This is a genomic window from Edaphobacter flagellatus (genome assembly GCF_025264665.1).
GTDB lineage: Bacteria > Acidobacteriota > Terriglobia > Terriglobales > Acidobacteriaceae > Edaphobacter > Edaphobacter flagellatus.
Window position 1 is genome coordinate 1211104 of record NZ_CP073697.1, and the last position, 57372, is coordinate 1268475.

The 57372-nt window shown below is 59.0% G+C and carries 52 protein-coding genes and 5 tRNA genes (1 of these 57 only partly in view); 9 read left to right on the plus strand and 48 right to left on the minus strand.

Annotated elements, in window-relative coordinates; translation table 11 throughout:
* From KFE13_RS04995 to KFE13_RS05015, 5 genes are all read right to left on the minus strand, one after another.
* Positions 1–507: the 5' portion of an NUDIX domain-containing protein gene (locus tag KFE13_RS04995; protein ID WP_260706073.1), read on the minus strand. It extends 60 nt beyond the left edge of the window; the window shows 507 of its 567 coding nt (coding positions 1–507); it begins with the start codon at positions 505–507; its stop codon lies beyond the left edge, outside the window.
* 23 nt (positions 508–530) lie between these two features.
* Positions 531–2684: a CocE/NonD family hydrolase gene (locus KFE13_RS05000; RefSeq protein ID WP_260706074.1), complete on the minus strand. Its 2154-nt coding sequence runs from the start codon at positions 2682–2684 to the stop codon at positions 531–533.
* Positions 2685–2780: 96 nt separating this feature from the next.
* Positions 2781–3056 (minus strand): CDGSH iron-sulfur domain-containing protein, encoded by a 276-nt coding sequence (locus KFE13_RS05005; protein WP_313900683.1) that lies wholly within the window; start codon positions 3054–3056, stop codon positions 2781–2783.
* Positions 3057–3073: 17 nt separating this feature from the next.
* Positions 3074–3355, minus strand: coding sequence for a UBP-type zinc finger domain-containing protein (locus KFE13_RS05010; RefSeq protein WP_260706076.1), 282 nt, complete (start codon positions 3353–3355; stop codon positions 3074–3076).
* A gap of 72 nt (positions 3356–3427) precedes the next feature.
* Positions 3428–4951, minus strand: a complete 1524-nt coding sequence (locus KFE13_RS05015) for a sigma-54-dependent transcriptional regulator (protein WP_313900684.1) — start codon at positions 4949–4951, stop codon at positions 3428–3430.
* 715 nt (positions 4952–5666) lie between these two features.
* Between KFE13_RS05015 and KFE13_RS05020 the strand changes: the two genes are divergently transcribed.
* Positions 5667–6851 carry an SPL family radical SAM protein gene (locus KFE13_RS05020; protein WP_260706077.1) on the plus strand — a complete coding sequence of 395 codons (1185 nt, stop codon included), beginning with the start codon at positions 5667–5669 and terminating at the stop codon, positions 6849–6851.
* A 61-nt stretch (positions 6852–6912) separates the two neighbouring features.
* On the opposite strand, the gene KFE13_RS05025 is transcribed toward KFE13_RS05020, so the two are convergent.
* From KFE13_RS05025 to KFE13_RS05085, 13 genes are all read right to left on the minus strand, one after another.
* Positions 6913–7401: a DinB family protein gene (locus KFE13_RS05025; protein ID WP_260706078.1), complete on the minus strand. Its 489-nt coding sequence runs from the start codon at positions 7399–7401 to the stop codon at positions 6913–6915.
* Positions 7402–7869: 468 nt separating this feature from the next.
* Positions 7870–8307, minus strand: coding sequence for a 50S ribosomal protein L11 (gene rplK, locus KFE13_RS05030; protein ID WP_260706079.1), 438 nt, complete (start codon positions 8305–8307; stop codon positions 7870–7872).
* 98 nt (positions 8308–8405) lie between these two features.
* A complete protein-coding gene (gene nusG, locus KFE13_RS05035; protein WP_260706080.1) occupies positions 8406–9050 on the minus strand; it encodes a transcription termination/antitermination protein NusG in 645 nt (214 codons plus the stop codon).
* Positions 9051–9084: 34 nt separating this feature from the next.
* The gene (secE, locus tag KFE13_RS05040; protein WP_260706081.1) at positions 9085–9345 is read right to left on the minus strand and encodes a preprotein translocase subunit SecE; all 261 of its coding nucleotides are present in this window, start codon (positions 9343–9345) and stop codon (positions 9085–9087) included.
* Positions 9346–9421: 76 nt separating this feature from the next.
* A tRNA-Trp gene (locus tag KFE13_RS05045) sits at positions 9422–9497 on the minus strand.
* 59 nt (positions 9498–9556) lie between these two features.
* Positions 9557–9706, minus strand: coding sequence for a 50S ribosomal protein L33 (rpmG, locus tag KFE13_RS05050; protein ID WP_013579310.1), 150 nt, complete (start codon positions 9704–9706; stop codon positions 9557–9559).
* A 435-nt stretch (positions 9707–10141) separates the two neighbouring features.
* A complete protein-coding gene (gene tuf / locus KFE13_RS05055) occupies positions 10142–11329 on the minus strand; it encodes an elongation factor Tu (RefSeq protein ID WP_260703923.1) in 1188 nt (395 codons plus the stop codon).
* 72 nt (positions 11330–11401) lie between these two features.
* Positions 11402–11719: a hypothetical protein gene (locus KFE13_RS05060; RefSeq protein ID WP_260706082.1), complete on the minus strand. Its 318-nt coding sequence runs from the start codon at positions 11717–11719 to the stop codon at positions 11402–11404.
* Positions 11720–11750: 31 nt separating this feature from the next.
* Positions 11751–11825 (minus strand) — tRNA-Gly (locus tag KFE13_RS05065).
* 13 nt (positions 11826–11838) lie between these two features.
* Positions 11839–11913: transfer RNA gene (locus KFE13_RS05070), tRNA-Thr, on the minus strand.
* Between the two features lie 265 nt (positions 11914–12178).
* Positions 12179–12265, minus strand: a tRNA-Tyr gene (locus KFE13_RS05075).
* Between the two features lie 179 nt (positions 12266–12444).
* Positions 12445–12520: transfer RNA gene (locus KFE13_RS05080), tRNA-Thr, on the minus strand.
* A gap of 145 nt (positions 12521–12665) precedes the next feature.
* A complete protein-coding gene (locus KFE13_RS05085; protein WP_260706083.1) occupies positions 12666–13274 on the minus strand; it encodes an HAD family hydrolase in 609 nt (202 codons plus the stop codon).
* Between the two features lie 163 nt (positions 13275–13437).
* Between KFE13_RS05085 and KFE13_RS05090 the strand changes: the two genes are divergently transcribed.
* Together KFE13_RS05090 and KFE13_RS05095 are read left to right on the plus strand one after the other, a co-directional pair.
* Entirely contained in the window at positions 13438–14292 is an 855-nt protein-coding gene (locus KFE13_RS05090; protein WP_260706084.1) for a hypothetical protein, read from the plus strand.
* A gap of 53 nt (positions 14293–14345) precedes the next feature.
* Complete coding sequence (locus tag KFE13_RS05095) at positions 14346–15341, plus strand: hypothetical protein (protein ID WP_260706085.1); 996 nt, start codon at positions 14346–14348, stop codon at positions 15339–15341.
* A gap of 67 nt (positions 15342–15408) precedes the next feature.
* Here KFE13_RS05095 and KFE13_RS05100 read toward each other — a convergent pair whose 3' ends face one another.
* Together KFE13_RS05100 and KFE13_RS05105 are read right to left on the minus strand one after the other, a co-directional pair.
* Positions 15409–16659: an HD-GYP domain-containing protein gene (locus KFE13_RS05100; protein ID WP_260706086.1), complete on the minus strand. Its 1251-nt coding sequence runs from the start codon at positions 16657–16659 to the stop codon at positions 15409–15411.
* Between the two features lie 169 nt (positions 16660–16828).
* Positions 16829–18505, minus strand: coding sequence for an alpha-L-fucosidase (locus KFE13_RS05105; RefSeq protein ID WP_260706087.1), 1677 nt, complete (start codon positions 18503–18505; stop codon positions 16829–16831).
* Between the two features lie 140 nt (positions 18506–18645).
* On the opposite strand from KFE13_RS05105, the gene KFE13_RS05110 reads away from it, so the two are divergent.
* A complete protein-coding gene (locus KFE13_RS05110) occupies positions 18646–19107 on the plus strand; it encodes a hypothetical protein (RefSeq protein WP_260706088.1) in 462 nt (153 codons plus the stop codon).
* 66 nt (positions 19108–19173) lie between these two features.
* On the opposite strand, the gene moeB is transcribed toward KFE13_RS05110, so the two are convergent.
* The 4 genes from moeB to KFE13_RS05130 all read right to left on the minus strand — a co-directional run bounded on the left by moeB (position 19174) and on the right by KFE13_RS05130 (position 22302).
* Entirely contained in the window at positions 19174–20397 is a 1224-nt protein-coding gene (gene moeB, locus KFE13_RS05115; RefSeq protein WP_260706089.1) for a molybdopterin-synthase adenylyltransferase MoeB, read from the minus strand.
* 171 nt (positions 20398–20568) lie between these two features.
* Positions 20569–20895, minus strand: a complete 327-nt coding sequence (locus KFE13_RS05120; protein WP_260706090.1) for a MoaD/ThiS family protein — start codon at positions 20893–20895, stop codon at positions 20569–20571.
* A gap of 23 nt (positions 20896–20918) precedes the next feature.
* Positions 20919–21359 carry a M67 family metallopeptidase gene (locus KFE13_RS05125; RefSeq protein ID WP_260706091.1) on the minus strand — a complete coding sequence of 147 codons (441 nt, stop codon included), beginning with the start codon at positions 21357–21359 and terminating at the stop codon, positions 20919–20921.
* Between the two features lie 4 nt (positions 21360–21363).
* Complete coding sequence (locus KFE13_RS05130; RefSeq protein WP_260706092.1) at positions 21364–22302, minus strand: PLP-dependent cysteine synthase family protein; 939 nt, start codon at positions 22300–22302, stop codon at positions 21364–21366.
* A gap of 83 nt (positions 22303–22385) precedes the next feature.
* On the opposite strand from KFE13_RS05130, the gene KFE13_RS05135 reads away from it, so the two are divergent.
* A complete protein-coding gene (locus KFE13_RS05135; protein WP_260706093.1) occupies positions 22386–22799 on the plus strand; it encodes a hypothetical protein in 414 nt (137 codons plus the stop codon).
* A 20-nt stretch (positions 22800–22819) separates the two neighbouring features.
* Here the strand turns inward: KFE13_RS05135 and rsmI are convergent, their stop codons facing one another.
* Entirely contained in the window at positions 22820–23710 is an 891-nt protein-coding gene (gene rsmI / locus KFE13_RS05140) for a 16S rRNA (cytidine(1402)-2'-O)-methyltransferase (RefSeq protein ID WP_260706094.1), read from the minus strand.
* 5 nt (positions 23711–23715) lie between these two features.
* Positions 23716–24837 (minus strand): CBS domain-containing protein, encoded by a 1122-nt coding sequence (locus KFE13_RS05145; protein WP_260706095.1) that lies wholly within the window; start codon positions 24835–24837, stop codon positions 23716–23718.
* 44 nt (positions 24838–24881) lie between these two features.
* Here KFE13_RS05145 and rsmD point away from each other — a divergent pair, with 44 nt between their 5' ends.
* On the plus strand, positions 24882–25466 hold the full coding sequence (rsmD, locus tag KFE13_RS05150) for a 16S rRNA (guanine(966)-N(2))-methyltransferase RsmD (RefSeq protein ID WP_260706096.1): 585 nt from the start codon (positions 24882–24884) through the stop codon (positions 25464–25466).
* Positions 25467–25487: 21 nt separating this feature from the next.
* On the opposite strand, the gene KFE13_RS05155 is transcribed toward rsmD, so the two are convergent.
* The 4 genes from KFE13_RS05155 to thiL are packed head-to-tail and all read right to left on the minus strand — an operon-like array spanning position 25488 to position 28732.
* Positions 25488–26057 carry a hypothetical protein gene (locus KFE13_RS05155; RefSeq protein WP_260706097.1) on the minus strand — a complete coding sequence of 190 codons (570 nt, stop codon included), beginning with the start codon at positions 26055–26057 and terminating at the stop codon, positions 25488–25490.
* On the minus strand, positions 26050–26544 hold the full coding sequence (locus tag KFE13_RS05160; RefSeq protein WP_260706098.1) for a protein-tyrosine phosphatase family protein: 495 nt from the start codon (positions 26542–26544) through the stop codon (positions 26050–26052). Before KFE13_RS05160 ends, KFE13_RS05155 begins: the two co-directional genes overlap by 8 nt.
* Positions 26541–27665: a cystathionine gamma-lyase gene (locus KFE13_RS05165; protein WP_260706099.1), complete on the minus strand. Its 1125-nt coding sequence runs from the start codon at positions 27663–27665 to the stop codon at positions 26541–26543. The genes KFE13_RS05160 and KFE13_RS05165 overlap by 4 nt, the downstream gene beginning before the upstream one ends.
* A gap of 26 nt (positions 27666–27691) precedes the next feature.
* On the minus strand, positions 27692–28732 hold the full coding sequence (gene thiL / locus KFE13_RS05170) for a thiamine-phosphate kinase (RefSeq protein WP_260706100.1): 1041 nt from the start codon (positions 28730–28732) through the stop codon (positions 27692–27694).
* Between the two features lie 312 nt (positions 28733–29044).
* On the opposite strand from thiL, the gene KFE13_RS05175 reads away from it, so the two are divergent.
* Positions 29045–30088 (plus strand): M23 family metallopeptidase, encoded by a 1044-nt coding sequence (locus tag KFE13_RS05175; protein ID WP_390891615.1) that lies wholly within the window; start codon positions 29045–29047, stop codon positions 30086–30088.
* Positions 30089–30159: 71 nt separating this feature from the next.
* Here KFE13_RS05175 and KFE13_RS05180 read toward each other — a convergent pair whose 3' ends face one another.
* The 3 genes from KFE13_RS05180 to KFE13_RS05190 are packed head-to-tail and all read right to left on the minus strand — an operon-like array spanning position 30160 to position 33254.
* A complete protein-coding gene (locus KFE13_RS05180; protein WP_260706102.1) occupies positions 30160–31416 on the minus strand; it encodes an alkaline phosphatase family protein in 1257 nt (418 codons plus the stop codon).
* Positions 31417–31462: 46 nt separating this feature from the next.
* The gene (locus tag KFE13_RS05185; protein ID WP_260706103.1) at positions 31463–32761 is read right to left on the minus strand and encodes a homoserine dehydrogenase; all 1299 of its coding nucleotides are present in this window, start codon (positions 32759–32761) and stop codon (positions 31463–31465) included.
* A gap of 19 nt (positions 32762–32780) precedes the next feature.
* A complete protein-coding gene (locus KFE13_RS05190) occupies positions 32781–33254 on the minus strand; it encodes a nucleoside deaminase (RefSeq protein WP_260706104.1) in 474 nt (157 codons plus the stop codon).
* 183 nt (positions 33255–33437) lie between these two features.
* On the opposite strand from KFE13_RS05190, the gene KFE13_RS05195 reads away from it, so the two are divergent.
* Complete coding sequence (locus KFE13_RS05195; RefSeq protein ID WP_260706105.1) at positions 33438–34814, plus strand: NAD-dependent succinate-semialdehyde dehydrogenase; 1377 nt, start codon at positions 33438–33440, stop codon at positions 34812–34814.
* Between the two features lie 105 nt (positions 34815–34919).
* Here the strand turns inward: KFE13_RS05195 and KFE13_RS05200 are convergent, their stop codons facing one another.
* The 5 genes from KFE13_RS05200 to murC all read right to left on the minus strand — a co-directional run bounded on the left by KFE13_RS05200 (position 34920) and on the right by murC (position 43010).
* Positions 34920–36107, minus strand: a complete 1188-nt coding sequence (locus KFE13_RS05200; protein WP_260706106.1) for a penicillin-binding transpeptidase domain-containing protein — start codon at positions 36105–36107, stop codon at positions 34920–34922.
* Positions 36108–36335: 228 nt separating this feature from the next.
* A complete protein-coding gene (ftsZ, locus tag KFE13_RS05205; RefSeq protein ID WP_260706107.1) occupies positions 36336–37784 on the minus strand; it encodes a cell division protein FtsZ in 1449 nt (482 codons plus the stop codon).
* A gap of 934 nt (positions 37785–38718) precedes the next feature.
* Entirely contained in the window at positions 38719–39951 is a 1233-nt protein-coding gene (gene ftsA / locus KFE13_RS05210) for a cell division protein FtsA (protein WP_260706108.1), read from the minus strand.
* Complete coding sequence (locus tag KFE13_RS05215) at positions 39948–41384, minus strand: cell division protein FtsQ/DivIB (protein WP_260706109.1); 1437 nt, start codon at positions 41382–41384, stop codon at positions 39948–39950. The genes ftsA and KFE13_RS05215 overlap by 4 nt, the downstream gene beginning before the upstream one ends.
* Before the next feature lie 225 nt (positions 41385–41609).
* A complete protein-coding gene (murC, locus tag KFE13_RS05220) occupies positions 41610–43010 on the minus strand; it encodes a UDP-N-acetylmuramate--L-alanine ligase (protein ID WP_260706110.1) in 1401 nt (466 codons plus the stop codon).
* Positions 43011–43372: 362 nt separating this feature from the next.
* Here murC and KFE13_RS05225 point away from each other — a divergent pair, with 362 nt between their 5' ends.
* Positions 43373–44380 (plus strand): YXWGXW repeat-containing protein, encoded by a 1008-nt coding sequence (locus tag KFE13_RS05225; protein WP_260706111.1) that lies wholly within the window; start codon positions 43373–43375, stop codon positions 44378–44380.
* Between the two features lie 759 nt (positions 44381–45139).
* Here the strand turns inward: KFE13_RS05225 and murG are convergent.
* From murG to KFE13_RS05275, 10 genes are all read right to left on the minus strand, one after another.
* A complete protein-coding gene (gene murG / locus KFE13_RS05230) occupies positions 45140–46228 on the minus strand; it encodes an undecaprenyldiphospho-muramoylpentapeptide beta-N-acetylglucosaminyltransferase (RefSeq protein ID WP_260706112.1) in 1089 nt (362 codons plus the stop codon).
* The gene (gene ftsW, locus KFE13_RS05235) at positions 46228–47319 is read right to left on the minus strand and encodes a putative lipid II flippase FtsW (protein ID WP_260706113.1); all 1092 of its coding nucleotides are present in this window, start codon (positions 47317–47319) and stop codon (positions 46228–46230) included. Before ftsW ends, murG begins: the two co-directional genes overlap by 1 nt.
* A 22-nt stretch (positions 47320–47341) precedes the next feature.
* Positions 47342–48697 carry a UDP-N-acetylmuramoyl-L-alanine--D-glutamate ligase gene (gene murD, locus KFE13_RS05240; RefSeq protein ID WP_260706114.1) on the minus strand — a complete coding sequence of 452 codons (1356 nt, stop codon included), beginning with the start codon at positions 48695–48697 and terminating at the stop codon, positions 47342–47344.
* A 37-nt stretch (positions 48698–48734) separates the two neighbouring features.
* Complete coding sequence (gene mraY, locus KFE13_RS05245) at positions 48735–49871, minus strand: phospho-N-acetylmuramoyl-pentapeptide-transferase (RefSeq protein WP_260706115.1); 1137 nt, start codon at positions 49869–49871, stop codon at positions 48735–48737.
* Between the two features lie 131 nt (positions 49872–50002).
* Positions 50003–51382 carry a UDP-N-acetylmuramoyl-tripeptide--D-alanyl-D-alanine ligase gene (locus tag KFE13_RS05250; protein ID WP_260706116.1) on the minus strand — a complete coding sequence of 460 codons (1380 nt, stop codon included), beginning with the start codon at positions 51380–51382 and terminating at the stop codon, positions 50003–50005.
* Complete coding sequence (locus KFE13_RS05255) at positions 51379–52863, minus strand: UDP-N-acetylmuramoyl-L-alanyl-D-glutamate--2,6-diaminopimelate ligase (protein ID WP_260706117.1); 1485 nt, start codon at positions 52861–52863, stop codon at positions 51379–51381. Before KFE13_RS05255 ends, KFE13_RS05250 begins: the two co-directional genes overlap by 4 nt.
* Positions 52864–52902: 39 nt before the next feature.
* Positions 52903–55221, minus strand: a complete 2319-nt coding sequence (locus KFE13_RS05260) for a penicillin-binding protein (protein WP_260706118.1) — start codon at positions 55219–55221, stop codon at positions 52903–52905.
* A gap of 39 nt (positions 55222–55260) precedes the next feature.
* Complete coding sequence (locus tag KFE13_RS05265) at positions 55261–55791, minus strand: septum formation initiator family protein (protein WP_260706119.1); 531 nt, start codon at positions 55789–55791, stop codon at positions 55261–55263.
* Between the two features lie 186 nt (positions 55792–55977).
* Complete coding sequence (gene rsmH, locus KFE13_RS05270) at positions 55978–56871, minus strand: 16S rRNA (cytosine(1402)-N(4))-methyltransferase RsmH (protein WP_260706120.1); 894 nt, start codon at positions 56869–56871, stop codon at positions 55978–55980.
* A 40-nt stretch (positions 56872–56911) separates the two neighbouring features.
* Positions 56912–57352: a division/cell wall cluster transcriptional repressor MraZ gene (locus tag KFE13_RS05275; RefSeq protein ID WP_260706121.1), complete on the minus strand. Its 441-nt coding sequence runs from the start codon at positions 57350–57352 to the stop codon at positions 56912–56914.
* Between the last annotated feature and the right edge of the window lie 20 nt (positions 57353–57372).

Sequence of the window (57372 nt, forward strand, 5' to 3'; positions counted from 1 at the left end):
GATCGAACAGTTGTCGACAATCTCACCGCTCAGCACCATGCTCTCAAACTCCTGCACGCTCACACGCTTCAGCACCAGGTCGTGCTCTTCGATATCTGGCTCCGACTCGCCCTGGCTCAGGCCCTCAGCCAAAAAGACGTGGTGTTTCTGATTCATCACGCCATAAGCAATCTGCAGCGTGCTCAGATGCGTCATCTTTTCCGCAGTCAGCCCTGTCTCTTCACGCAGCTCACCGCGGGCCAGCTCCTCCGGGTCAACGTCAGCTTGCTCCCATCCGCCCTGAGGAAACTCCGCGAAACGCCCTCCCACCGTATAGCGAAACTGTTCGATCAGATAAACGAACTCGCCCTTTGCTGTCTTCTCCAGCGGAATAATGATCGACGCCGGATCTTTATCGATTACGCCGTAGATTCCTCGCTGCCCATTCGCACGTTCAATCACGTCCTCGCGCACGCTCGTCCAGGGATTGCGGTACACCTCACGGCTGCTGATCGTCTTGATACTCACACTTTCTCCTGCAAATCGAACAGCTACTGCTGCGGCATTTCAAATTCAAGATGCGACGGATATTTAGACGATCCGTAGATGGAGATCGTCTCCGCTTTATACGCGCTCGCCGGAGCACTCATCACGTTCTGCACATACGTCTGCGGATTGCGGTCGTACAGCGGAAACCACGACGACTGCACCTCGACCATGATTCTGTGGCCCTTCAGAAAAGTATGGTCCGCTCCATGCAAACTCCATTTGTACTCCGTCACCTCACCTGGCTTCACAGGCTCCGGCTTCTCGAAGCTCTTCCGATATCGACCACGCAGAATCTCATCTGCAACCATCAACTGATAGCCACCCATTCCATTCGGCGCATCGTCTGGGTAGACATCGATCAGCTTCACCACCCAGTCCGCATCGCTTCCTGTCGTCGCAGCAAAAAGATCCGCGACAACATCGCCCGTCACCGTCACATCATGATCCAGCGGGCCAGTCGCAAAGTTCGCAAGGTCCTTTCGTCCACTGACAAAACGCTGGTCCTCCACCAGCCACGGACGCCACTTCGATCCTCTCGCATACGTCGACTGAATCGGCCGCTGACGATACGGTACCGGGTTCGCCGGATCGGCAACATACTCCGCCTTTGATTCGCCCTCCGGCATATCGAAACTCAACCCATGCTCGGCCGCAAAGTAGAGCTTCGCCGCACGGAATCCCTCCTTAGGAGGCCACGCACTATAACGCTTCCACTCGTTCACACCCGTGCGGAAGCTCGCCGTGTCCTGCAGATCGAACCCTGGTCTGCCCTTGAGATATTTCTCAAAGAACGGTGCCTCAATCGTCTTGCGATACACCTCCCCGGTCGCTGCGCCAAAGTTAATCGCTCCCAGATGCCGCGTCGTCGGAACCCACCCGCCGTGATTCCAGGGCCCCAGCACCAAAAAGACTTCATGGTTCGTATCATGCGGTTCCAACGCTGCGTATTCGGCCTGCGGCCCCCACATATCTTCCTGATCCCACCAGCCACCAACCTCCAGCGTCGGAACCTCCACCTTTGTCAGGTGTGGCTCAACAGCCATGTCCCTCCAGAACTTCGTGTACGACGGCTGCGATAAGAACGCCTTCGCCGTTGGCAGATCGCTCATGCCCGCACTCTTCGCCGCACCCGCAAAGTTCACATTGCGTAAAAAGAAGTTGTACGTGTCCTCCGACGACTCCACACGCACATCCGTCTTCTGCGCCTCAAGCTGCTGCACATAATCGAAGCCGTACGTCTCACGAAACGCGCCGTTGTGAAAAAAATCATCGCCAATCCATATATTCGTCATCGGCGCCTGCGGCGAGATCGCCTTCACCGCCGGATGCGCATCGATCCCCGCCATCATGGCCAGGAATCCCGGATACGAGATGCCATACACGCCCACGCGACCGTTATTGTTCGGCACGTTCTTCAGCAACCAGTCAATCGTGTCACGCGTATCTGTCGTCTCATCGACGTCGTTCTTCGTCTTGTGCTCCACGATCGGCCGGTTCATGACGAACTTTCCTTCGGAGCCATACCGCCCGCGAATATCGCCGAAGACAAAGATGTATCCACTCGCCGCCAGTTCCGGCTTCGACGCATTCACCGCCTCCGACGACTCGCCATCCACACCATACGGGGTCCGCTCCATCAAAAACGGCAGCGGCTCACCCGAGCTCTCCGACCCCTCAGGCCGCAGCACCACGACATGCAGCTTCGCCCCGTCGCGCACCGGCACCATCGCCTCCGTGCGCACATAGTTGCGAAAGTGATTCAGCTTCTTCGCCTCCGTGCTGAAGCGCACAAGGCTTACCTCACCGCTACGCGGCCCGGATGCCGTTGTGGTCAGCCCTGTAACTTTTCCCGCGGCATCCCTCGTAAACTCGACCTGCAGCGTCCGGCCCATCGCCGCAAAATGGTCCTTCGACTCCGGCTTCAGCTCCAGGGCAGCCATCCGCTCGCCCTCGATGTACAACGAATCTCCCTGCACCAGGATCGCGTTCACGACCTCAGGCTCAGCCGGCATACGGTACTGCCCCACATACTCCGCAAGCTCACTCGCCGAAGGCACAGCCGCAACAGGATCGGCTCCGGAGGTCTGTCCGTACATCGCTGCAGAGATCAGCAGCACTCCAGACAACATACTTCCACGCCATCCGCCACGTCTCATCGAACCTTCCTTGATTGCACCAAAAGAAATTGAACTTCTACGCAACAGCCACACCGGCAGAGGACGTCTTCTCCATCCGCCGGTGTGGCTCATTGCCTATGTAAGATTTGCAGGACTCGCCTGGCACTGGAAGCCAATGCGATTGTGCGATCCATCGCAGAACGGGCGCTTCTCACTGGCCCCGCAGCGACACAACGAGATCGCCGGCTTCCCGGTAAGATCCCAATGCTTTCCATCCGCATCCGTCAGCGAAATCGGCCCTTCAACCCGCAATGGCCCATTGGGACGAACTGTAATCTTGACTGCCTGATCCGACATACTTAAACGCTCACTCTCTTCGAAAGATGAGCCAAGCATAACAAACCCAGGCATCGCACCGCCCACCAGACTCAGCCGTGATGAAACTTGTCCTTCGAGAAGTCCAGCTCCACCTCATCCATGTAGCACCAGCCCCAGTCCTCGCCCGGCTCCATCGACCGCATGATCGGGTGCTTGGTCGCATGAAAATGTTTCGTCGCATGTTTATTCGGCGACGAATCGCAGCAACCCATATGGCCGCAGATCTTGCAGATCCTCAGATGCACCCACCATCCGCCAACCTTCAGGCAGTCCTCGCATCCCTTTGCCGAAGGAGTTACATCCTGGACCTCATTCAAATGTTTGCATCGCATCCTGTCACCATCCTTCCCTTCGATGCTAGATGCTATACGAGTCCACGTCTTCGTGCTGTCCGGTTGGAATGCTTAGTCGCCTGCCATCACATCCGTGATGCCATACTCCTTCAGCTTGCGATAAAGCGTCGTCTTCCCGATCCCCAGCAGACGCGCCGCCAGCAGCTTGTCGCCTTTCAACTGCCGGATCGTCCCCAGAATCGCCTGCTTCTCCATCTCGGCAATCGAAACAATCGGCCCTTCACCCTCCTCGATCGTCGCATGCTGCATCACAGCAGGCGTCGACGAAGCGTGCTGATGCATTCTGAAGTCCTGCAGCTGCGTCGGCAGATCGCCCATATGCAACACCGGCCCGCTTGAAAGCGCACATGCGCGTTCGATCGCATTCTCCAGCTCTCGCACATTGCCCGGCCAGTCGTACTCCTGCATCACGCGCAGCGACTCATCCGAAAACGTGCGTGCCACTCCCGTCTCCTTCTCCATCCGAGCCAGAAAATACATCGCCAGCAGCAAAATATCTCCTCTGCGCTCTCGCAGCGGAGGAATCTTCAAATTCACCACATTCAGACGGAAGAAGAGGTCCTTGCGAAACTTCCCCTGCTCCACCATCGCCGCCAGGTCACGATTCGTTGCCGCCAGCACACGCGCCGAAATCGGCCGCGACTGCGTCGACCCCACCGGCCGCACTTCCTTCTCCTGCAATGCGCGCAGCAGCTTCGCCTGTAGATCCAGTGGCAGCTCACCGATCTCATCCAGAAACACCGTGCCTCCGTCGGCTGCTGCCAGCAGTCCCTCCTTCGCACGGTCCGCGCCCGTAAACGCGCCCTTCACATGGCCAAACAATTCGCTCTCGATCAGGCTCGGCACCAGCGCGCCACAGTCCACCGCAACAAACGGTTTCGCTGCATTCGGTCCATTCGAATGGATCGACCGCGCCACCAGCTCCTTGCCCGTCCCGCTCTCTCCCAGAATCATCACCGGATGCGTCGAGAACGCCACCTTCGACAGAATGCGATACAGCTTCTCCATCTCAGGCGACTTGCCAATCAAGCCCTCGGCGCTCTGCTGCGACCGCAGCCTCTCGCGCAGCAAACGACTCTCGCGATCAAAGTGCATCCGCTGCCCCGCGCGCTCGATCACGGTCGTCAGCTCTTCCAGCGCAAACGGCTTCGTCAGGTAATCGCGCGCGCCAATCCGCATCGCCTCCACGGCCGACGCAACAGTGGCAAACGCCGTCATCACCACCACCGCCATCTCCGGATACAGTGTCTTCACCTGCTCCAGCAGGGCAAGCCCACCGCCATCCGGCAGCTTCAAATCCAGCAGCAGCACATCCATCTTCTGGTGACGCAAGATCTCTCTTGCGCGCGCCAGACTGTCAGCACCCACCACGGCGCAGCCCATTCCTTCTGCAATCGCACAGCAGGCCTTGCGCACCGCATTGTCGTCATCCACCACAAGCACGTGCAGCGCGGGATCCATGCCCTGCTGCTTTGCGGCTCCATCCCCGGCTACATCCAACGGCGACAGCCCAACCAGAACTCCCGATGGCCCAGCGGCTCCACTTCTCTGCATGACTTCGTTCATCGGTTTCATACCTCTCTTCTCATTCGTTTGCGTGCCGGTCTTTGCCGGCCTTCCATAAACGGTCAGCATGCGATCCACCTTGCCGTGCTGGTACACACCGGCAATGGCTCCGCACTCACTGCCAGACTTCGCAGTGACAGCCCACCTTTATGCAATCCGTCGAGAACAGCCTTTATGGCCGCATAGAGACTCTGCGCCGCAGACACACAGGAAGCGTCCACGCGCAAACCGCAAACGATCACAGAATGCGTGAGAGAGACCAGCCAGCCTCTTCTCCACATCCCAACCAACATCTCTACCAAGGCAGTACTGCTCAGCAACGCCTGCATCAATCCAACTCCAAGCCGCTTACTTTTCTCTACACGCGGCTGCACTTACGTAATCACGCGAAGTGCCAAACTGGAACTCTCATCGCTCGAGATGCCCTAACTGCTTGAACATCAAGAAGCAACAACGAGGGTTACCTGTGGTTACCTAAAGACAACCACGATACTTCATTTTGAGCAATTCCCAAAAAGGAACAGTTCACCTCACCGATACGTGCTTCATTCCCAAAATCACCCGAAAAACCAGCCTTCCCATAGAAATTCCCAAAACGGGAGCGTCCTGATTTGGGAAGCAGAAAAACCTCCTGCCTCCCACCCATCCTGTTCAAAACTTTTGCCTCCTTCCCCCTTGACGCCTCCGCCGAACAGGCCTAACCTCATCTCAGCTAGGCGAACAAATGGCGAAAATAAACACCACAGCTTCTCCACTCCTCCCCATCCTCGGACAGCCCTCCGAGCCGCCTCGGACAGGCATCGCCCGCCTCGCTTTCGAAGCGACTCACGCCGACTCCGGCCATCTCATCGAGTTCCGCGCCCTCAACGTCCGCAGCATCCTCAACCGCTCCACCTCCAGGCGCCTCACCTGGCTTGCCTGGAGCATCAATCCCTACCGCGGCTGCGAGTTCGCCTGCCGTTATTGCTACGCCCGCTACACCCACGAGTTCATGGCTCCCGCCCCTGGCACTCCTGCGCCCAGCGGGCCCGACTTCCACAATCCCCTCACCTTCGAGCGCCTCATCTTCCTCAAGCAGAACGCCGCCTGGCTGCTCGAGCAGGAGTTGCGACGCCATCACCCCTCCGACCAGATCGCAATCGGCACCGCTACCGACCCCTGGCAACCCATCGAGCGCCGCGCCCGTATCACCCGCAGCCTGCTTGAGGTCTTCGCCACGCGCTCCGGCCTCCGCATCGGCATCGTCACCAAATCGCGCCTCATCCTCCGCGACACCGACCTGCTGCGCGAGATCGCACGACGCAATCACCTCGTCGTACACATCACCATCACCACCCCGGATGCTGAGCTCGCACGCCTGCTTGAGCCGCGCGCCCCACGTCCCGACCTGCGTCTCGATACCGTACGCCGCCTCCGTCAGGCGGGAATCGTCACCGGAATTCTCTGCTCCCCGCTGCTTCCTGGCATCACCGACACCGAGGTTGCCATCGACCGCATGGCAGCACTCGCCGCCCAGGCCAATGCCAGCTTCTTCGCCGCCAATCCACTCTTTCTCAAGCCGTGCTCCCGCCCTACCTACCTGAGCTTCGTCCGGGAGCACTTCCCGGCGCTCGTCGCCGACTACGAGCGCCGGTTCGCCCACAACGACTTCGCCACCAAACCCTATGCACAACAGCTCGCCCGTCTGGTCGAACAGGCACGCCAGCGCCACGGTCTCAACCGCCGTTGGCGCGATGCCGAGGAACCCCGCGAATCGACCGTCAACAATGCCACGGCCGAGGAGCTCAACTTCGAACAGTCCCTGCCAACCGATCCGCGTCCGCTCGCCCCGCAGCGAGAGCAGCCATCCTCACGCAAACGACCTGCGGCCTCAACCCCAGCCGCAGAACAGCAACGGCTCTTCGCCTGACCATCCTGTTTCTGCATGCAGGAGTCAACAGCAGGGAGGGCCAATCGAAGCGTTGCTGGGCTCAATGCGTCTTGTCCATCCAGACGTCCCACGTCAGCGGCCCGATCTGCTCGTCATCGAATGCGTGTCCAGCCATCTTCAGAGCCAGCTTGATCTGCCCATGGTGATATCCCTCATGCCAGATCATGTGCTCCAGGAACAGCAGAGGATGGTCGTAGTGGACCTTCATCGCCTTCCCCGACCGCACCATGCTCCCCACCGCTTCGCGCACCGCCTGGGCACTCGCCTCCAGCTCACCGGCCATCTGCTCTGTACTCAGTCCATCCGCCCATTCACGCTCCGGCACCGATCGCGCAAACTCCGGCGCGTCTTCGTAGAGGAAGACCAGCCGCACATAGTGCATATGCGTAAACATCTGCGACACCGTTGGGCTTCCCGCCATCACGCGCGCCGCAAGCCCATCCTCCGGCACCGCACGCAGCAGGTTCACAAGAATCCGATTGTTCCTGTCCCATGCATCCAGCACCACGTCCAACAGGTCCGATCCCATCTTTGGCCGCCCTCCACGCAGAGTTTAGTGCACCATTCCCGCTCGACAAAAAACGCACCGCGGCCTCAACCCCACGCGCCGGCAAGCAAAGCCTCTTCGCCTGAGTGCCAACCTGCAATTCCGCTGTCAAGCCCCTGTGCCCCTTCTGAAAAGCTCTAATCTCATCGCAACCAAAACAAAATAAGTGCCTTAGAGAACAGAAAGAATCTTCAATCAAAGTGCCGATCAGTTTGGCTCCATTCGCTAAAATAGAAATAAGCTTGAAAAACAAAGAAGGCCGGACTTTTTAGAGTCCGGCCTATCCCTTTTGAAATGAATATTTTGATACTTAAGTCTCATGAATGCAATATTTTAGCGTCCAAAAATCGCGCATCTCATTGCATCCAAAAGACATAAGCCCAAGCTACCCCGGGGGGGTAGCTTGGGCCTGAAAGGAACTTCGGTGAATCCTGGATCCAGAGATCCGGTTTAGGCAACAACCTCGATGCCCATCGAGCGCGCCGTACCGCGGATCGTCTTCGCCGCAGCTTCAACCGTGGTTGCGTTCATGTCCGGCATCTTCTGCTTGGCGATCTCGAGAACCTGCTTCTCGGTGACCTTGCCCTTCTTGTCCTTGTTCGGTGTGCCCGAACCCTTCTCGATGCCGGCAGCCTTCAGCAGCAGAACCGGAGCCGGAGGTGTCTTGGTGATGAAGCTGAACGTACGGTCTGCATAAACCGAGATCACGACCGGGATCGTCAGCCCGGCCAGAGCCGGGTCCTTGCCCGTGCGGTCGTTGAACTGCTTGCAGAACTCCATAATGTTGACCTGCGCCTGACCGAGCGCGGGACCAACCGGCGGTGCAGGCGTTGCCTTGCCGGCCACAATCTGCAGTTTGACGTATCCAGTAATCTTCTTCGGTGCCATCGGGTATTCCTCTTACGCTTCCTGCGGCGGCCTCACGGCCAGCTCGCTAAAAATTTGAACTTCCACTTCCAGGCCACGCCAAAGACGCAGCCTCAAACCTATTCGGTGACCTTGTCCACCTTCGAGAACTCGATCTCGACCGGAGTCGAACGACCGAAGATGCTGACCATCACCTTGAGCGTCTGCTTGTCTTCGTTGATCTCGTCGACCGCGCCCGTAAAGTTCGCAAACGGCCCTTCGTTGATGCGGACCTGCTCGCCCTTGTCGAACTTGATCTTGAGCGTCGGCTTCTCCTTCGACACATCCGAGCGGAACAGGATCGAGCTGACTTCCTGCTCAGACAAAGCAACCGGATTGTCGCCCGTGCCAAGAAAGCCCGTGACGCGCGGCGTGTTCTTGATCACATGCCACAGATCATTGTCGAGATCCATTTCGATCAGCACATAACCGGGAAGAAAGACCCGCTCGATCGTGTACTTCTTGCCGTTGCGAAGCTCCGTTACCGGCTCCGTCGGAATCATGATCCGGCCAATCTTGTTCTGCAGGCCGAAGGCGGCAATGCGGCTCTCCAGCGACTCCCGCACCTTGCGCTCAAAGCCGGAGTAAGCGTGGATGATGTACCACTTGAAGTTCTCATTGACCGGAGGCGCGAGCTGCTCTGCCGCCTGCTCTGAGGCTGCCTCAGCCGTCTGCTCTACCGGATTCTGTTGCTCTTCCGCCATGGTTGTGCCTTCTTCACGCATCGTTTGCTTCCCGATACTGCTGATCTTGTCTCTACTACTTCGCCGCCACACGCAGAACGTATTCCACCGCGCGTCCAATGAGGTTATCCACCAGCCAGAAGTACGCTGCGAAGATAAAAACCGTGACGATCACGACTGTCGTGGTCGCCTGCACCTCGGCGCGCGACGGCGACACCACTTTGCGCATCTCGCTGCGCACATCCCGCAGGAAACTCATGGTGCGCTCGGGAAAAGACTTCAACTGCTGCATCCCGGTATTCGTCTGCTGTTCCGCTACCGCTACTGTCTTGGCCATAACGCCGCCTTGTGAATCTTCGTTTACTGCTTCTGTTGGTACCGCCACTTCAGAAGATTTCCGACTCTGAAGAGGATGGCGGGGGAGCTCGGATTCGAACCGAGAAGTTCGGTTTTGGAGACCGACAGTTTAACCGTTGAGCTTACTCCCCCAGGAGTGGCTATTCCGTCCAAAGCATGGGCGCGAAGCGCTTCCGCCTGGACGGCTAGTCCTACTTCGTCTCTTTGTGATCCGTGTGTTTGCGGCAGGTATTGCAGAACTTCGAGAACTCAAGACGGCCAGTTGTGGTCTTCTTGTTCTTCGTGGTGGAATAGTTCCGGTTCTTGCACTCCGGGCACTGGAGGGTGATGATCTCGCGCATTGTTGTCGTCTCCTTCTAACGTGGCCAGCCACTTCGACTGGCAAGCAGCTTGTCACATGGAAGGAAAACTCCGCCCACCTGACACGCCGCAACGCAGGGGATGTGGTCCCTGCAACCAAAATCCTGAGTTGTGTTACCTGAGGACGAAGCGGTCAGGCCACGCCTTCGCCTCGTACTATTATCCACGAAAGCATGGGTTAAAGAAAGCCTTGCTCGAGTAAAAATCAGGCGGCAACCGGTAACGGGCACCGCCTGATTTCATGACGGTTCAAGACCGAGACTCCACTGCCTCTATTCGCTTCTCAAAATGGCACGGTCAACAGCAATCCGACCGCCCCGGGAACACAAAAAAGCGGCGAGCCGAAGCTCGCCGCCTTGATTTATTTCGCATTCGGCAAGAATCCGCGCGAAGCGCGTTCCCACCGTCCGCTCTCGTTACTTGATGATTTCGGAGATGGTACCAGCGCCGACGGTGCGTCCGCCTTCGCGGATGGCGAAGCGGAGACCCTTCTCCATCGCCACCGGCGTGTGCAGCGTGATCTCCAGCTGGATGTTGTCGCCCGGCATCACCATCTCGGTGCCTTCCGGAAGCTTCGCCGATCCCGTCACGTCCGTCGTGCGGAAGTAGAACTGCGGACGGTAGCCGTTGAAGAACGGAGTGTGACGTCCACCCTCTTCCTTCGACAGAACGTACACCTCGCCCTTGAACACCGTGTGCGGCGTGATCGAGCCGGGCTTCGCCAGCACCATGCCGCGCTCCACGTCTTCCTTCGCCGTACCGCGCAGCAGCAGACCGGCATTGTCGCCCGCCAGACCCTCGTCCAGCTGCTTCTTGAACATCTCCACGCCCGTTACCGTCGTCGCCTGCGTGTCGCGGAAGCCCACGATCTGTGCCGCCTCGCCGACCTTGATCTTGCCACGCTCGATACGACCCGTTACTACAGTTCCACGGCCCGAGATCGAGAAGATGTCTTCGATCGGCATCAGGAACGGAAGGTCGACCATGCGGTCAGGCTGCGGAACGTTCTTGTCCACCGCTTCCATCAGCTCGTCGATCTTGTCTTCCCACTGCTTCTCGCCGTTCAGTGCGCCCAGCGCAGAGCCGCGGACCACAGGAACGTCGTCGCCCGGGAAGTCGTACTTCGACAGCAGCTCGCGGACTTCCATCTCCACCAGGTCCACCAGCTCCGCATCCTCAACCGCATCGCACTTGTTCAGGAACACCACGATGTACGGCACGCCAACCTGACGAGCCAGCAGAACGTGCTCCTTGGTCTGCGGCATCGGACCGTCGGTCGCTGCCACCACCAGGATCGCGCCGTCCATCTGCGCTGCGCCCGTGATCATGTTCTTGATGTAGTCGGCGTGGCCGGGGCAGTCCACGTGAGCATAGTGACGGTTCGCCGTCTCGTACTCCACGTGCGAAGTCGCAATCGTAATACCGCGCTCGCGCTCCTCAGGTGCGTTGTCGATCGTGTCGAACGAACGAAACGCGTTCTTCGGGTTGTGCTTCGACAGTACCTTCGTGATCGCCGCCGTCAACGTCGTCTTGCCGTGATCGATGTGCCCGATCGTCCCAATGTTCACGTGCGGCTTGGACCGGTCAAATTTTTCCTTCGCCATTGCTCTCTCCGTCTGGTGTTTGGCCGGCATATGCCGGCGGTTCAAGTAATAACTTCAAATGTGTGTGAGATCTCAGTAATACGCGTACAACCGGAAGAACTGCTTCCTCAACTCCGGTGCGACCTTCTCGAGGCTGGCCAGATAGAACTCTCTGATCTGCCCCTGATCGCCATCCGGAAGCCGCTTGTATTCTCCAGCGGTCTGCGGTCCGAGAAGACCCTTCCCGAGAACATCCTCAAACTCGCGAATACGGGCTCGCCGCCGCTCCAGCGACTGAAGAAAGCCGCGAACTTTTTCGGCCGAAAACGACGTCTCGATCGCTGTCTTTACCGCACCGAAGGCCTGGGGATCAGCGATCGGAAGTATCGGCTGCTCTTTCAACGTGCTCAACAAAATCTCCTGCGTACTGCCTTCACAATTCTGGAGCGGGAGACGGGAATCGAACCCGCGACCAACAGCTTGGAAGGCTGTGACTCTACCACTGAGTTACTCCCGCCTGCTACGAAACCTGGAGCTGATGATGGGGCTTGAACCCATGACCTCTCCCTTACCAAGGGAGTGCTCTACCACTGAGCTACATCAGCCTGCCTACAGAACCTGAGCAAAAACCAGACTCTGCTAAAACTCCAACCTTACAATCCTATCGCGAGCGCAACCAGCCAAGCGTTACGCGAAAGGCAAAAAATCCAAGCAGGAGCCACGTCAGCGAACGAAACCTGCCTGGCTCCATCGTTTGCCAGGCAAGGACCGCTAAAACTCCGAGAACAGCCAGCGCGATTGCCATACGCCCGCTACCGGCAGGACTCAGATCCACTTGCGCTCCCACATCCTTCAATTACCGCAAACCTATGGTGCACAGGGGAGGATTCGAACCTCCGTACGTCATTGACGGGCAGATTTACAGTCTGCTGCCATTAACCACTCGGCCACCTGTGCACATCCTGCAAACCCGCTCATCGAACAGCATCCGGCTTCAACTCTCACACCAAAACCTCGATCTCTCTTGCCGCGATCGAGCGGGTTTTCATTGTTGAAGAAAGTCTCCGGAGGCCTGCGCGACCAGAACGGCCTGGCAGTACTACCAAATCCAAACTCTTCCTCGGCTGTAAGAAATCTGGAGCTGGCGAAGGGACTTGAACCCCCGACCCTCTGATTACAAATCAGATGCTCTACCAGCTGAGCTACGCCAGCCCTCACAGCCTTACTTGCTCTCTGTAGGCCCGGCTGCAGGAAGCGCAGTAGTGCCTGCGCAGAGTGCGCCGCAGTTCTGACTTTAGCACAGCCAAACCAGCGTCGCAAACTTCGTCAGGCAAGAAGTTTGCACCGCACTGGAAGCTCAGACAGCAGCCAGTGCAACACGCTCCCACGGCGCCGGAACCTTCACCGAAGCCATGCCCGCAGCACGTGCCGACTCGATGCCCATGTCGGTGTCTTCAAAGACGAGACAGTGTTCCGGAGCGATCCTCAGGCGATCTGCTGCCATCAGGTAAGGCTCGGGATGCGGCTTGCTGTTCCGGTAATCCCCGGCGCACACCAGCGTCTCAAAACGGTGAAGAAGATTCAGCGTCCCCAGCGATGCACGAACAGATTCATGCGTGCTCCCCGATACGACAGCAAAGGGTATCTGCCCATGCTGCGCCTCAATATGCTCCAGCACTTCGGGAACGGCCTTCATCTGCGGAAGATGTGCGTAAAACATCTCTTCCTTACGCCGCTGCACATCGGCAACCGGCATGGCCAATCCCTGGCGCTGATTGAGCGAAGCGATAATCTCCGTCACCGGCATACCGCCCCAGGCGTAGAACAGGTCCTCGCTGAATTCGCAATTCCACTCTGCAAGAACCGTCTTCCATGCAACGTAGTGCAGCGGCATAGAATCGCAGATCGTGCCATCACAGTCGAACAGGTAAGCCTTGAACTCACCCTTCGGCAGCTTCAACTTCATTCCAAATCATCTCCCGGCCCAAAAGGGCACAGTCTTCATGATGACAGATCGACCCTAAACGATCCGCAATGTGCAGGAAATCCGTGGTTGCGTGATAGCCTTTTTCACGTCCAACTAGCATGGCCGTTCTAACCTGACCTGTTGACCTGGGGGTCCTTGTATCATGCTTTCGCCGCGCACCTTGCTGGCCATTGTTTTTATGGTTTTACTTGCCGCTGCACCACTTCATGCCCAAACGGCAGAGACGCCGCAGGCCGATGCCAATCCCACGACGCCGGCTCCCCCTCAGCAAAAGACTCTCACCAACGACTCCATCATTCGCATGGTCAACGCGAACCTGAGTGACGACCTGGTGATTCAGGCAATCAACTCGCAGCCCGGCAAGTACACAACCGATGGCGACTCGCTGACAGATCTCAAAGACGCAGGCGTCTCCGAGCGCGTCGTCGCGGCGATGATCAACAAGAACCGCAAGCGGCTGACTCCTGCCGGGGAAGTACAGACAAACACTGCGATTCAGGCTCCGTCTGTCGTCATTCCCGAGGTCAACGAGATCGGCGTCTACTATAAGGATCGCCAAGGGCAGTGGCAGCCTCTCCCGGTTGAGGTCGTTCACAGCAAGTCCAGCGGCTGGCTGAAGTCGACCGTCACCAACGGCATCATCAAGACCGACATGAACGGACAGGTCAACGGGCGTGAATCCAGACTCCCGCTCCAGGCCCCGATCGAAATTCTCATCTATACGCCTGAGGGTGTCGCCGCCCCCGAGTACACTTTCCTGCGCTTCCACATTCACTCCAACAGCCGCGACTTCCGCACCATGACCGGTGGCGTCTTCCACTCCACCGGCGGCGCAGGCCACGATGAGATCCAATTCAACGCCGAGCGCATTGCCCCACGCACCTACACCTTCACCATCGACCGCTCCGTCGGCGGAGGCGAGTTCGGCATCCTTCCTCCCGGCACCGGCAATGTCACCAACGGCGGCAAAATCTACACCTTTGCTGTCACGGAGTAGACGCAAACCATTTGCTATGACGACGCGTCGTGCTGAATACTGAATCCCAGCGCATGCTACGACTCCGTAGACCTACCCGATACTCTCTTCTTGTCGCACTGGTGCTGATTGCCGCTCTGATCGTCGCCATCGTTCTGCGCAAGGCGGCTCCTCCAGAAGCAGCGCGGTTATTGCCGGAGTCCGACGCGATCGTCTACGTCAACCTCAAGCCGTTGCGGCTGGCGACTCACTTCGACCGCACCCCAATCTCACGCGCTCCCGACTATCAGCACTTCGTCGATGCGACCGGCATTATCCCTGAGCGTGATATCGACGATGTCGCCTTCGCGCTGCATCGCATGGACAATCCCAATGGCCCCAACGGGCCGGTTGGTTACTCGGAAGTCTTCGAAGGCCGCTTCGACGGAGAGAAGCTGGCGCGTTATCTCGATTCCATCGCAGCATCGCGCGAGAACTACGCAGGCCATACCATCTACACCGTCGCCGTCGCCGACGGCAATGTGATGCGGCCGCTGCGCATTGCCCAGCTTGGATACGACTCCATCGCAGCATCCAACATGCCCACGGGTGAGCAGATTCACTCTATTCTGGATCGCCACCGCGCCGCGGCACTGCCTTTCTCCGGCTCGTCTCTGCTTTCGGCCCGCTATCGCGATGTGCCTCTGCTCGCAAGTGCATGGGGGATTGGCCGCATCGGACTTCCCTTCTCCGACCGCGGCTACATCTCGATCTTCGGGCTACAGCTCCCGCTGCCTGAGGACACGACCTTTGTCGCCAGCCTGCGCTATACCGGATCGTTGCGGTTGAGGATCGAGGAGATTTCGTCTACAGACGCTGAAGCGGCGCAGGCGACACAGAACCTCCGCACCATGCTTGGGCTCTTCCGTTCGCTGCAGACCATCCAACCGCGCGACCGTGGAGACGCTGCGCTGCTGCAGATGATTGAATCGCTCAAGGTCGATCAGCACAAAGACCGTGCCATCGTCACCGCGACCGTTCCGATGGAGCTTGTGCAGTCCCTCAGCAGCTCCGTATCGGCTGCTCCTTAGTTCGCCCCAAACGGCAACGCGGCCTCAGGCATCAGGCCGCGTCGTCCACCCACATTCCATTGCATCTTTACGCGCAGGCTCGAACCAGCTCTTCCATACCTACACCAACGGGCTCGAACCGCTGCTCCATCTCATCGCCGATCAGCGCTGCCATTGCATCCACACAATCTCCATCGAGCTTGCGCGGAGCCAGCGCACGAATAATCGGCATAATCTCTTCGTGAACCAGGCCCGCGCGGTAAGGACGGTCCTCTGAAAGTGCGCTGTACACATCGGCAACAGCTACAATCCTCGATTCAATCGAGATATCTGCCGACAGCAGGCGATTCGGATAGCCCGATCCATCCAGCTTCTCGTGATGCTCTCCCGCTACGATAGCGATCTCGCGAAACGGTCCAATCAATTCCAGGATCTGACGTGTCAGCCCGGGGTGCTTCTCCACTACGCGCCACTCGGCTTCTGTCAGTCTCGTCTTCTTATCCAGAATTGCATTCGATACGCTCAGCTTTCCGATGTCGTGCAGCAGGGCTGCGCGGCGCACCAGCCGAACGCGATCGGCAGACAGTCCGAGTTTGCCTGCAATTCCATAGGCCAGCTCGGCCACACCCATCGAGTGGCGGAAGGTGAAGTTCGATTTCGAATCGACGATATCGGCAAAGGCCTCGCAAATGCGGTCGATCTGGTGGTCGTCCAGCTGTTGCCTGCTTCGCGGATCGAGATCGAGTACAGCCGCCCGCGTCATCTGATGACTGTCATCCGATTTGCAGTGCGTCCATAGCGCTCCGCGGCTGTTCAGCGACAGTGCCGCACGCACCAGTTGCGGATCGAACCACGTCCCACTCCACTGCTCCAGCGTCTCCATCGCCACATTGGCATTGCGCCCCATGGAGAAGACATCCAGATGCTGTGCCACAGCGCACACACGCGCCAGCATAGGAATCCTCTCGCCGCGAGCGCGCTTCGGATAGCCGGTACCGTCCCAGTGTTCTTCAAGACTTCGGACGGCCTCTGCCGCCATCTGGCCCATACCCAGTTTGCTGACAATGCTTGCGCCACGGTCGCAGCGCAGGCCAATCATCTCTTCGTTGCCAATGTCCTTTAGCAGCAGGGCATAGTAAAGGCTGCTCTTCTCTTCTGCGCTTAGTCCAACCTCGTCGGCGATACGCATCCCCAGCAGACAGCTGCGAAGTGCATGCCCCTGAACGGCACCCTCCGTAAGGTCAATTGCAAAGGAAAGGGCCGAGATTACCTCGGAGAGCGAGATCGATTCGTTTGCAAACTTCTTGTCCTGCCGAAAAGACGCCGACGTCTGGCCCATAGAATTCGTTTCTCTCCGCTACCTGCTCTCGTCTGAGCCTCTGGATGCCAGCACCGAACAAAGGCACTTCTCAAGACTCAAACGTAACTATAGGCAGGACTTCGCCCCCCCGCATACTACACAAAAGGTGCACGGATAGAAACTTCCCGGTCGGCCGGGATAAAGGCAACTAATGCCCGGCTGCTGGCCGAATCGTCGTTTCCGCTCCGTAAAGCGACAGCAGTGGGTGACGGACGACCGCGCGAAACTCATACCGGCCGGTTGGCGAAATATCCACAATAGCCGAAAATCGCCCAGGCCCAGTTATCGTCTGCGTCTTGGTCGCCGTCCAGGGAGCCGTTCTCGAATGGACGTCTTCGCCGACAATGGACCGGTACTCGAACCCGACCTCCAGAGACTTCGCCCCGGCCATGTCCAGCAGCTCGCCCTCCAGCTTCAGCGAGCCCTCGCTTCCACCCCACTGGTAGCTGCCCGTCTTGACGCGCGGAGGCACCAGTGCCGGCTCCACATTGGTCAGCCTGATCACCAGCGGATTCGGCCATTCCGTAATATCCCATATTCGCTGCGACTTCATCGTGTGAATGTGCAGCCCATCGCTCTCCATGTGGAAGGTCGTCTGCGGCACCACGTTCGGGGCGTACTCCAGCACCTTGCCATTCGCTCCCAGCACGCTGACCTCGGTCTTCGCCGTCGCCTTCACCGAGTGCAGAACAAGATCATGCCATTGCCCGCGCTTCCACGGCACGGACGAATCGACAATGGCATACAGCGTGCTGCCGTCCTTCTTCTTCGTAAACCAGATGTCGCCTTCGTTGGTGATGATCCAGGGCCGGGTTGCGTAGATCGCCTCCGAATTCACAAACATCCATGTCGCAATCTCGCGCAGCCGGTCCTCCTGCTCGATTGCCAGCTCACCGTTCGGCTTTGGCCCGATGTTCAGCAGCATATTGCCGCCCTTGGCGCGCGTCTCAATCAGCCCGTGAATCAGCTGATGGCCCGATTTGTAGCGGTCCAGCTGCGGCTGATACTGCCACGCATCGCCCATCGTCTCGTTCGCCTCCCAGGGTTCATCGAAGGCCTGCCCCGGAATCGTCTGCTCCGGCGTCCGCATAGCGCCGCGTGTCACCACGATATTCGGCTGTAGCTTCCACGCGAGCTGTCGCAGGCTGGTCGCTTCGCCGTCGAAGAAGAGCACATCCACTGGTCCGTAGTTCGTCAGCAACTCACGTAGCTGGGCGCTGTCATAGTCCAGCAGTCCCGGATTATGGCTTGGCTGCACATCCTCGATACCACGCTGGATCGTCTTCCCGTGCTTGTAGAGCCAGTAAAAATCGTCCGGTGAAAAGTACACGCCGGGAGCGATGCCCTGGTCCTTGAACGCCTTCAGAATCTCCGCCGTCGCATCGCGATGGAACGGCGTATTCATGATGTTGAACGGTGTCGTCTTCGTGTCATACATCGCAAAGCCCGAGTGGTGCTTCGTCGTGAACACGACATAGCGCGCTCCCGCAAGCTTCGCCAGTCGCGCCCACTCCGACGGATCGAACCTCGTCGGATCGAACGTCTTCGGCAAGTCATTGAAGAAGCGATTCAGGTAATCGTCCGACGCTCCTACAAGCGAATGACTGATCGTCGTACCAAGCTGGCTATCGACACTCCAGTGAATGAACAACCCAAACCCCTGGTCGCGAAACCACTCATCACGATCAGCTTTGTTCTGCGAGCTCGTAAAATCCGTGTTCTCACCTGCAATCGCCTTACCCTGGGCAGCCATCTGCACAGCTCCGACTCCACAGACCGCAGTGACCAGAAAACAACAAAGCCAGGAACGATAGCCAGTAAACATGGACTTTCCGCACTCCTATGAAATCGGGTTTGTTAAAGCTTGATGATCTCCCACTTTACAGGATTGTTCTTCAGCCTTCTTTAAGCAGGCTCTGTCATTCTTCTCTCGCGTTTCCGAGAAGACGCACAAAGGAGATGTCCATGAACGTCCCAGTATTCCCCATCACCATCATGACCTTCGCTCTCACCCTGACAGTCGCTGCGCAGGAGAAGAAGATCGAGCGGTCCGCACTGCCTCCCGCCGTTGAAAAAGCAGTTCAAAACGAGACACAAGGTGCAACCATCAAAGGCTTCGCCGAAGAACGCGAGCACGGCAAGACGTTTTATGAGGCCGAAACCATCGTCAACGGTCACACGCGCGATGTCCTCTTCGCCGCCGACGGCTCCATCGCCGAGATCGAAGAAGAGGTCGCCTTTGACTCCCTCCCGGCGAACGTTCAGGCTGGCTTGAAGAAGAAGGCCGGAACCGCGACGATTGAAAAAGTAGAATCACTCACCAAGAAGAACAAACTCGTCGCCTACGAAGGCCAGATCAAGCGAAACGGAAAATCCGCCGAGATTCAGGTCGGCCCCGAAGGCCAGGCTCTGAGCCACGAAGAATAACTCTCCTGCAAAACAAAGGAGCGAGGCGGCATAACCACCTCGCTCCACGTTCTCTTATAAAGAGAATTAATACTTCGCCATCGTCGGATCGATCTTATCCGCCCACGCGAGAATGCCGCCTGAGAGGTTCGAGACGTTCGTGAAGCCTGCTGCCTTCAGTGCCAGCGCAGCCTTCTGGCTGCGAGCGCCCGAGCGGCAATGCACGATCACCTCGTCGTTCTTGTGCTCGGCGATCTCCGCGATGCGCGATTCAATCGAGCCCACCGGAATCAGCGGCGCGCCCAGATTGGCAATCGGATATTCGTGCGGTTCGCGAACGTCGAGCACGAAGATCTTCTCCTTCGCGTCGAGCTTCTTCTTCAGCTCCTCAACCGTCACCTGCGGAATGCCGTCAACGACAGCACCAGCACCAACAGCCTTATCGCGCGCTACTTCAAGCGGGCCAACCGTCGTTGGCTTCTCGATGCCGCAGAACTGGTCGTAATCGATCAGCTCCGTCACCGTCGGATGCGTACCGCAGACCGGGCAGTCAGGGTTCTTGCGCAGCTTCAGCGAACGGAAGTTCATCCCCAGCGCATCCACCAGCAGCAGGCGACCGATAAGTGGCTCGCCGATACCGAGAATCAGCTTGATCGCCTCCGTCGCCTGGATTACGCCCAGAAGACCCGGAAGGATGCCAAGCACACCACCCTCAGCGCAGGAAGGAACGAGTCCTGGAGGTGGCGGCTCAGGATAAAGGCAGCGATAGCATGGGCCTTCCTCCGTGCCGAACACACTGGCCTGCCCCTCGAAACGGAAGATCGAAGCATACGCATTCGGCTTCTTCAGGATCACGCAGGCATCGTTCACTAGGTAGCGTGTCTGGAAGTTGTCCGTGCCATCGGCGATGACGTCGTAATCCTTGAAGATCTCCAGCGCATTCGCCGAAGTCAGCATCGTATTGTGCTTGATGATGTTGACGTTCTTGTTCAGCCCCTTCAACATCTCCTCAGCCGAATCGACCTTCAGCTTACCGACGGTCGACTGCGAGTGGATGATCTGCCGCTGCAAATTCGACTCATCAACCACGTCAAAGTCGATCAGCCCAATCGTGCCGACGCCAGCCGCCGTCAGATACAGTGCCAGCGGTGCGCCGAGGCCACCTGTACCGACGCAAAGAACACGGGCCGCCTTCAACTTCTGCTGGCCCTCCATCCCCACCTCAGGCAGAATCAGGTGGCGAGAGTAACGGGCAATCTCTTCATTGGTAAGCTTCGGGAGCTGTACGGCATCTTCAATCGCTGTGGGCATGGCTTTCCTTCAATGTTTCCTTAATTCTAGATGCAAAGTGGGCCAGAACGGCTCACAGACCGCAATCTCCGCCAAATCCTTGTCCATCTGCGTGTTATTGCAACGCACAAAGACACGAATCCTGAGCCTGATGAAGCTCGGAGCTACGTACTTGAATTGTCGAGGGGGAAACTAGAGGAGGGGACAACAGCTACAACAAAGAGAATTGCGCGAAGCGCGTACAGCAGAACCGCCGGCAATGGAGGGGATGATGGTCAACTCGTCGGTTGCGGCAACCTGAGTGGCGTCCTTCGAAGGAAGGTAGCGGAGGTCCTCGTCGTTGACGTAGACGTTGACGAACGAGCGAAGCTTGCCCTCGGTGTTGAAGAGCTGCTGCTTCAGTTCAGGGTATTCGGTAGTGAGCGCGGTAAAGACCTCGGCGACTGTCGTGCCGGGGACAGAAACCGTCTCTGCCCCGCCGGTGTAAGCGCGAAGCGGTGTCGGTATGTGAATGTTCATGCCTGACCTTTCTGTGGAGATATTCATACTGCAACGCCGATCTCGATCGGTTGATCGGCGAATTTTTTGTCTTCCTCATTCGTCCCTGTAAGAAGAAACGAATTCGTAATCGCGGCCTCGCCTTTCTCGACTGCCGTAATCACATACGAACAGCCGATCCAGTGGGCCTCCGCAAAATCCGTGGGCGACCACTGCGCCGGATGGTCCGGGTGCGAGTGATAGAAGCCAACAATGTCCAGCCCAAGACCACGAGCCTGTCTCTGAATCTTCACCAGTTCCTGCGGAGCGATGTTGTAGCGGTTATGCGCGGAATCGGTCCGGGTGTTTCCGGCACGAACAATCTGCACAACATGGTTGCCCTCGGCATCTGACTTGCCCAGAAGAACGCCGCAGCATTCATGCGGGTAAGTCTCCTCGCCGTGCGCGCGCATCGCTTCGTAATCGTTGTACTGAATATGCAGCATCGTGTTAGTCCTGCTCCTGCCAGAAATGTTCGCTCATATACTTCTCTGAAGAATCCGGCAGCACGGTAACAATCACGGCCTCGCGCCCTGCCTTCGCCTCCTGTCGCGCTACTTCAACCGCAGCCGCAACCGCTGCCGCAGCAGAGATTCCAACCAGCAGGCCATGCTTGCGCCCCAGCGTGCGAGCGAAGCGGTAGGCCACCTCGGTGTCCATGTCGATATTGGCATCAGCGAGCGCCGGATCATAGATCTTCGGCACGATGGCCGTCGCCATATGCTTCAGCCCCTCAAGGCCGTTGAAGGCCGAGTCCGGTTGCATCGAAATGCAACGAATCGCCGGGTTCAGCTCCTTCAGTCGCCGCGTCGTTCCCATAAACGTTCCCGACGTACCCAGCCCGGCAACGAAGTGCGTCACCTGCCCCTCGGTCTGCTCCCATATCTCGTTGGCTGTCGTGCGATAGTGCGCACGCCAGTTCTCGTCGTTCGAGTACTGGTCGGCATAGTAGTAACGATCAGGCTCTGCCGCGGCCAGCTCACGCGCCTTGCGAATCGCGCCATCAGAACCATCCGCCGGACTGGTCCAAATGACTTCCGCGCCGTAAGCCGCGAGATATTTTTTGCGCTCCGGTGAGACATTCGACGGCATGCAGAGCGTCACCGGAAAGTGCAGCGCAGCTCCCAGCATCGCGTAGGCGATGCCCGTATTGCCGCTGGTCGCGTCGAGCAATCCTTTACCGTTGCCGATCAGGCCACGCTTCATCGCATCGCTGACAATCGCCGAAGCGGCACGGTCCTTCACCGAACCACCAGGATTCGTCCACTCGGCCTTCCCAAGAATCTGGATGCCAGGCAGTTCTCCGGCCACCTCATCCAGACGCACCAATGGCGTATGGCCGATGCGTTCGAGAATCGTGGAGCCCAACGGTTTGATGGTTGTTAGCATCTTTCCTGTTCGTTATGCCGGTGTTGGATTGAAGCGCCGGTGCGAATATGCGACAGTTAACTTGAGTCTAAACGATGGCACTTATGGCAAAAAAGACCCCGACGCGCACCTTCAATGACGTTCTTTCCATCCTTGGCAGTCAGAGATTTGATGTGGCACCGGCGCAGGACGGTGCAAAGCGCACTCCCAACGCCTTCCAGGTGAGGAAGTTCGGCTGCGCGGCCGAGATCGCCGCCGCCCCGGATGGAACGCCGGAGATTCTGTCCCGGCCAGGAGTTCTGCTCAACGGCGAGATCGCCCGCCTGCTCGACCGCGGCTATCAGAAGTTCTTCAAGACCTCGAAGCTCGAGATCCCGGCCACCGCGGACCATCTGCGCTCCCTGCACGAGTTCAGCGAAGAGCTGAAGAAGGCGATGGGCGCTACCAATCTCTATAACGAATCGCTCGGCACGACCAGCGACCTCTATCAGTACGACCGGGTCAAGGGACGCGAATAGTCCCGCAATCTTTTATTTCTTCAACGCAGCCGGTTCTGCTCACGCTGAAGCTCGCGATAAGCTTCGCTCTTCCCCATGCCGCGTTCACGCGCAACCCGCTTGAGCGCGTCCTTCTCTGAAAGAGACTCCGCCTGCATCAATGCTGCCACCTCGGCAGCAATACTTCTCTGCTCGTGTGCCACCGCGCTGCTAACCTGCGGCTCGAACAATAGAACCATCTCGCCACGCACAGCTGGCCGCGATGCCAACTGTGCACGCAACTCCGCCACCGTTCCGCGAAGAAACTCCTCATGCAGCTTGGTCAGCTCACGCGCAATCACGACAGCCTGCTCTACGCCAAAGACCGTCTCCATATCGGCAAGCGTATCGACGATGCGATGCGGCGCCTCATAAAAAGCATGTGTCTCGACTGACACTCCCACTTGCGCCCGCAGTGCCTCAAGCGCCGTTCGCCGCTGCCCTTCCTTTGCCGGCAGAAAGCCATGAAAGGTGAACCGCTCCGTCGAAAGCCCGCTTGCGATCAGCGCATTGATCAGGGCATTCGCTCCAGGCACAGGAAATACCGGAACACCTGCGGCGATGGCAGCCGTGGCAATCTCATGCCCGGGATCAGCGATGCCCGGCGTCCCCGCATCCGAAACCACAGCTATCCGCGCTCCCTGCTTGAGCGCATGCACAAGCTCTTCTGCCCGCTGGCCCTCATTGTGCATGTGATAGCTGACTGTCGGCGTTGTAATGCCGAAGTGGTTCAGCAGCTTCTGCGTCTGGCGCGTATCCTCGCACGCAATGCGATCAACGGAACGCAGGACCCTGAGCGCGCGCAGCGTGATGTCCTCAAGATTGCCGATCGGCGTTGCAACCAGATAGAGCCCGGGAGCAAGCGGAACATCACCGGATCGATCACCAGGCATCGCGGTTAGTCCTCATGCTGCTGCGTCTGCTGCCGCAGACGGCGGCGAGCATTCAGCAATCCCATGGAGTGGGCCAGATTCTGCGGCGTAATAATGCCGACAATGCGGTCCCCTTCCAGAACCGGCACCAGTTGCGCTCCCTGGCCACCCATGATGCGACGCAATGTCTTCACCAGAGAATCATCTGGCTGGGCCGTCTGGAATGAGCGTGTCATCACGCCCTGCACATAGCCGTTACCTTCTGATTGCAGCGCCTCAACAATCCCCTGGCGTGAGACGGCACCCACAAGGTTCGCTCCACGCACAACAGGAAAGACATCCTGCAGCGTATGCACCGAGCGTTGCAGCGCCTCCTCCAGCGTGTCTGAAGCCGAAAGGGTGCTGAAGTTTGTCAGCATCACATCGCGCATGCGCACCGGATCGTTTTCATTCGACAGCAGCATGCTGGCGTCATCCATGTGCGCACCAATAAAGACAAAGCCGCCAAGCATGATCAGCCACATGTTGGGCAGAATGCATCCGGCGATAGCCAGCAGGATGCCGATGACCTGCCCCAGCCCCGCCGCCGCGCGCGTTCCCTTCAAAAGACCATGATTGCGCGCAAACTCTCCGCGAAAGATCCGACCGCCATCCAGCGGAGCAGCAGGCAGAAGATTGATCGCCGCCAGCAACACATTCACCCATACCAGCGCGCGGATCAGGTGCGCCGGCGTCATCCACGGCTTCTCCAGCAGGTTGATCTCTGGCGCAGTCGCAAGAATAATCGCGGCCAACAGAAACCCGAACACAAGGTTCGTCAGTGGACCAACGATGCCAAGCCGCTTGCCCACCTCTGGCGTTGCCGCCAGTTCGGTCGTCTCTGCTGTCGCATACTGCTGCAATCCACCTGTCGGCAGCAGCAGAATGCTGCGAAGCTCCAGCCCATACCAGGCTGCAGCAATTGCACGCGCAATCTCACGCACCACAACCGCCAGCAGAAGAATCGACCACAACACAAAGCCTCGGCTGCCCGACGATCCCGAGACCGAGGAGTAGCTGATCGCAAGCCCCAACAGCAACAAAAAAAACGTATGGATGCGAATCTCCACTCCAAACACTCTGCCAATCGAGAAGGACCATCCACGCATGACTATCATTGTATGCTCAGCGGTGGGGTGGCTAAGGCAGAGAAATGCGCGTTATCGCAGGAGAATACAGATCGCGGCCCTTATCGGCTCCGCGAGGCACGAAGACCAGGCCGACAAGCGACCGGTTGCGCGAGACGCTTTTCAACGTCATCGCTCCGCACATCGCAGGAGCGCACTTCGCCGACCTCTACGCCGGCTCCGGTGCCGTCGGTATCGAGGCCCTCAGCCGCGGCGCGCAGCGCGTGTGGTTCGCCGACAATGCTACACCGGCTATAAAAGCGATCCGAGAAAATCTGGCTGCATTGGAGATCAACGCACGATTCTCCATCGAAAACCGCGGAACCGCGGTCTTGCTGGATGCTCTTATCAAAAACGGCACGAAACTCGATCTGATCTTTCTCGATCCACCCTACGAATCCCACACCGAGTATGTGCGAACGCTAGGGTTTCTCGGCAGCGCAAAGGGGCGCCCATTGCTTGCCGAAGATGCGCGAGTCATCGCCGAACATCGCAGCAAAGATCCTCTTGAAGAACGCTATGGCGCCTTGCAACGTGTCCGCGTTCTAAAGCAGGGCGACGCCGCCCTCAGCTTCTATGCCCTCGCACCAGAAAGCGAGTCAGCCGGCTAGCCTTTCAACAAATTGCAGAGGCTAAGAGAATCCGCCGCCCTCATGTTGTCCCGTACGCAGGTCCAGCGCAAACGGAACATCTTTATCGGTGAGCATATTCCACCCCGTCCCCAGCAGCCGATCACCCTCGACGCCCGTAACGCGGACGCCCTCCCAGCTCAATCGCTGCGAACGCCATGCTTCGCCATCCGCTCCCCACGCAACAATGTGATGAAAGCCGACGAACAATAACAACCCCTGGTCCAGAAGTGCCCGTACCTCAACGACCGGCTTCAACGCGACATGCGCCGATCGCTGCGGATCGAGCGTATCGATGATGTACGCATATCCTCCCGCAACAGCGCATAGCGCATCAGGATGGGGACAGCTATATACATTCGTAGGCATCGAACGGTCCGTAAAGCCAAGCGCACACGTAGCCAGAAACACCCCTCCGACAGCAGGCCGAACCAGCAATTGCAGCGCGCCGCGGGCAAGTGCATCTTCCTCACCCGCAATCTGCTGCGGATACATAAACTGCCGCGCCGGCGCAATCAATGGAGACGCCTTCAACACCTCCACCTGCCAACTGTGTGGAAAAGCTTCAACCATGCGTCTTCGCCTTGATGTTGCGATTCACCCACGCCATCTGCTCATCCGTATCGGGCACCATGCAGCCACGCGCATTCGTCACCTGTGTCCACGCCGCCTCGTGCGTCACGCCTGACCGGATCAAAAGACTGGCAGCGACAACGCTTGAGCGTCCAATGCAGGCACGGCAATGAATCCCGATGCGCTTTCCCGCACCAAGTCGCCGCTCAAGCTCTGCAAGAAACGTTAGGAATTCCTCAGGATTTACCGGAACGCTGTGATCGCGAATCGCAAATCGTATAAACGCAATACCCACCTGATGCGCAGCATCCGCCTCCTGCTGCAATCCCAGCTTGGCCGCTTCCTCTGTCTCCAGCAGCGAGACAACAAGATCAATCCCTGCATCTCGCAGTGTAAGCATCTCGCGATCAAGTCCGTCTCCGCCTCCTGGCCGGGAGACGATGGCCAATTGTTGCGTTATCCAATAAACATAGGCGCTCCTGCTCATGATCGAGCCGCATCCAGCGCCTGCGCGATATCTTCCAGCAGGTCTTCAATGGCCTCACACCCCGCGCTCAGACGAATAAAGCCATCGGCAATCGCATCGCCTCCCCAGCGTGCACGCCGTTCTGCCGATGACGTAATCCCTCCAAAACTGGTTGCATCGGTCAGCAGCTTCGAGTGCGCCAGAAAGCTCTCCGCAGCCGCTTTATCGCGCAGCACAAAGCTGACAACAGGCCCAAAATACCGCATCTGCTGCTTCGCAACAGCATGCGCAGGATGCGTCGTAAGCCCCGGATAAAGCACCTGCTCGACCTCAGGCCGCGTCGTAAGAAACTCCGCGATCGCCTGGGCGTTCTCGCATGAACGCTCCAGCCGCAGCGGCAACGTTGCCATCGAACGCAGCGCGAGCCACGCCTCCATCGGCCCCAGAACGCCGCCCGTCAGCGTGCGCCACTGATCCAGCTTCTTCAACAGCTCAGCATCGCGCACTGCCACATGCCCCACCAGCAGATCGCTGTGCCCCGTCATCGCCTTCGTATCCGACGCAACAGAGATATCCGCGCCCAGCGCAAGCGGCTGCTGCCCAAGCGGAGTCGGCGTCGTGTTATCCACCGCAACCAACGCACCTGCACGGTGAGCCGCATCGGCAAGCGCGGCGATGTCGCAGACGTCCATCGTCGGATTGCTTGGCGTCTCGATCCACACGAGCCTCGCGCCCTCAAGTTGACCGGCCTGCCCGTTGTTGGCCGTCGGAGCATAGCGAAGCTGAACGCCCATCTTCGCAAAGTATTGCTGCGCCAGCACCCGGGCAGCATAGTACGAGCTCTCCGGAAGCACCACCACATCCCCCGGACGCAACACCGCACCAAACACCGCAGTCGTCGCTGCCATCCCCGAAGCAAAAACTAAAGCCGAAGCCGTGTAGCCCGAACCGGACTCCATCTGGGCAATCGCATCCTCCAGATGCGTCCACGTCGGGTTATGCGCCCGCGCATACGTATAAGGCACGCCAGCCGGGTCGCCGGGAGCATGATAGGGAGCAGCAAACACCGGCCCCGCATGAAGAGGCTCACCCGCAACCGCACGCGTCAGGCCCGAACGAACGATCTTTGTAGCATCGCGCATATTTACTGATTGTAAGTGTTAAAGATTCAGCGTCCGCTGAAGTGCTCCCACCCACCTGCCCGCAGCGCGCTACGCCTGCCATCACGCCCGATCAAGGTCACCTGCGGCAATCGACGATCAGCCCGCTGCACCGTGCCGATACGCGTGACAGGCACCCCTGCCATGCTTCGCGGTACACGAGCCGCAGCCGGAGCCGTAAACAGCAGCTCATAGTCCTCGCCACCATCCAGCGCAGCGCGCAGCGCCTCATCCTCTGCAAGACTACGCATCAGCGAATGCATCGGCAGCGCACCCGCATACACCTCCGCCCGCACCCCCGAAGACTCGCACAGATGAGCAAGATCGGTCGAAAGACCATCGCTCAGGTCAATACACGCCGTAGCCAGCCTGCGACGCATTAGCGCCGCTCCCACAGCAAGCCGAGGCTGCGGAAAAAAATGCGGATGCCCTTCCTGCTCCGGCACGCGCGCACGCCGGTTGCTCCTGAGCAACGAAGTCAACTCAACATGAGCCCCACCCAGCGAGCCTGTGACGTAGATCGCATCTCCAGCCCTCGCCGTGCTACGGCGCAACGCCCTGCCCTGCGGAACCGAACCCACCAGGACAATGTCCGCAAGAACAAACTCCCCTGGAGACTCCGAGGTATCCCCACCAGCCAGCGCCGTGTCATATCGCCCTGCCAGACTGCGTAGCCCCACGAAAAAGCCATCCAGCCATGCCCGCCCAGCCCGCGTACGAAGAAGCGTCTTCGGCAATGCCAGCGAAAGAAAAGCCGCAATCGGCTTCCCCCCCATCGCAGCAAGATCGCTTAGCCCACGCGCCAGGCAACGATGACCGACAGATTCTGCCGGATGCAGCTCACGCCGAAAGTGCCTACCCTCTATCGAAAAATCCGTCGTGACCAGCACCTCCTGTCCACGCGGAGGCCGCAGAATGGCGCAATCATCGCCAATCCCCAGCCGGACCGACCTGTTGCGCGCAGGGAAGCTGCGGCGAATCTGGTCGATCAGTTCAAGTTCGCCGGTGATCTTATGCGGAGTTCTCGCCATACCCTTGAACAGCAGCATAAACTTTTCCGCCGGCCCCAGCGTCTAGAACAGACAGATGCGAGACCAAACCGCAAACGGCCTAACCTCCACAAAATGTTTATTTTGTGATAAGTAGACCTCCAGCGGCCAGGGGTTTCACGGTTGCACGGTAACCTCCCCGTTTGTTACCCTCGCAGAGGAAGCCCAAGAGAGTCTGCAATTCTGAAATGACGATTGGTAAATTTCATTTGCCCGTCATGATTGTTGCGTGTGTCTCTCCGTGCCGTGCATCGCTGGCGGTCAAACTCGGGCCCAGGTCGTAGGTTGAAGCTTAAAAAGCGTTACTACATCATGTTTGTCAGCCGGGATGATGATGGCAACATCAGCAAGGTTCCCGTGCCGCTGCATTATGCGTACATCTTTGTCGCCGCTGCAGCCATCGGCATGTTCACCATCACCGGGCTGGCCGGATCGTACTCGCGGATGCTCATCAAGACCGCTCGCTTTAATCAGCTTCGCCAGGACCACAATGCTCTCCAGAAGGACTACGCGCATCTCGAAGAGGCAGCGCGCGAAAAAGATATTCAGGCCGCTTCCCTTGGCTCGCTGGCGAACGAAGTCTCCGCTCTGTACGGACTGACCGCCAGCAAACTGGCTATCCCCGTAGGCCGTCTGACTGGCAAATCGAGCAAGGCGCACGCCCAGGCCGTAGCCGAAGCCGTCGAGAACACCCCGCTTGCCGAAACAGCCAGCCTGACCGACGACAGCTACTACAAATCGGTCGACGCTTTCTATTCACTGCGCAATCAGGCACTGAACGGCACCGTGACTCGCACGTTGAACGGCCTGAACCGGCCCACCTTCGGCTCTGCCAGCATCTTCGGCGGCCTGTCGCTGGGAGAAGACGCCGCTGCGTACGCACCCAATCTCTGGCCCGTCATGGGCCCCATCACCAGCAGCTTCGGCCAGCGTGAAGATCCCGTTCTCGGCAACGGCGAGGGCGAGTTCCATAAAGGCCTGGACATCTCCGCCGCCAATGGCACACCCGTCCGCGCAACCGCCGACGGCGTTGTCAAGACCGCACAGATGGAGAACGGATACGGTCGCGCCGTCGTCCTCGATCACGGCCACGGCGTGGAAACACTCTACGGCCACATGTCCGGCTTTGCCGTCATGACCGGTCAAACCGTCGTTCGCGGACAGGTCATCGGCTATGTCGGACACAGCGGCCGCGTCACCGGCTCGCACCTCCACTACGAGGTACGCATCCGCAACACACCGGTCAACCCGCATAAATACCTGCGCGTCACGCTCGCCGAGCTCGGCTCCGAGGCCCCAACCCTGGCCGAATCTCCCGCCGGAGCAGCAACAAAGCCCACCGTAGCGGCAAAGTAGCCTCCACTACTCCCTGAAAACAAGGAAGGCCGCGCACATCTTGCGCGGCCTTCCTCTTTCGAATCCCGTTCCTACCGCCGCGCCACCCGCAGCACCTTCTTATTCCCATCATTCTTTGCCGGCTTCAGTCCCAGAATCCCGCAAACAAAGTCATACACATTCACATTCCTAAATGAAGCCAGCTTTACCCCAGGCTTAATATCCGGGCCTTCTGCAAAGAAGATCGCCTTCATCTCCGGCACACGCGCCGGATCATAGCCATGGCCGCCGAGGTTCTTGATCTCCTCCGTCTTGGCGTTTGCCTCCAGCGGATACAGCCCCATCGGCACCACCACCGGATCGCCCTCACGCGGATTCGCATTGAAGTCCAGCGGCTTCGGAACATCCTTCAACCGGTATACAGCAAACCGTGGATCGTTCAGCGCCTTCAGCCCGTTATAGATGCGCTGCTTCTCGGCCTCGTCCTTCGGATAGATATTCTGCCCCGCCGTCTTCGCATCTTTCAGGTCCACCAGCTTCGCGATGGAGATCCACTTGCGATCGGCAAACTTCACCATACCGTGATCGGCGACGACAATCATATCGACCGCCAGCCCCGTGGCTTTCAACCGGTCTTCCAGCTCTCCCATCAACGCGTCCAGATGATGCACCGCATCGCGACATTCGTCCGAGTCCGGTCCAAAATCATGTCCGGCGTGGTCCACGTTTGAGTAGTAAAGCGTAATCAGATGCGGACGTTCGGCCTCTGCCAGCGACAACCACGCGATAACCTGATCAATCCGCTTCTCATCGTCGAACTTGTCGTCAAACGGTACCCAGTAGCTCGGACGCTTCCCCGCAATCTTCGCATTCGAAGCCACCCAGAACATCGACGCCGAACGCATCTTGTTACGCTCCGCCAGCGACCACAGCGGAACACCGCCATACCAGTCACTGTTATCCGTAATTTTCGCGTCCTTGTAGTAGTACCGCGCATAATCATGGGCCGGATCGAGAAACTCGTTGTCCACAATCCCATGGTGCTCCGGGTAAAGTCCCGTCACCAATGTGTAGTGATTCGGAAAGGTGAGCGACGGATAACTCGGAATCATCCCCTCCGGCGCGCTCGCTCCCTCGTCTGCCATTTTCAGCAAATGCGGAGCGCCCCACTTCGTCGGATAATCCCACCGAAAACCATCCAGCGAGACCAGCACAACATAGTGCGCCTTCCGCGTCTTCGCCGAATTCAGCGCATTCTTCTCATGGACAACCGGCGCGAGATCTACCGCCGCAGCGCTCGCCGTCAGCGCCGCGAATGCCACACACAACTTCAGCCATCGCCTCATCATCGGCCTCGAATAATGGATAGATTCATCTGTTTCGCGGGCCCGGCAACTATTCTTTGTCATCCGGCACAAGAATCTGCAATGTCAACGGCTTCTCCAGCATACAATCCAGCTTCGCAATCGACTTGATCGCGCGCTCGATCGTATCGGTGGAACACGGCTCCGTCGTCACCACAAACGGCAGCCTGTGCTTCGGATAGCCGGGCCGCTGCAACAGCGAATCGATGTTCGCGCCCACCTTCGCCAGCGCCCCTGCAATCGACGAGACGATGCCCGGCTTGTCATCCACAACAAACCGCAGATAGTGCGGAGCCATAAACTCTCCCGTCACCTGCCGCTTGCGAACCGGATGCTCCGCCGCCTTTGCGCCCTGCGCCACCGCCAGCAGGTCCGAGACGACCGCCACTGCCGTAGGCTCGCCGCCCGCGCCATGGCCCGAGAACACCACATCGCCGCCATACTTGCCGCTGGTCACCACCATATTCTGCGTCCCATGCGACCACGCAATTGGAAAACTCAACGGCACCAGCATCGGAGCCACACGCGCCCGCACCAGCGAACCATCCACCTGCGCTCGCGAGACCTGGCGAATCGTGCAGTTCAACTCCTTCGCATAAACGAAGTCGATCGCCTCAACCGTCGAAATCGTCTGGGTCGTCACCTCATCCGGATTCAGGTCAGCCCCCAGCGCAATGCGCGAAAGAATGCAGAGCTTCGCGCGCGCATCGTAGCCATCCACATCCGCCGATGGATTCGCCTCCGCATAGCCTAGCTCCTGTGCGTCCTTCAGCACCGTGGCATACTCCGCACCACTCTCCATGCGGCTCAAAATATAGTTGCACGTGCCGTTCACAATCCCGCTCAGACGAACGATCCTGTCGCCGCCCAGGCCCTGCTTGATCCCCGGGATCACTGGAACGCCTCCGGCAACCGCCGCGCCGTACACCAGCTGAACGCCATGCTGCGCGGCCAGCTTCTTCAAACTCACGCCGCGATACGCAATCAACTGCTTGTTCGCCGTAACCACGTGCTTGCCTGACGACAATGCCTTCTTCAGCCAGCCCTCAATCGGATTCAGGCCGCCGATCAGCTCGATCACCACATCCACATTGGACTTCAGCACATCGTCGATGTTCTCTGTCCACACCGCGCCTGATGGAACGAACTTCGCCGCAGGTGACTCTTTCTTGCGCGCCACATTGCGGTTATAGATATGCGTCACGGCAACGTTCGGAAACTTCGATTCCGCCAGCACCTTCGCCACCGAGCTGCCCACCGTGCCGAAGCCCAGCAGAGCAACCTTCACTACGCCATCTTTCTTCTTCGCCGCAACCTTCTTTGTCGCCATCGTCCTCGCCTGTTCTTCGTCAGTAGTCCACACGCGCGGTATACCTGCGCCACGCATCAAAGCTGTCATTGCCACGCTCGGCCAGCAGACGCTCCTCAGGAATCGTCCGCGCGCCAATCTCCTTGCGCAGCTCTTCGTACAAAAACGCGTCGTCGAACCCTGCCGCCGCCGCATCGCCCGCCGTGGCGCTATAGAAAATCCCTTCCATACGCGACCAGTAGATCGCCGCCAGGCACATCGGACACGGCTCGCAGCTCGTATACATCACGCAGCCCGGCAGCGAGAACTCGCCCAGCTCCTTGCAGGCACTGCGAATCGCCACCACCTCGGCGTGTGCCGTCGGATCATTCGTTGCCGTCACCGTGTTTACACCGGTGGCAATCACCTTACCGTCGCGCACAATCACAGCGCCAAACGGGCCACCGCGCCCCGAGGTCACATTCTCTTTAGCAAGCTCGATGGCCTGCTTCATAAACTCTGAATTACTCTGCATGCTGTTTGGTTCCTGCAAGCCTCACCGTTCTCACAAAAGAGGTCTAAAGAGGCGCTGACACGCTCGATTATTTCATACCGCGCACTCCCATCTGTTGACGCAGACGGCCCACTACAACCCTCGGGTATAGCCTCATCCACAAGAGCTGCGCTAACCTCTTTACAGCTTCAAGCATCAGCCCGCATGGCCATCGAGTCCATCAATCCCGCAACCGGCAAGCTGATCCGCAGCTTCGACACGCTCAGCGAAGAAGCCATCGCCGAAAAGATCGCTCTGGCCCACGCCGCCTTTCGCGCCTACGCAGCCGTCCCGCTCGAGCACCGCGCCCTCTGCATGCGCAAGCTCGCCTCCCTCCTCGACGAAGAAACCGACGATCTCGCCAAGACAATCACACTCGAGATGGGCAAACCCATTCACGCCTCACGGCAGGAGATCGCCAAGTGCGCCCTCGCCTGCCGATACTACGCCGACAACGCCGCGCGCATCCTCGCCTCCGAACCCATCCCCACCGAAAATCAGACCTATGTTCGCTGGGACCCGCTCGGCATCATCCTCGCCATCATGCCCTGGAACTTTCCCTTCTGGCAGGTCTTCCGCTTCCTCGCGCCCGCACTGATGGCCGGAAACGTCGGCCTGCTGAAGCACGCATCGAACGTACCGCAGTGTGCACTTGCGATCGAATCGCTTGCGCGTCGCGCGGGCTTCCCCCGCGGCACCTTCCAGACCTTGCTCATCGAATCGCGCCAGGTCGAGCACGTGCTCGGCGACGAGCGCATCGCCGCCGTCACCCTCACCGGCTCCGAACCAGCCGGACGCGCCGTCGCCGCACAGGCCGGCTGGCTCATCAAAAAATCTGTCTTAGAACTCGGCGGCTCCGATCCCTTCATTGTCATGCCCTCTGCCGATATCGCCACAGCCATCGAGACCGCCGTGCGCGCACGCCTCGTCAACAGCGGCCAGTCCTGCATCGCGGCCAAGCGCTTCATCGTTCACGAGTCCATCTACCAGGAGTTCGAATCCGGCTTCGTCGCCGGCATGGAGGCCATGAAGATCGGCGACCCCATGAAGGAGACCACCGACGTCGGCCCGCTCGCCACCGCAAAAATCGCCGACGAGCTCGAAGCCCAGGTTAAGGCTGCGACCAAAGCAGGCGCGCGCGTCCTCAGCGGCGGAGAACGCATGCTCGGCGATGGCAATTACTTCGAGCCCACCGTCCTCGTCAACGTCCCCCGTACCAGCTCCATTTATAAAGAAGAGCTCTTCGGCCCCGTTGCCATGCTCTTCAAAGTCGCTTCGCTCGATGAGGCCATCGAGATCGCCAACGACTCCCCCTTCGGCCTCGCCGCCTCTGCATGGACACGCGATCCCGCCGAGCAGCAGCGTCTCATCGCCGAGCTCGAGAGCGGAGCCGTCTTCGTCAACGCCATGGTCGCCAGCGACCCACGCCTCCCCTTCGGTGGCATCAAACACTCCGGCTACGGCCGCGAGCTCTCCGCCGCCGGTATGCGCGAGTTCCTTAACGCGAAGACGGTGCTGTTGTCAGCACCGCGCTCCATCTGAATATTTCGTTTAGAAAATTCGCTTCGAACGTGTCATTCCGAGCGAAACGAAGAACCGCATTTCGTGTCCCAGCCACAGAAGCCGTTGCCCCATATCTGGCGCAACCTAGTGCGAACCCAGCGTCGTATTCGCCGCCTGCGTCGCACTCGGCTTGAAGTAGCTCTTATCCCAAAGCGCACGGTAGAACTGCCCCGTCAGCTCCGCAGCCTTCGGCCCAAAGGTAGGACGCCCACCCTCAAGAAAGAAGACTGAAACCAGCCGCCCCTTCGGCGTATCGGCGTACGAACCGAACCATCCAAAGCGCGTCCCATTATTCGAGCACGTCCCCGTCTTGCCCATCACCGGGAACTCATTGAAGTTCGCTCGCAGCGTGCGTGCCGTGCCATACATCACCGCACCCTGCATCCCGTCCAGAATCTCGGGGATCAGCGGAGCGATGTTCAGCTGCCGCTTCACGCGCGGCTGAAAGCTCGCAATATCGATCTCATTCTCAGGATGCTGCAGGTAGTAAAGCGTTCCGCCGTTCGCAATCGCAGAAACCAGCGCACCCAGCTGCAGCGGTGTCATCGACACGCTCTCACCAAACGAGCACATGCGCCCCACTCCGCCCAGCTTCGCCGGGAGCTCTTCATCCGGATAGATTCCCAGCTGCTCACCCTGAATGTGATATCCAGCCAGCTCACCCAGGCCAAACTCATTCGCATAATGCTTCACGCGCTCAAAACCAAGCGAGCGACCCAGCGTTTCAAAATAAGCATTGTTCGAGTGGGCCAGCGCATCCGTCATCGTCATCGTGTACCGGCCGCCAAGATTCACCGGCGTGTCCTTCTTCACGATGCCCTCTTCCAGGGCCGCCAACGCAACCGTCAACTTGATCGTCGAGCAGGGCTCCGCGCCGCGCGACAACGCCAGCTTCTGGTTCACCATCGCCAAAATGCGTCCCGATGCCGGATCGATTACCACCGCTGTGCCGTTCATATTGCCCAGCGCCTCGATGGCGGCCTGACGCACCATCGGATCTTCGCCCTCGGTGACATCACCCAGCGTTAGATTGTCGGTAAAAGAATTCGCCGAGAAGTGTTCGTAATACCGCGTCCGCCGAACCGCCAGCTTCGCACGAGCCCCACGCCCACGCTTTCCGGCAACCACCTTCGTCGAGCCTTTCGTCGAGGCAACCGCCTTACCCTTCGACTTCGCGTTCCGGGCAGAAGCCTTCGAGACACGCGACTTGCCGCTCACCGCAGCATGCGTCGTCCCCGACGAATGATGCTTTACGCTACGCGACGACGTCATCGCCGTCGCCTCCATCCCAGAACCCACTACCAGGCCCAAAAGGATTACGCCAAAGACTCTGACCCAATGCAACACCAAAGGCGACCCCTCTTCCTACATCCACTATTAAAACGAAGTGAGCAACTATGTTGCCATCAATCCACGGCCAGCATTAGAAGACACTCTTTATTCCACTGCAGCATTCCCCCGGGGGAAATACATCTTTCGCTCCATATTTAGATGGAGTCATCAATGTCCGCGTCGCAGAAATGCTGGAATATCAAGCTCATCCGGCTCATTCGCATCCGCCGGAAGCGCTGCTGCCGCTCCTCCGTACTGAGCGCGCACCCCCACCTCCGCAGCCGGGGCTTCCGTATGGACGCTCTCCGCAGGTTGAACGTAAGCCGTCTCCCGAACTCCCGTCTCCAGCCGAACTGCCTCTTCTGGAATGGAATACGCCGGCATCGCCCGCTCCTGTGTGGTGCGGAAGAAATCATCGTCGAACACCGAAGCTGGAACTGCGCGAAGCTCCGGCTCACGGTCCGACTTTTCCTGTAGCTCAGACGCTGACGGCAAAGCCTCCACGTCACTTGCAAACTTCGGCATCGAGGCCGTCGAGCGCGGTGTCGAAACCCGCGGCTCCACCACCGGCATCTCATACCGCATCGTCGGCAGCGTCGCCTCCGCCAGCATCCGCTCCCGCCGCGCCGGCATCTCCTGCTGCTTGAAACCCGTGGCGATCACCGTGATCTTCACGTCCTCGCCCATCGTCTCGTCCTGCACCGCGCCAAAGATGATATTCGCGTCCTCGTGCGCCGCATTCTGAATAATCGTCGAAGCCTCATTCACCTCGTTCAGCTTCAGGTTGCTCGAACCAGTAATGTTGATCAGGATGCCCTTCGCGCCATCAATCGCACCCGACTCCAGCAGCGGCGAAGCCATAGCGGCCATCGCAGCCTCCACCGCGCGATTCTGTCCCGAGCGCACCGCTGTGCCCATCACCGCATAGCCCATGCCCGCCATCGTCGTCTTCACGTCTGCAAAGTCGCGGTTGATCACGCCAGGAATGGTAATGATGTCCGAGATACCCTGTACGCCCTGCCGCAACACATCGTCCGCAATGCGGAAGCTCTCGAAGAAGCCCGCGTCCTTCGCCACCGCCAGCAACTTCTCGTTCGGAATCACAATCACCGTATCGACGGAATCCAGCAGTTCCTGCAATCCACGCTCGGCCTGCATCATGCGGCGCTTACCTTCGAAGCCGAAGGGCCGCGTCACCACCGCAACCGTCAACGCGCCCATCTCGCTCGCCAGCGAAGCAATCACCGGCGCCGCTCCCGTGCCTGTGCCTCCGCCCAGGCCAGCCGTGACAAACACCATGTCCGCGCCCTCAAGCGCCTCGATGATTTTGTCTGAATCCTCCAGCGCAGCGCGCCGTCCCACATCCGGATTCGCGCCCGCTCCCAGCCCGCTCGTCAGCTTCACGCCCAGCTGCAGCTTCACCGGAGCGTTCGATGTATTCAGCGCCTGCACATCCGTATTCGCCGCAATAAACTCGACGCCTTCCACTTTGGCCGCGATCATGCGGTTGACGGCGTTATTGCCTCCGCCGCCTACGCCAATGACCTTGATCCGCGCTCCATGCGGAACTTCATCGTGGTAGTGGATACGGATATCGTCATCAGGCAGATTCGGCATGGAATGCAGTACTCCTTCGCGCGCGTCAACAGCAGCTCAGAAATAATTCTCACATCATCGACGCTCTGGATACACCCACGTTTTCCACCGCCCGTACCACGCGTGGTTCAACATCCCCCGCAAGCAGCTTCTGTCTGCCTTATTTTCGAAGCAGCCTCACTGAGCGAGTGAGAAACCTTTTACAAACTTGTGATCCTTCTCACCGTGAAAGTCCGGGCCTTTTGTTCCATGTCGATCGGCGGGATGACTCGTTATAAAGCGGCCCAATCGAGAATCCCGAACGAGCTAATCGACCTCGCCGAGATTCTTGACATGCCACAAGTGCTCCATCATAGTGGACGCACTGAAATACTTCCGTATTTGTTGCACTTCACTTTCCGAAAAGGATAACCAATGAAGAGGCTATTATTTCTCATCGCAGCATCTCTGTTCTTTGCTCTTTCACCCAATTCCCTGCAGGCACAGCAACAAATTATGCTCGCCTCTACAACCCAGGCTCAGTTTGAGGCGGATGCATCTAACCTTCTCTCGTGGACATGCGCCAACTACCCTAATACATTCCCGACCTGGTCCGCTTCCTCTGATAGAACCGTGGATGGTTACTGTCTAACGAACGATACGTATGAAGTAGTCTATTGGGCAATCTATTCGTACCAACCCACCCCTTGGGGCTGAACTAGAGAAGCTAGTCTATCTCTGACTGACAACCAATCTAGCGTCCCGAAACGGACATATCGATGACGACATCTGGCGTCGATGTAATGCTTCGAGTGGCTTTGGAATCTGCCTTTGCGGGTTCCAAAGCCGGGTGCCCACTCATGCGGTTTCATCGCATGAGTGGGACATTCGAGCGAAGCTCGAACCCTGTCAAACGTAAAACCGTCCAACGCAGTCGAAGAACCTGCAGTTCCCTCACTCCCTACAACCGACCGCGTTAGAAGCTCCCTGCAAAAATTGCCTTCAGCTTCGCTCGCAGCCCCTGCTCCTCACTCGCCTTGCGAACCTGCGTGCGATGCGTATACAGCAGCATGCCAATCGCCGCCGCATACTCCGGCCGCGCCAGCTCCTCGGGCATCCTCGAAAGCGGCACCGGATAACCAACCCGCGCAGGCACGCGCAGCAGGCTCTCCGCATTGTCCAGCAGACCCGACATCAACGCGCCGCCGCCAGTCACCACGCAGCCCGCGCCCAGCGCCTCCAGCACGCCGCCATTGCGCAGATTATCCCTCAGCATCGTGAACAGCTCACGCGCACGCGGCTCCAGAATCTCCGCCAGAAACCGCTGCCGTACCATGCGCGCCGGCTGGCCGCCCGAGATCGCCAGGTCGCCGCCCACCTCAATCTCATTCATCTGCGGAACCGCCGTCACCACGCAGTGCCCATATGTCTTTTTTAAGAACTCGGCCTCTTCGACGGTGACATGCAGGCCCACCGCAAGATCATTCGTAAAGTGATCGCCGCCAATCGGCAGCACAGCCGTATGAGCCACGGATCCCTCAAAGAAGACCGCCAGCTCCGTCGTGCTCGATCCAATATCCGCGATGCACACGCCAAGCTCGCGCTCATCGGCACTCAGCACCGCCTCAGCCGCTGCGATGCCCTCGTACACCGTGTCCATCACTTCAAGACCCGCGCGATTCGCGCACGTAATCACGCTCTGCGCCACGCCTCCCGAGCACGTCGACAGATGCAGATTCACTTCAAGCTTATTGCCCACCATCCCAATCGGGTCGTGAATCCCCGGCTGTTCATCCAGAATGAACTCCTGCGGCAGCAGATGCAGCACCTCGCGGTCTGGAGGGAGTGCCACACTGCGCGCACGGTCCACCGCCGCCCTTACCTCTTCGCGCGTAATCTCGCGCATGCGGCTGCCCATGCTGATTCCGCCGCGCGAATTCATCCCGCGCACATGTGCTCCGCCAATTCCGACCACCGCGGTCTCAATCGTCGCCTTGGCCGTGCGCTCCGCGGTCAACGCCGCGCGATTGATCGCATCGGCTGCCGGCCCCAGCTCTGCAATCAATCCCTTGCGCATGCCCTTCGACGCCTCGATGCCATGCCCGCGGTACCGCAGCACGCCGTCGTGCAGCTCACCCACCAGCACCACGCTCTTCGCGCTGCCCGCATCCAGCACCGTAATCAGATTCTCTGGCTTCTGACTCTTCATCGGCGAACCACCTGCGGCGGATGGAACTTCAGCTCGGAACCCGTCTCCTGCTCCGCCCGCGTCAACCCTTTCTTCGACCCATTTGCCTGCGCACTCTTCGGATGAACCCAGAACGACTCTCCATTCGCCACCGCCTGCCTCTGCTCGTCTGCTGTCGCGCTCGGATGCGCAGCCGCAACAGGCTTCTTTGCCGGTGTTGTCTTCGGCGCAACCGCTGCGCCCTTATGTTTTGCCGGAGCAGCCTTCGCCGCTGGCCTCTTCATCTGCGTCGCCGCCTTCGCTGCACCAGAATGCGTCACTTGAGGATGCGCAACCTGTGGATGCGCGATCGCAGCAGGCTTGGTGGCCGCAGGGGCAGGCTTCACAATCGGAGCCGCCACCGGAGCAGGCGTCGTACCCACCGCGGGCTGCGTCGCATCCACTCCCTGTCCCGCTACCGGCAGCGCACTTCCCTTCTGCATCTCCAGCACCACCTGCCGCTCATACCGCATATCCACCGAGCTCAAGTGCGGGTACTGCGTTCTCCACTCCGGCAGATGTTCTTCAAACTTGCGATAGCGATCCAGAAAGTTGTCCTCGCCGAAGTGCACCAGCACCTCGCCGTTCTTGTCCGCAACAATCGCCCGCACATCCTCCGGGTTCGACAGGTCCACCTCGCTCAGATTCTGCGAGATCCTCTCCCCCGATAAATCCAGGTCCCCCGTGAATCGTTGGTACAGCTTCATCCGCGCCGCCCGCAGCGACAGCGGATCGCTTGCCGCCAACCCCGTCACCACCGGAAACGAGTAGTGCATATCCCCCTGCACATCCGTCGGCATATCCAGCAGCACGCCATTCGCATCCACCAGTCCAATGTGGTTGCCCTGCCTCACAAACGCCACCGGCGTCCTCTCCACAATCTGCACGCGCAGATGATTCGGCAGCAGCCGCATCACCGTCGCATGCTCCACCCACGGCATCTGCTCCAGCTCCGCCTGCCGTTGCTCCAGCGAGACGCGAAAGATATTCCGCTCCACATCCTCACCAAAGATGCTCAGCAGCTGCGCCCGCGTCACATGCGAGTTCCCCTCAACCTCAATCGCCGACGACGACGGAATCACAAACCGCTCGTCATGCAGAATGGCCGTCCTCGCCACTCCGGCAGCCGCCGCGCACAAACCCACCAGCACCAGCACTCCAGCCAGAATTCCCAGCCGTCCGCCCAGCGACTTCGGCACGCCTCCGCGCAGACGCAGCTTCACGCCGCCCTCACGCCGCTGTCGTGGCGGTGGAGCGTCGTCAAACTCCTCGTCGAAGTTGGAAAAATCCCTGCGCATCGTCCTGTCCGGCTGAGCGGGCTTTCTGCCAGCACGAGCCGCCACCGGAGCATACTCCGGCTCCGGCGCCTCCAGCACCGCCGACTCGCGCCTCGCCGATCTGCCGCTATTTCGCACTGCCGCTATTCGTCAACCTCGAGCAAAGGTCGCGAGAATCGCCATCCTGACTATATCCCGCCAAAGCCCCCACATCCTTCGCTAACTTGTTGCCTTGTACCCTTTCAGGAACTCACCCATCTGGTCACTCCCCCGTTCCCGCCACGCCGCATCATCGTTCTCAAAGGCGGTCATTCCGACCGAAGCGCAGCGAAGTGGAGGCATCTGCTTCTCGACCGCTGCCACTCACTTGCCCTCCAGCCGCTCCAGCAACAAAGGCCCGGCCTGCGACACATTCCCCGCCCCCAGCGTCACCACCACATCCCCTTCGCGAGCCTCCTTCGACAAAGCCTCCACGGCCTCGCTCATCGACGCCGCATACTTCACACCCTCGCGCCCAATCGCCTTCACCAGAGCCTCCGCCGTCACGCCCGCAATCGGCTCCTCGCTCGCCGCATAAATGTCGAGCACCTCCACCCGGTCCGCATCGCCAAATGCCCTCGCAAACTCCTCCATCAGATCGCGCGTCCGCGTATACCGGTGCGGCTGAAACAGCACCAGCACCCGCTTATATCCCGCCTCACGCGCCGCATTCAGCGTCGCCACAATCTCCGTCGGATGATGCCCATAGTCGTCCACCACCGTCACGCCGCGCGCCACACCCTTAATCTGAAACCGCCTGTCCACTCCGCGAAAACTGTCCAGCCCCGCCGCAATCAGCTCCGCAGCAACACCCAGCTGCACACCCACCGCCACCGCCGCCGTCGCATTCAGCACATTGTGCCGACCCGGAACATGCAGCGTGAACGGACCCATCGACTCGCCTTTGTAGCTCACCTCAAACCGCGCGAAGCCTTCGCCGTCCCTCTTCAAAATCGACACGCGAAAATCCGCATCCGCACTCTCGCCATACGTGTAAATCCTCCGCCTCACCCGCGGCAGCACGCCGCGCAGCAGAGCATTGTCCACACATGCCGTGCCCGCACCATAAAACGGCAGTCGATCCATAAACTGCACGAACGCATCTTCCACGTCCGCCATATCGCGGTAGCAATCCATATGCTCGCGATCCAGATTCGTCACCACGCCCAGCACCGGCGACAGCTTCAAAAACGAGCGGTCACTCTCATCCGCCTCCGCCACCAGGTACTGCGAATTCCCCAGCCGCGCATTCGACCCCAGCGCATTTACGCGCCCACCCACGACGACAGTCGGATCAAGCCCGCCCGCCGCCAGCACCGCCGCTACCATGCTCGTCGTCGTCGTCTTGCCATGCATCCCGGCCACAGCAATGCCATACTTCAGCCGCATCAGCTCAGCCAGCATCTCCGCCCGCTGAATCACCGGGATCTTCCGCGCCCGCGCCTCCACCACCTCCGGATTCGCCGCACTCACCGCCGAGCTCGTCACCACCACATCGCTCGCCACAACATTCGCCGCCGCATGTCCCTCAAAGACACGCGCGCCCATGCCCACCAGCCGCTCCGTCACCGCCGACCGCTTCAGGTCCGACCCCGAAACCGGATACCCCATCGTCAGCAGAATCTCCGCGATCCCGCTCATCCCGATGCCGCCAATACCAATAAAATGAACCCGCTGCGTAGGCGGAAAGAAGAAATGACCCGAAGGAGCGACAGGAACAGCCATATCCTCCACTCTATCAGCGACATCCCCTAGTTCCCACGAGGGTGTCATTTCAAGCGAAGCGTGGAAGCACCTCTCTCCACCCCTTCACAGAAGGGTCATCATCCCGAGCGAAGCGCAGCCGCGAAGCCGACGATCTCCGATTTGACCCGACGCCAGCGAAGCCCCCCTAAACCCAACCCCTGCAACACCCCCAAATACCCCTGAATCCCCATTCACCTTTATGCAACAAAACCTCGCCCCTCGTGTCTAATATGTGTGAGTGCCTGATCCGCAATAGCTAGCGGGCAGGAACCTCAGCCGGGCGGTCCTCGAAGCCCCGTTTCGTTCGGGCTAAACGAAGGATCGATTGGCAAAGGAAGGCAATGAACCTCTTCCGTCCATTCCGCAAAGCTGGTCAGTTCTTTGGCGCCGCCGCTCTCGCCGGTGCTCTGTTGCTCGCAACTCCCGCTGTGTCGCATGCGCGCGTCTTTGTCTCTGTAGCAATCGCACCGCCGGCAATCCCTGTCTACGCACAGCCCGTCATGCCTGGGGATGGATACATCTGGACTCCCGGTTACTGGGCCTGGACCGGCGACGGCTACGAATGGGTCGACGGAGCCTGGGTGCTCCCGCCCTACACCGGTGCTCTCTGGACTCCCGGCTACTGGGGCTATGGCCCTGGCGGCTACTTCTGGAACGCCGGCTACTGGGGACCGACCGTCGGCTACTACGGTGGCATTAACTACGGCTTCGGCTACTTCGGCATAGGCTTCTACGGCGGATACTGGGGTGGCGGACACTTCTGGTACAACCGCTGCTACAACCACTTTGGCCCCGGATGGAAGAGTGGCTACGCCTATAACCGCCCCTATGGCGGACACTTCGACGGACGCCCCGGTGGTGCAAGCTGGGCCAACCGCGGCAATAACTTCGCCGGCAATCGCGGCTCCTACTACAACAGCCGCGGCAACAGCTTCGCCGAGGGCAATCGCAACGGCTTCAACCAGGGCCGCGGCGTCATGCAGACCTCGTACAACAACAATCGTGGAAGCTTCGGCAACAACGGCAACTTCGGTTGGAAGAACGGGCAGTCGCAGCAGCAGGGTGTAAATCGCTTCAACGGAACCCAGGGCTCGGCACACAACTTCGTCCAGATGCCGAACCAGGGCGCCCGCAACTACGCTGCACCGTCGCAGAGCTATAACCGTAGCTACTCGGCTCCGCAACAGAGCTTCAACCGCGGCGGAGGCAACTTCGGCGGATCAGCTCCCCGTGGTGGCTTCGGCGGTGGAAACTTCGGCGGCGGCTCCCGTGGCGGAAGCTTCGGTGGTGGCGGCGGCTTCCACGGCGGTGGCGGTGGTGGCTTCCATGGCGGCGGAGGACATCGCTAATCCTCACACCTCCAACCAGAATCGACGTTAGCAAAGTGGGCCGGGAATAACATCTCCCGGCCCACTACTTTTGCACCCACGCCACCAGGTGTCAGGGCGAGCGCCCACTCTATAGCTCACCAAAGCGGGGCCTTCTCCCAGCCACGAAAGCGGGTGCCCCATCTTCGCTCGCGCAGCGAGCAAGGTGGGATCGCCCAAAAGCCCCTCCTCGCCCACTAAAAACGGTGCCCCTTCATAACGCCCCAACAGGTGCGGATGGCGAGCCTTCATCCATGGAGCACCAAAGCGAATGCCCTCTCTCCGCCACCAAAACAGGTAACCCCATGGCGCAGCTTCATCGCGACATGGGGGGAGTGAGCCATTCGCACAAAAGCACGAACCGCCTCCAGGTACGCCAAGCCTTCAGGCTTGGCCCTCAATCCAGCCGCCGCGAAGCGGCCCCCGCTCTGCCGAAGGCCGGAGTGAAGCCGAAGGCGAAACGACCCCAGCCAACTGGAGCGAAAACGCCTGTCAAGCCCCCAGAAACCACAACTCTCTCATTCCAAAGCAAATAAACCTCAAAAAATCTGCCGATTAGTTTCCCTCACTTAGCTACACTTAAATCAGCAAACAAAAGCCCCGGTCCAAAAGGATCGGGGCTAACTCTTTATAAATCAATATTTTGACACCCAACCCACATCAAATGAATATTTTAGCCTGTGCAAATCGCACAACCACAACAAAATAGAGCTTTTACGAAAAACACAGGGGGGAGGGGGCTTATCGGGCGAGTCCAGCCACTATCTGCCCGATCTCCGCCACCGCATGGGGATGTGCCAGCGCCCTCGCGCGCGAGCCCATCTCAGCCCGCCGCGCATCATCACTCAGCAGGCCGGTCAGCGTCGCCAGCAGACGCTCCTCCGTCAGCTCCGCCTCGACGATCATCGCTGCCGCTCCAGCAGCCACAAACGCTTCCGCATTCTTCCGCTGGTGATCATCCGCCGCCTGAGGAAAAGGAACCAGCACCGCCGCTCGCCCCGCAGCCGCAACCTCAGCCACCGAGCTCGCGCCGCTGCGGCACAAAATCAGATCGGCCGCGGCAAACTGCGCAGCCATGTCGTCCAGGTACATCGTGACCTCGACTCCAGCCAGCGACACATCAAGCGCATTGTACGCAGCCAGCGTCGTCGCTCCATGCCGGGCGCCGGTCTGATGCACCACCTGTAATCCCGGCACCAGCGTCAACAGCCGTTCGATGATCTTCGGCATCATCTCGTTGAAGACGCGGGCTCCCTGGCTCGCACCAAACACCAGCAGCCGCTTCGCCCCGCCCGCCGCCTTCGGCGCAATCGCAAAGAACTCCGGACGCACCGGCGTCCCCGTCACCTTCGCGTTGCGAAAATACCGCGTCGTCTCCGGCAGATTCACAGCAGCAGCACTCACATATTTGCCGACCAAGCGGTTCGCCAGCCCTGGAACCGCATTCGGCTCAAACGCCAGCGTCGGAACCCGCAGCAGAAGCGCCGCCATCATCGCCGGCCCCGAAGCATAGCCGCCGACGCCAACCACAACCTGCGGTTTGAAGTCTCGCAGCAAACCAACGCAACGCATCACACCCAGCGGCAGATCGAGCATCGTCCGCGCGCGTGTCCTCAGACTCACATTCTTCAGCTGACCCACCTTGATCAGCTCCAGCGGAAATCCAGCCTCAGGCACCAGACGCGTCTCCAGCCCACGCGCCGTGCCCACAAATCGAACCTCGGCTCCATACGCATCGCGTAACTCCCGCGCAATCGCCAGCGCCGGAATCACATGACCGCCGGTTCCTCCGCCCGCGATCAAAACACGCAAACCGCTGACTTGCTGCATCAATCGATCTCGCGAGTCACATTCAATAGAACGCCCATGCTTGCCAACATCACAAACAGCGACGTGCCGCCAAACGAGATAAACGGCAGGGTAATACCCTTCGTCGGAAGGAGAGCCACCACGACGCTGATGTTGAAGAATGCCTGGATCAGAACCGTGCTCGTAATGCCGAATGCAAGAAACCGAGCAAACGGATCGGTCGAAAGATATGCAGCGCGGAATCCGCGATAACCCAGCGCGACGAAGAGAGCAACGACGCACAACGCTCCAAGCAGGCCCAGTTCCTCGCTGATCGTCGCAAAGATAAAGTCCGTATGTGGTTCCGGCAGATAGAAGAGCTTCTGGCGTCCTTCCATCAGACCGAGTCCGCGAAGCCCTCCGGTTCCAACCGCGATCAGAGACTGCAGGATATGGAAGCCCGTTCCACGCGGATCGGCCTCAGGGTTCACAAACGCCAGCATGCGGGCGCGACGCCACGGCACACGGAAGAGCATGTAGTACAGCACTGGAGCAGCGCAGAGTGCGCCAATTCCCAGATACTTCACCTCCATCCCGGCGAGGTAAAGCATCAGCGCCGTCACGGCGACGCAGACCATCGCCGTACCGAGATCAGGCTCCTTCAGAATCAGCGCGACCATCACAAGCGGAGGCAGCGCAGCCTTCATGACTGTTCCCTTCCAGTCATCCATCTTGTGGATGCGTGTCTGGAGGAAGTAAGCGAGGAACAGAACAATCGCAGGTTTGGCCATCTCCGACGGCTGGAAGCTTGCAACACCGAATCGGAACCAGCGATGCGTATTATGCGAGTCGCGCATCGCAAACACACCGATCAGCAGCACCATCGTGATGCCGACCACCGCATACACAAACTTTTCGTTATTAAAGCGGCGGTAGTCCACCTGCATCATCAGGACCAGAGCTACCAGTCCCGCAGCAGCCCACATGCTCTGCCGCAGCATGAAGTAGTACGGAGTTCCAAAGCTGGCCTTGGCCATCACCGCCGATGCGGAGAAGACCGTCACCAGCCCAAACAGGACCAGCAACAGCACCACACCAAACAGCCACTTGTCGACTCCAACTCGCTTCGCCATTGTTGCAACTTCCCGCTATCCGTTAACTCAGTTCGTTCACGATCTGCCGGAAGACGCGCCCACGATGCTCGTAGTTCTCAAACTGGTCGAAGCTGGAGCAGGCTGGCGCCAGCAGCACCACATCGCCCGGAACCGCAGCCTTATGAGCCTCGCGCACGGCTAAATCCATCGTTCCCGCTCCCACCATCTTCACGACTCCATTGAGCTGGCGCTCAATCTTTTCCGCGGCTGAACCAATCGTATAAACAGCCTTCGCCCGCTCGCGCAGCAGCTCCGACATCTGCGAGTAATCCGAATCCTTGTCCTTGCCACCGAGGATCAGGTGAACTCCGCCTGGAAAGGCCGCAACCGCCTTCATCGCAGCGTCCACGTTGGTCGCCTTGGAGTCGTTGAAATAGTCGACGCCCTGCAGGCAACGCACGAACTCCAGCCGATGCTCGACCGCCTTGAAGCGCGCCACCGAAGCGCGAATCGACTCAGCCGAAGCTCCGGCAAGCCGAGCCGCACAGACGGCCGCAAGTACGTTCTCGACATTGTGCGAGCCGCGCAGAGGAATCTCCGCAACCGGCATGATCGGTTCGGCCTTCGCTCCCTCGCTCGGGATAAACATGATGCTTTCACCATGCACGAACGTACCCTGCTTGATGGGCCTACGCGGGCTGAACCAGAAGATCTGCGCCTTCGTCTTCGCTGCCACCATTTGCGTCGGCTTGTCCTCGGCGTTCAGAATGAGATAGTCGCCCGCCTGCTGGTTCTCGGTGATACGCGCCTTCATCGCAGCATAGTTATCAAAGCTGCCATGACGGTCGAGATGGTCCGGCGTGATATTCAGCACCAGCGCGATCCAGGGATGGAACTGTTCAATCGTCTCCAACTGGAAGCTCGAGACCTCCAGCACGTCGAGCGTCTTGTCTGTGCTTTGGTCAATCAGGTCGATCACTGGTGTGCCGATGTTGCCGCCAACCTGCGTGGGCAGGCCGGCGTCCTGAAGAATCTTGCCGATCAGCGTCGTTGTGGTTGTCTTGCCGTTCGATCCGGTAATCGCGACGATACGCCCTTTTAGGAAGCGGCTGGCTAGCTCCAGCTCGCCGATCACCGGCATGCCGTAGCCGATCACCTGCTTCACCTCCGGTGTATCAAGCGGCACACCCGGCGAGATGACGATGAGATCCTGACGACGGAAGGTGAGCAGGCCGTGGCCGCCACTCTCGACCATGATGCCTGCATCCAACAGCGCAGGAATCTCCTTCGCCAACGCTACCGCGCTACGCGCATCGCTCACGGTCACACGGGCTCCCTGGCGGCGCAGAAACATCGCCGCGGCGATACCCGACTTGCCAAGACCAACAACCAGTACTCGCTTATTCTTCAATTCCATATTTTTAGTTCCAGGCAGTCCCATCAGACCATATTCGTTAGCGAAGCTTCAATGTCGTCAACGCCAGCAGTGCGAAGATCAACGCCAGAATCCAGAAGCGCGCAATCACCTTGGACTCCGACCAGCCGAGCAGCTCGAAGTGGTGGTGCAGCGGAGCCATCTTGAAGATGCGTTTGCCGTTGCGCAGCTTGTAGCTGCCAACCTGCAGCATGACGCTCACGGCCTCAAGAATAAAGACGCCGCCAATAAACGGCAGCAGCAGCTCCTGCTTGATGACAACAGCGACCGTGCCGATGGCCCCACCAAGTGCCAGCGAACCAACGTCGCCCATGAAGACTTCAGCCGGATGCGCGTTATACCAGAGGAAACCGATACTCGCGCCGACCATCGCGCCGCAGAAGATCGTCAGCTCGCTGACGAGCGGCATACGCTGCAGCTCGAGATAGTCCGAGAAGACAACATGGCCGCTGACGTAGGTCAGCACTGTCAGCGCTCCTGCGGCGATAATGGTGCAGCCGATCGCCAGGCCGTCGAGTCCGTCTGTAAGGTTCACCGCGTTGCTCGAAAACGAGATGACCAGCATGACGAAGGCGATGAAGGGAAGAAACGCCAGCCAGTGCATATGCGGAATGTGTCCCATCCACTCCCACACCAGGTCGGGCCGGAATCGCTTGAAGAACGGAAACATCAGCTTCGTGGAGTAGGCGCCATGCGCCTCCAGCCGCAACAATGCGATGGCCACGCCCGCACTCGCCAGCAGTTGCAGGCCAAGCTTAGCGCGCGCGGTCAGCCCGAGATTACGGCGATGGACGACCTTGATGTAGTCGTCCGCAAAACCGATAGCGCCAAAAGCAATCGTGGACAACACCACCAGCCAGACGAAGGGGTTCGAGAGATCGGACCACAGCAGTGTCGGTACGAGGATGGAGATGCAGATCAGTACGCCGCCCATCGTCGGCGTGCCGCTCTTCTTTTGGTGCGACTGCGGGCCTTCTTCACGAATGTACTGGCCGATCTGGAACTCACGAAGCCGTTCAATAACGTATGGCCCGATCAGCAGGCCGATTAGCAGAGCCGTCAGGCTGGCGAAGACCGTGCGAAACGTCAGATAACGGAAGATACGGAACAGGCGAAAGTATGGAAACAGCTTCTGGTACAGCAGCCAATAGAGCAAGACGCCCGCCCTCGATAAGATTCGATAAGATCTGACAGGCTCGCAGAGCCGCAGGATAGCTGTATCTTAACAGGCTCAGGCCATGCGTCCCGGCGGCATTTTTCCACTACGAACCAAACTTCATTCCCTGCTTATGCATCCAGCGCGGCAAGGGCCTTCTCCAGCCGCACACCGCGCGAGGCCTTCAGAAGAACAACGTCTCCGGCGCGGAGGTTCTGTTCCAACCACGCACCGGCCTCCTCCGGAGTCTGCACAAACAGCGCATTCAAGCCAGCCTCCTGTGCCGCCGCGACCAGCGCATGCGCGTGACCGCGTACTCCCACCACAGCAGAGACACCGCGTTCGGCCATGCGTCGCCCACAGGCTGTGTGTAAAGCATTGGCTTCCGGTCCAAGCTCCAGCATCTCGCCCGCGATGACAATATGGCGCTCGCCGGGCATCGCCATCAGCGCGTCCACCATCGCATCCAGCGCACGCGGGTTGGAGTTGTAGCAATCATTAATCAGGGTTGCGCCGTGCCACTTCAAGATTTCGCCGCGCTTGTCGCCTGGTTCAAGCTCGTACAGGGCAGCAGCGCAGGCCTTCAGACTCATCCCACTGCGAACGCCCACAGCGATCGCTGCCAGCGCGTTCAGCACATTATGACGGCCCAGCAGTTTCAGATGCACCGGCTCGCGGTCGGTCGCTATCACCGCATCGAACCGCATGCCATCCACACCTGCTTCTTCGATATTTTCTGCACGAACCTGTGCGCTCGACTCCGTTCCATAGAAGATCGCGCGACCACCCATACCTTTGCCGAAGTCCTTGACATAGGGATCATCAACGTTCAGAACAGCAATACCATCCGCAGACAATGACTCAACCAGTTCGTACTTCGCGCGCGCGATTCCGGCAAGGCCATCGGGAAAGAACTCCATGTGCACCGGAGCAACGTTTGAGACGACCGCCCAATCAGGCTCAGCAATCTTCGCAAGCGCTGTGATCTCACCGGCATGGTTCATGCCCATCTCGATTACCGCGACCTCGTGTTCCTTCTCCAACTTCAGCAGTTGTAGAGGAAGCCCGAAGGCATTATTCAGATTGCCCGCGGACTTCAATACACGAAACTTGGCGCCAAGCACCTGCGCGACGGCCTCCTTGGTGGTCGTCTTTCCGGCCGATCCCGTAACTCCGATAACGCGTCCGCCCCAATGCTTCCGGACGGTGTGAGCGAGGCGCTGCAACGCAAGCAGCACGCAATCGTCACATTCAGATACACGTAGCAACTTTGAGGTATCGATTTCTGAAGGCACAATCCATTGATTGCTCACCACGGCTGCGACTGCACCATCGGCCAACGCAGCGGCAACGTAGTCGTGGCCGTCCAGGCGTTCACCTTTGACGGCGAAGAAGAGGTCACCAGCACTGATGGTTCGCGAATCGATCGAGTAGCCGAACGCTTCGGCGGATGTATCGAAATCGCCCTCTGCGTAAATCCAGTCAGCAACCTGACCGAGCGTCAACTTCATTCCATCTCCTTCAGAACACGGGCCGCAACGGCCATATCATCAAACGGCACAGGCCCGCTCTTTAACAGCTGTACCTTCTCATGTCCTTTACCTGCTATGAGCACAATATCTCCGGGATGTGCCGCGTGAATCGCTACCTCTATTGCTTTGGCGCGATCTTCTTCCACGATGCACTCGGTCCCTGTCTCTTTCACTCCAACCAGGGCTTCGGCGATGATCGCAGCGGGATCTTCACTGCGTGGATTATCGCTCGTAAGCACAACGAGATCGCTTCCCTCGCCTGCAGCGCGCCCCATGCGTGGACGCTTGGTGCGATCACGATCGCCGCCGCAGCCGAAGAGCGTAATAACATGGCCACGGTTGCCCTTCTGTAGATCGCGTGCAAGTGAGATCAGGTTGCGCAATGCATCATCGGTATGCGCGTAGTCAACAACGACGGTAATGCCGTTCTTCGATGGTACAACCTCGAAGCGCCCCGGGACCTGCGCTCCCGCCTCGGCCGCGCATACGATCTCATCCAACTTCAACCCTCGCGACCATGCGCCAGCGCTGGCAGCGAGAAGGTTATAGACGTTGACTCGGCCTGTGAGTGGCGAGCGAATCTCCGCCACGCCTGCGGGCGTGATCATGCGAAAGCGCGTTTCTCCAGCGAGCATCTGAATCGATTCAGCCGCAAAGTCCGCCTTCGCATCGACACCGTAGCGAATGACCTGCGACCGCTCAATCGTCTTCGCAAGACGCTCGCCATAGGGATCGTCCGTATTTAGGACAGCGACACGCGGAGGTGGAGTTCCAACGCCTTCAAACAAGCGCGATTTCGCGGCAAAATAGGCCTCCATCGTCCGGTGGTAGTCCAGATGATCCTGCGTCAGATTGGTGAAGATAGCAACCTCAACAGGAAGCCCCCACACGCGCTCCTGCTCCAGCGCGTGACTGGACATCTCCATCACAGCCTCGGTCGCGCCAGCCCTCACGCCGTCGGCAAATAGCTCCAGAATGTCGCGCGACTCAGGCGTCGTGTGCAGAGATTCGCGCACCTCTCCGGCAACGTGTGTCTCGATCGTGCCGATCAGCACGCACTTGCGGCCCACGCTGCGCAGCATCGCTTCAAGAAGAAATGCAGTCGTCGTCTTGCCGTTGGTCCCCGTGACTCCGCTGAGGGCCAGGTGTGACTGCGGATGGTTGAAGATGGCGGAGCTTGCTTCCGCTAACGCTCGACGTCCATGCTCGACAAGAGCGAGGCCTAAATTTTTACCTCGCAATGCTGCAAAGGCATCGCGCGAATCTGTGATGATCGCTGCTGCGCCTGCAGCGACAGCCTTCTCGACGAACTGGTTTCCGTCTACAGAACCGCCGCGCATAGCGACGAAGACATCTCCGTGCTGAACGCGGCGCGAGTCGTATTGAACATTCGCGACTATAACGGGAGAAGCGACACACTCCACCGTCGTTACGTCGCGCAGTACTTCGTTCCAGTCCATATCTTCTATTGATTCTAAGCTTGCGCGAGGACTTGGCAGCTATCGTGCAAAGCGCACGACGATCTCGGTTCCCGCAGGCACGGTTGTGCCCGGAGCTGGCGCCTGCTCTTTCGCAAGTCCGCTGCCAGCGGGCTGCACGCGCAGTCCAAGACTGCCTGCTTTTTCGACAACCACGCGCAACGGCAGTCCCTCAAACGACGGGACCTGGACGCGATGGCTAGCATCGACAACGACTCCTCCGTTTGGCTTCGACTGCATCGCAGGAACAACCTGCGGAGACGCTACAGCTGCGCTTTGCAATACGGGCGTGCTCTCGCTGCCGGACTGAAACGCTGCAACCACCTTTGCAGGCAGCAGGCTCATCAGCTTCGAACTCTTGCTGTTGCTGGTTGCCGTCGCTTTGGGTGCAGGCACAGCGGGTGTAGCAGCGGCGTCCGACTGAGCGCGCAGTGGATCATCTGCTGGAAGCTCGTTGATCTGCGCAAACATCTGCTCGAGGTTGGCGCCATTGTCTGCCAGCGAATCATCGACCTCGACATTATTCTTTGCCAACATCATCTGCTGCTGGCTCTTGGTCTTCAATGGCTGATCGTGTGGAACGCCGAGGTACTCCAACACTTGCTGCGCGACTTCCGCGAAGACGGGCGCGCTGGTTTCTGAACCATAACGAGTGCCCACCGTGGGCGTATCGATCACAACAGCCACCGAGATTGCAGGGTTGCTGACCGGTGCGAAGCCTGCAAAGCTGGCGACCAGTTTCGTATGCGAATACGTGTGGGTGACAGGGTCGACCTTCTGCGCGGTACCGGTCTTACCACCGGCACTGTATCCATTGAGCGCGGCACGCTTTCCGGTTCCCTCAACGACAATGCCCTGCATCATGCTGCGCATCTTGGCGGAGGTAAGCTCCTTGATGACGCGATGTGCTCCATCAGGAAGCTGCGCGGGCAACTGATTCGCGGGGCGGAAGGCTACAGGCTGTAGTCGTGGATCGCCCTTCATCTGATCCGTCGATTGAAGAAGAATGTGCGGAGGCATATAGACTCCACCGTTTGCGATGGTGCTGACCATCGTTACCAGCTGCACAGGCGTTACACCTATCTCCTGCCCGATGGCCAAAGAAAGGATACTGGTCGCATCCCATTTCTTCGGTTTGCGCAGCAGGCCTCGTGTCTCACTGGGCAACTCAATGCCGGAGCGGTCGCCGAACCCGAAGCCACGGATGTAGTCGTAGAACTTCTGGTTACCGAGCTTCAGCGCCATCTTCGCCGCACCCACGTCGCTCGATCGCTCCAGCGCATACTGCACGGTCACGCGGCCAAGATGACCATCTGATTTGTCGTCGTGCAGCGTGCGTCCGTACATTGTCAGGGCACCGCCTTCGCAATCAACAATATCGGTCGGCTGCACTCCTGCTCCATCGATTGCCGCTGCATAGGTGGCCAGCTTGAAGGTCGAGCCCGGCTCATAAACATCGCTCACAGCAAGGTTCTTGAGGACGCTGGCATCCATGTGCCGCTGATCATTTGGATTGAATCGCGGCGAGACAGCGAGCGCAAGAATGTGGCCTGTGTGCGGATCCTGCACGACCACGGTGCCGTGCTGCGCCTTCATCTTCTCAACCTGTGCATCGAGCGCACGCTCAGCCATGTACTGGATATTGGCATCGATGGTGAGCACCAGGTTCTCGCCCGGCATCGGCTGACTCTCTTCGCTGCCGTAGACATGGCGCTTGGCGTCGAGTGCCGTCAGCATATGACCCGGCGTGCCGTGCATCTCGTCGTCGAACTGACGCTCGAGGCCCCCTAGACCGGTGTCGTCGGTGCCGACGTAGCCGAGCACTTGAGCAGCAAGATCATTATTCGGGTAGAAGCGTTTGAACTCCTTCTGGAAGTAGACGCCTTTCAGATTCAGCTCACGAACGCGTGTCGCCGTCTCGGCATCGACACGGCGGGCTACCCATGCAAAGTTGCGCGATGCATTGAAGCGCGCGAACATCTGCGGCTCAGAAGTAAAGTTATCGTGCGGATCGGCGTGAACGATCTTAGCCAGAATCTGCGCAGTGTTTTCGCGGTTTTCGCCAAGCTCACTGGGTACGGCGTAGATACTGTCGACCAGCACCGTCATCGCCAGTTCTTTCAGGTTGCGATCATAGAGCACACCACGGCGAGGGGCGACTTCGAAGGTCCTCTGCTGCTGCTTCGCTGCGCGCTCGACAAAGTCGCTATGGCGAACGACCTGCAGCCACACCAGACGAAGACCGATTGCAGAGGTCCAGAAGCAAAAGAAGAGCGCCACGTAGACGAACCGGATTCTCCTGATCGGAGCGGTCAACGTCTGTCGTGGCGCGTTATTCATCTCTGTCCTGCTTCAAATTTTACGTTTGTAAGTTCAATCCTACTGAGCAACCAGAGCAAGAGCATTCGATTGAGCAACGACAGCACCGGCGGGAAGCAGGCTTCCATCGGGGCGCACAACCTGTCCGGGTTGCGGTGCGTCGAGTCCAAGCTGCTTGGCGATCTTGTCGATGCGCTCCGGATCGGTGAGCTGAGCTTCCGTCAACCGAAGCTGGCGGTTCTCTTCGCGCAGCTGCTCCACCTGCTGCTTCTGCGCCTCAACCTTATAGCCAATCTCGATAGCGAGGAAGTGCTGCCAGACATAGACCATTACGAGTACGAAGAGCATGCTCATCGCCACAGCAAACTGCCGCATCTCGCGGCGGCGCTCCGGATCATCGGCCTTCACCAGCCGTGTGTTGTCGATGTGCTTAGCGAAGAAGACCTCGGGCGTGGGGCCGCGGCGCGCCTTGCGCTGCGCTTCGAACAGCTCATGATTGCGCTCAGCCAACGACTGGGTACGGCGCTGCGGCTTCACGGCCGCCTTTCCCATCATGCCAATCTGTTGTCCTGCTAACGCTGTTGTCGCCATCACACACCTCTTACCGTCTTCTGTTACCGCTCCTCAAAACGAAACCGGGCCGGAATCGCTATAGAAGGAAGGGACTTTGTACTGCTGAATTGTCTTTCGCCTGAAAGCACGGTGGGACAATCCCGGCCCGATCACTTGTCTGTTACCGCTTCCAAACTTTCAGGAGTCAGTAACTAAAACTGTTACTCAAACTCTTATTGCTGCCCGCAGCTTTGCGCTTCTTGCTCGCGGGTTCCGTCTCTCTTCGTCTTCACCGGCTACGACCGGCTTCTTCGTCAACACCTCATACACTCCGTTGCGCCCTGCCTCACGGAATGCATCTTTCACGAGCCGGTCTTCCAAGGAGTGGAAGCTGATCAACACCAGCCTCCCTCCCGGCTTTAGCAGAGATGGCGCGCTCTCAAGCAGCGTCCTGATCTCTCCCAGCTCGTCATTCACTCGAATTCGAAGCGCTTGAAAGGTCCGTGTCGCCGGATGAATCTTGTCACCTTTCATTGATGGGGCCGCGGCCGATACCACTCTGGCTAATTCCGCCGTCGTCGTAATCGGCCGGGCCCTCACAATGGCTCTGGCGATTCTCCGCGACCTCCTTTCCTCTCCGAATTCGTAAATCAGGTTGGCGAGATCTTCCTCGTCCGCCTGATTTACCACCTGCTCGGCCGTCTCCTCTGTGCGCGTATCCATGCGCATATCCAAAGGAGCGTCGGCTCGAAAACTGAATCCTCTGTGCGGCGCGTCCAACTGCAGACTGCTGACGCCGAAGTCGGCCAGTAGACCATCCAGACTCGCTGACGCAATCTCGTTCGCTGCCTCCGAAAACGCCTTCGGAATCAACCGAACCTCGGGCATCTCCGATCCAAGCTCCTTGTGAAGCTCCTCGAGCCTTGCCGTGGCTAATGCCATCGCCTCCGGATCGCGATCGAATCCGATCAACGTGCCCTTCGACCCGAGCCTCCTCGCAATCTCCGAGGAGTGGCCCGCAAGCCCGAGCGTGGCATCGGCTATAACACTGCCTTGCCGCACATTCAGGTACTCCAAAACTTCATCGAAAAGAACCGGCACATGCTGCGGTTTGCTCATATCTTTCCCGCCTTCTGTGCTGCCCCTGGGGGCCTGCTACTTACAAACCAAAATCTGCCAGTACTGCCTGATCGGCCTCGGTCATCGGCTGAGCCTGCAGCTCGGCCTTGAACGAATCGTGATTGACGACCTCAAGAAACGTCTGCGAACCCAAAACCACGACGTCTCCCACCACATTTGCCGACTCCCGCAGGATCTGCGGCAATAACAACCGCCCCTGCGCATCCATCTCTGCCATCTGGCCGTAGTAGTTCGTCACGTCCAGAAACTTCTTTTTGGCCGGGTTCATGGAGGGGATCGCGGCCAGTTTCTCCTCGATCTTTTCCCACTCCTTCATCGGGTAAATCTCCGCCCGCTTCCCGTCCTTGCTGGTGATGTAGAACTGAGGCCCGTAGAGCTCATCGACCCGGCGCTTGAAGTCGGCAGGGAGCTTCAATCTCCCTTTCTCATCAACGCGTGTTGGGTGATTTCCCCGAAACATGACAACCTCGATACCCTTCC

What these genes read in the sequence shown, in the direction of transcription:
- KFE13_RS05010 (WP_260706076.1), bottom strand. Translation starts at nt 3,355, where the DNA reads ATGCGATGCAAACATTTGAATGAGGTCCAGGATGTAACTCCTTCGGCA.
- KFE13_RS05145 (WP_260706095.1), bottom strand. Translation starts at nt 24,837, where the DNA reads ATGCGTGGATGGTCCTTCTCGATTGGCAGAGTGTTTGGAGTGGAGATT.
- KFE13_RS05190 (WP_260706104.1), bottom strand. Translation starts at nt 33,254, where the DNA reads ATGCAGAGTAATTCAGAGTTTATGAAGCAGGCCATCGAGCTTGCTAAA.
- KFE13_RS05160 (WP_260706098.1), bottom strand. Translation starts at nt 26,544, where the DNA reads ATGAGCAGGAGCGCCTATGTTTATTGGATAACGCAACAATTGGCCATC.
- KFE13_RS05130 (WP_260706092.1), bottom strand. Translation starts at nt 22,302, where the DNA reads ATGCTAACAACCATCAAACCGTTGGGCTCCACGATTCTCGAACGCATC.
- tuf (WP_260703923.1), bottom strand. Translation starts at nt 11,329, where the DNA reads ATGGCGAAGGAAAAATTTGACCGGTCCAAGCCGCACGTGAACATTGGG.
- ftsW (WP_260706113.1), bottom strand. Translation starts at nt 47,319, where the DNA reads ATGGCGAAGCGAGTTGGAGTCGACAAGTGGCTGTTTGGTGTGGTGCTG.
- KFE13_RS05225 (WP_260706111.1), top strand. Translation starts at nt 43,373, where the DNA reads ATGAACCTCTTCCGTCCATTCCGCAAAGCTGGTCAGTTCTTTGGCGCC.
- ftsZ (WP_260706107.1), bottom strand. Translation starts at nt 37,784, where the DNA reads ATGCCGAATCTGCCTGATGACGATATCCGTATCCACTACCACGATGAA.
- KFE13_RS05100 (WP_260706086.1), bottom strand. Translation starts at nt 16,659, where the DNA reads ATGGGCCAGACGTCGGCGTCTTTTCGGCAGGACAAGAAGTTTGCAAAC.
- KFE13_RS05260 (WP_260706118.1), bottom strand. Translation starts at nt 55,221, where the DNA reads ATGAATAACGCGCCACGACAGACGTTGACCGCTCCGATCAGGAGAATC.
- rplK (WP_260706079.1), bottom strand. Translation starts at nt 8,307, where the DNA reads ATGGCACCGAAGAAGATTACTGGATACGTCAAACTGCAGATTGTGGCC.
- KFE13_RS05185 (WP_260706103.1), bottom strand. Translation starts at nt 32,761, where the DNA reads ATGGCGACAAAGAAGGTTGCGGCGAAGAAGAAAGATGGCGTAGTGAAG.
- murD (WP_260706114.1), bottom strand. Translation starts at nt 48,697, where the DNA reads ATGGAATTGAAGAATAAGCGAGTACTGGTTGTTGGTCTTGGCAAGTCG.
- KFE13_RS05120 (WP_260706090.1), bottom strand. Translation starts at nt 20,895, where the DNA reads ATGAACATTCACATACCGACACCGCTTCGCGCTTACACCGGCGGGGCA.
- KFE13_RS05200 (WP_260706106.1), bottom strand. Translation starts at nt 36,107, where the DNA reads ATGACGTCGTCGCGTAGCGTAAAGCATCATTCGTCGGGGACGACGCAT.
- KFE13_RS05135 (WP_260706093.1), top strand. Translation starts at nt 22,386, where the DNA reads ATGGCAAAAAAGACCCCGACGCGCACCTTCAATGACGTTCTTTCCATC.
- KFE13_RS05085 (WP_260706083.1), bottom strand. Translation starts at nt 13,274, where the DNA reads ATGAAGTTGAAGCTGCCGAAGGGTGAGTTCAAGGCTTACCTGTTCGAC.
- murC (WP_260706110.1), bottom strand. Translation starts at nt 43,010, where the DNA reads ATGGCTGTTCCTGTCGCTCCTTCGGGTCATTTCTTCTTTCCGCCTACG.
- murG (WP_260706112.1), bottom strand. Translation starts at nt 46,228, where the DNA reads ATGCAGCAAGTCAGCGGTTTGCGTGTTTTGATCGCGGGCGGAGGAACC.
- KFE13_RS05180 (WP_260706102.1), bottom strand. Translation starts at nt 31,416, where the DNA reads ATGATGAGGCGATGGCTGAAGTTGTGTGTGGCATTCGCGGCGCTGACG.
- KFE13_RS05025 (WP_260706078.1), bottom strand. Translation starts at nt 7,401, where the DNA reads ATGGGATCGGACCTGTTGGACGTGGTGCTGGATGCATGGGACAGGAAC.
- nusG (WP_260706080.1), bottom strand. Translation starts at nt 9,050, where the DNA reads ATGCGTGAAGAAGGCACAACCATGGCGGAAGAGCAACAGAATCCGGTA.
- KFE13_RS05020 (WP_260706077.1), top strand. Translation starts at nt 5,667, where the DNA reads ATGGCGAAAATAAACACCACAGCTTCTCCACTCCTCCCCATCCTCGGA.
- KFE13_RS05275 (WP_260706121.1), bottom strand. Translation starts at nt 57,352, where the DNA reads ATGTTTCGGGGAAATCACCCAACACGCGTTGATGAGAAAGGGAGATTG.
- KFE13_RS05105 (WP_260706087.1), bottom strand. Translation starts at nt 18,505, where the DNA reads ATGTTTACTGGCTATCGTTCCTGGCTTTGTTGTTTTCTGGTCACTGCG.
- KFE13_RS05265 (WP_260706119.1), bottom strand. Translation starts at nt 55,791, where the DNA reads ATGGCGACAACAGCGTTAGCAGGACAACAGATTGGCATGATGGGAAAG.
- rpmG (WP_013579310.1), bottom strand. Translation starts at nt 9,706, where the DNA reads ATGCGCGAGATCATCACCCTCCAGTGCCCGGAGTGCAAGAACCGGAAC.
- thiL (WP_260706100.1), bottom strand. Translation starts at nt 28,732, where the DNA reads ATGCTGCTGTTCAAGGGTATGGCGAGAACTCCGCATAAGATCACCGGC.
- KFE13_RS05015 (WP_313900684.1), bottom strand. Translation starts at nt 4,951, where the DNA reads ATGAAACCGATGAACGAAGTCATGCAGAGAAGTGGAGCCGCTGGGCCA.
- moeB (WP_260706089.1), bottom strand. Translation starts at nt 20,397, where the DNA reads ATGCCCACAGCGATTGAAGATGCCGTACAGCTCCCGAAGCTTACCAAT.
- KFE13_RS05165 (WP_260706099.1), bottom strand. Translation starts at nt 27,665, where the DNA reads ATGCGCGATGCTACAAAGATCGTTCGTTCGGGCCTGACGCGTGCGGTT.
- KFE13_RS05195 (WP_260706105.1), top strand. Translation starts at nt 33,438, where the DNA reads ATGGCCATCGAGTCCATCAATCCCGCAACCGGCAAGCTGATCCGCAGC.
- KFE13_RS05125 (WP_260706091.1), bottom strand. Translation starts at nt 21,359, where the DNA reads ATGCTGCATATTCAGTACAACGATTACGAAGCGATGCGCGCGCACGGC.
- ftsA (WP_260706108.1), bottom strand. Translation starts at nt 39,951, where the DNA reads ATGAAGAGTCAGAAGCCAGAGAATCTGATTACGGTGCTGGATGCGGGC.
- KFE13_RS05255 (WP_260706117.1), bottom strand. Translation starts at nt 52,863, where the DNA reads ATGGACTGGAACGAAGTACTGCGCGACGTAACGACGGTGGAGTGTGTC.
- KFE13_RS05005 (WP_313900683.1), bottom strand. Translation starts at nt 3,056, where the DNA reads ATGCCTGGGTTTGTTATGCTTGGCTCATCTTTCGAAGAGAGTGAGCGT.
- KFE13_RS05110 (WP_260706088.1), top strand. Translation starts at nt 18,646, where the DNA reads ATGAACGTCCCAGTATTCCCCATCACCATCATGACCTTCGCTCTCACC.
- KFE13_RS05095 (WP_260706085.1), top strand. Translation starts at nt 14,346, where the DNA reads ATGCTACGACTCCGTAGACCTACCCGATACTCTCTTCTTGTCGCACTG.
- rsmH (WP_260706120.1), bottom strand. Translation starts at nt 56,871, where the DNA reads ATGAGCAAACCGCAGCATGTGCCGGTTCTTTTCGATGAAGTTTTGGAG.
- KFE13_RS05000 (WP_260706074.1), bottom strand. Translation starts at nt 2,684, where the DNA reads ATGAGACGTGGCGGATGGCGTGGAAGTATGTTGTCTGGAGTGCTGCTG.
- rsmD (WP_260706096.1), top strand. Translation starts at nt 24,882, where the DNA reads ATGCGCGTTATCGCAGGAGAATACAGATCGCGGCCCTTATCGGCTCCG.
- KFE13_RS05155 (WP_260706097.1), bottom strand. Translation starts at nt 26,057, where the DNA reads ATGGTTGAAGCTTTTCCACACAGTTGGCAGGTGGAGGTGTTGAAGGCG.
- rsmI (WP_260706094.1), bottom strand. Translation starts at nt 23,710, where the DNA reads ATGCCTGGTGATCGATCCGGTGATGTTCCGCTTGCTCCCGGGCTCTAT.
- KFE13_RS05250 (WP_260706116.1), bottom strand. Translation starts at nt 51,382, where the DNA reads ATGAAGTTGACGCTCGGTCAGGTTGCTGACTGGATTTACGCAGAGGGC.
- secE (WP_260706081.1), bottom strand. Translation starts at nt 9,345, where the DNA reads ATGGCCAAGACAGTAGCGGTAGCGGAACAGCAGACGAATACCGGGATG.
- KFE13_RS05175 (WP_390891615.1), top strand. Translation starts at nt 29,045, where the DNA reads ATGTTTGTCAGCCGGGATGATGATGGCAACATCAGCAAGGTTCCCGTG.
- KFE13_RS05090 (WP_260706084.1), top strand. Translation starts at nt 13,438, where the DNA reads ATGCTTTCGCCGCGCACCTTGCTGGCCATTGTTTTTATGGTTTTACTT.